At 71.6% G+C, this 57,104-nt stretch carries 48 protein-coding genes, 2 pseudogenes and 1 riboswitch (2 of these 51 running past the window's edge); of the genes and pseudogenes, 28 read left to right on the top strand and 22 right to left on the bottom strand.

Going from position 1 to position 57,104, the window contains the following annotated elements; translation table 11 throughout:
- Positions 1–208: the 5' portion of a GntR family transcriptional regulator gene (locus K318_RS25505; RefSeq protein WP_029088916.1), read on the bottom strand. Its footprint begins 530 nt before the window's first position; 208 of the gene's 738 nt are visible here — the first part of the coding sequence; it begins with the start codon at positions 206–208; the stop codon falls past the left edge of the window.
- 132 nt (positions 209–340) lie between these two features.
- Here K318_RS25505 and K318_RS19965 point away from each other — a divergent pair, with 132 nt between their 5' ends.
- From K318_RS19965 to K318_RS0106685, 4 genes are all read left to right on the top strand, one after another.
- On the top strand, positions 341–1,432 hold the full coding sequence (locus K318_RS19965) for a s-methyl-5-thioribose-1-phosphate isomerase (protein ID WP_051297626.1): 1,092 nt from the start codon (positions 341–343) through the stop codon (positions 1,430–1,432).
- Entirely contained in the window at positions 1,432–2,826 is a 1,395-nt protein-coding gene (locus tag K318_RS0106695; RefSeq protein WP_084499835.1) for a nucleoside transporter C-terminal domain-containing protein, read from the top strand. The genes K318_RS19965 and K318_RS0106695 overlap by 1 nt, the downstream gene beginning before the upstream one ends.
- A 137-nt stretch (positions 2,827–2,963) precedes the next feature.
- Complete coding sequence (locus K318_RS0106690) at positions 2,964–3,785, top strand: purine-nucleoside phosphorylase (RefSeq protein ID WP_029088914.1); 822 nt, start codon at positions 2,964–2,966, stop codon at positions 3,783–3,785.
- Positions 3,782–4,588, top strand: a complete 807-nt coding sequence (locus K318_RS0106685; RefSeq protein WP_245579788.1) for a class II aldolase/adducin family protein — start codon at positions 3,782–3,784, stop codon at positions 4,586–4,588. Before K318_RS0106690 ends, K318_RS0106685 begins: the two co-directional genes overlap by 4 nt.
- Before the next feature lie 339 nt (positions 4,589–4,927).
- Here K318_RS0106685 and K318_RS24255 read toward each other — a convergent pair whose 3' ends face one another.
- Together K318_RS24255 and K318_RS0106675 are read right to left on the bottom strand one after the other, a co-directional pair.
- Positions 4,928–5,461 (bottom strand): LapA family protein, encoded by a 534-nt coding sequence (locus K318_RS24255; RefSeq protein ID WP_029088912.1) that lies wholly within the window; start codon positions 5,459–5,461, stop codon positions 4,928–4,930.
- A 249-nt stretch (positions 5,462–5,710) separates the two neighbouring features.
- The gene (locus tag K318_RS0106675) at positions 5,711–7,927 is read right to left on the bottom strand and encodes an NADP-dependent isocitrate dehydrogenase (protein WP_029088911.1); all 2,217 of its coding nucleotides are present in this window, start codon (positions 7,925–7,927) and stop codon (positions 5,711–5,713) included.
- A gap of 161 nt (positions 7,928–8,088) precedes the next feature.
- Between K318_RS0106675 and K318_RS0106670 the strand changes: the two genes are divergently transcribed.
- The 4 genes from K318_RS0106670 to K318_RS0106655 all read left to right on the top strand — a co-directional run bounded on the left by K318_RS0106670 (position 8,089) and on the right by K318_RS0106655 (position 12,952).
- Positions 8,089–8,718 carry a thymidine kinase gene (locus K318_RS0106670; protein ID WP_029088910.1) on the top strand — a complete coding sequence of 210 codons (630 nt, stop codon included), beginning with the start codon at positions 8,089–8,091 and terminating at the stop codon, positions 8,716–8,718.
- A 209-nt stretch (positions 8,719–8,927) separates the two neighbouring features.
- Positions 8,928–9,707: an alpha/beta fold hydrolase gene (locus K318_RS0106665; RefSeq protein ID WP_029088909.1), complete on the top strand. Its 780-nt coding sequence runs from the start codon at positions 8,928–8,930 to the stop codon at positions 9,705–9,707.
- Between the two features lie 251 nt (positions 9,708–9,958).
- Positions 9,959–11,686, top strand: a complete 1,728-nt coding sequence (locus K318_RS0106660) for an SLC13 family permease (RefSeq protein WP_084499793.1) — start codon at positions 9,959–9,961, stop codon at positions 11,684–11,686.
- 177 nt (positions 11,687–11,863) lie between these two features.
- Positions 11,864–12,952, top strand: a complete 1,089-nt coding sequence (locus K318_RS0106655; protein WP_029088907.1) for an NADH:flavin oxidoreductase/NADH oxidase — start codon at positions 11,864–11,866, stop codon at positions 12,950–12,952.
- Between the two features lie 202 nt (positions 12,953–13,154).
- Here the strand turns inward: K318_RS0106655 and K318_RS0106650 are convergent, their stop codons facing one another.
- Together K318_RS0106650 and K318_RS0106645 are read right to left on the bottom strand one after the other, a co-directional pair.
- Positions 13,155–13,550 carry a DMT family transporter gene (locus tag K318_RS0106650; protein WP_029088906.1) on the bottom strand — a complete coding sequence of 132 codons (396 nt, stop codon included), beginning with the start codon at positions 13,548–13,550 and terminating at the stop codon, positions 13,155–13,157.
- Position 13,551: 1 nt separating this feature from the next.
- Positions 13,552–13,956 (bottom strand): DMT family transporter, encoded by a 405-nt coding sequence (locus K318_RS0106645; RefSeq protein ID WP_245579787.1) that lies wholly within the window; start codon positions 13,954–13,956, stop codon positions 13,552–13,554.
- Between the two features lie 12 nt (positions 13,957–13,968).
- Positions 13,969–14,032: riboswitch (guanidine-III (ykkC-III) riboswitch) on the bottom strand.
- Between the two features lie 73 nt (positions 14,033–14,105).
- On the opposite strand from K318_RS0106645, the gene K318_RS0106640 reads away from it, so the two are divergent.
- The gene (locus K318_RS0106640; protein ID WP_029088904.1) at positions 14,106–14,780 is read left to right on the top strand and encodes an MBL fold metallo-hydrolase; all 675 of its coding nucleotides are present in this window, start codon (positions 14,106–14,108) and stop codon (positions 14,778–14,780) included.
- A gap of 128 nt (positions 14,781–14,908) precedes the next feature.
- On the opposite strand, the gene K318_RS0106635 is transcribed toward K318_RS0106640, so the two are convergent.
- Complete coding sequence (locus tag K318_RS0106635) at positions 14,909–15,523, bottom strand: hypothetical protein (protein WP_029088903.1); 615 nt, start codon at positions 15,521–15,523, stop codon at positions 14,909–14,911.
- A 384-nt stretch (positions 15,524–15,907) separates the two neighbouring features.
- On the opposite strand from K318_RS0106635, the gene K318_RS0106630 reads away from it, so the two are divergent.
- The 7 genes from K318_RS0106630 to K318_RS23550 all read left to right on the top strand — a co-directional run bounded on the left by K318_RS0106630 (position 15,908) and on the right by K318_RS23550 (position 28,893).
- Positions 15,908–17,740, top strand: coding sequence for an ABC transporter family substrate-binding protein (locus tag K318_RS0106630; RefSeq protein WP_029088902.1), 1,833 nt, complete (start codon positions 15,908–15,910; stop codon positions 17,738–17,740).
- Between the two features lie 114 nt (positions 17,741–17,854).
- Positions 17,855–19,396 carry an ABC transporter permease gene (locus tag K318_RS0106625; protein WP_029088901.1) on the top strand — a complete coding sequence of 514 codons (1,542 nt, stop codon included), beginning with the start codon at positions 17,855–17,857 and terminating at the stop codon, positions 19,394–19,396.
- Complete coding sequence (locus K318_RS19950; RefSeq protein WP_084499792.1) at positions 19,396–20,553, top strand: ABC transporter permease; 1,158 nt, start codon at positions 19,396–19,398, stop codon at positions 20,551–20,553. The genes K318_RS0106625 and K318_RS19950 overlap by 1 nt, the downstream gene beginning before the upstream one ends.
- Positions 20,553–22,349 carry an ABC transporter ATP-binding protein gene (locus K318_RS19945; protein ID WP_035280767.1) on the top strand — a complete coding sequence of 599 codons (1,797 nt, stop codon included), beginning with the start codon at positions 20,553–20,555 and terminating at the stop codon, positions 22,347–22,349. The genes K318_RS19950 and K318_RS19945 overlap by 1 nt, the downstream gene beginning before the upstream one ends.
- 167 nt (positions 22,350–22,516) lie before the next feature.
- Entirely contained in the window at positions 22,517–24,427 is a 1,911-nt protein-coding gene (gene typA, locus K318_RS0106610; protein ID WP_029088900.1) for a translational GTPase TypA, read from the top strand.
- Between the two features lie 96 nt (positions 24,428–24,523).
- Positions 24,524–26,263 carry a PIG-L family deacetylase gene (locus K318_RS25735; protein WP_084499790.1) on the top strand — a complete coding sequence of 580 codons (1,740 nt, stop codon included), beginning with the start codon at positions 24,524–24,526 and terminating at the stop codon, positions 26,261–26,263.
- Positions 26,264–26,268: 5 nt separating this feature from the next.
- On the top strand, positions 26,269–28,893 hold the full coding sequence (locus tag K318_RS23550) for a VanW family protein (protein ID WP_051297624.1): 2,625 nt from the start codon (positions 26,269–26,271) through the stop codon (positions 28,891–28,893).
- Between the two features lie 41 nt (positions 28,894–28,934).
- On the opposite strand, the gene K318_RS0106595 is transcribed toward K318_RS23550, so the two are convergent.
- The 3 genes and pseudogenes from K318_RS0106595 to K318_RS19935 form a co-directional block, all read right to left on the bottom strand.
- Positions 28,935–29,987 (bottom strand): GNAT family N-acetyltransferase, encoded by a 1,053-nt coding sequence (locus tag K318_RS0106595; protein ID WP_029088898.1) that lies wholly within the window; start codon positions 29,985–29,987, stop codon positions 28,935–28,937.
- 145 nt (positions 29,988–30,132) lie between these two features.
- Entirely contained in the window at positions 30,133–30,513 is a 381-nt protein-coding gene (locus K318_RS0106590; protein WP_029088897.1) for a DUF1048 domain-containing protein, read from the bottom strand.
- 1 nt (position 30,514) lies between these two features.
- Positions 30,515–30,845, bottom strand: a pseudogene (locus K318_RS19935) (PadR family transcriptional regulator).
- A 139-nt stretch (positions 30,846–30,984) separates the two neighbouring features.
- Between K318_RS19935 and fdxA the strand changes: the two are divergent.
- From fdxA to K318_RS0106570, 3 genes are all read left to right on the top strand, one after another.
- On the top strand, positions 30,985–31,311 hold the full coding sequence (gene fdxA, locus K318_RS0106580; RefSeq protein WP_029088896.1) for a ferredoxin: 327 nt from the start codon (positions 30,985–30,987) through the stop codon (positions 31,309–31,311).
- A 46-nt stretch (positions 31,312–31,357) separates the two neighbouring features.
- A complete protein-coding gene (gene dapC / locus K318_RS0106575) occupies positions 31,358–32,512 on the top strand; it encodes a succinyldiaminopimelate transaminase (protein ID WP_029088895.1) in 1,155 nt (384 codons plus the stop codon).
- A 124-nt stretch (positions 32,513–32,636) separates the two neighbouring features.
- Entirely contained in the window at positions 32,637–33,923 is a 1,287-nt protein-coding gene (locus K318_RS0106570) for a citrate synthase (protein ID WP_029088894.1), read from the top strand.
- A 158-nt stretch (positions 33,924–34,081) separates the two neighbouring features.
- Here the strand turns inward: K318_RS0106570 and K318_RS19930 are convergent, their stop codons facing one another.
- The 3 genes from K318_RS19930 to K318_RS19925 form a co-directional block, all read right to left on the bottom strand.
- Positions 34,082–35,470, bottom strand: a complete 1,389-nt coding sequence (locus K318_RS19930) for a DUF418 domain-containing protein (protein WP_245579786.1) — start codon at positions 35,468–35,470, stop codon at positions 34,082–34,084.
- A gap of 198 nt (positions 35,471–35,668) precedes the next feature.
- The gene (gene dapD, locus K318_RS0106560; RefSeq protein WP_029088893.1) at positions 35,669–36,613 is read right to left on the bottom strand and encodes a 2,3,4,5-tetrahydropyridine-2,6-dicarboxylate N-succinyltransferase; all 945 of its coding nucleotides are present in this window, start codon (positions 36,611–36,613) and stop codon (positions 35,669–35,671) included.
- Positions 36,614–36,696: 83 nt separating this feature from the next.
- A complete protein-coding gene (locus K318_RS19925) occupies positions 36,697–37,524 on the bottom strand; it encodes a CPBP family intramembrane glutamic endopeptidase (RefSeq protein ID WP_051297623.1) in 828 nt (275 codons plus the stop codon).
- A gap of 150 nt (positions 37,525–37,674) precedes the next feature.
- Between K318_RS19925 and dapE the strand changes: the two genes are divergently transcribed.
- The 6 genes and pseudogenes from dapE (at position 37,675) to K318_RS24245 (ending at position 43,046) form a co-directional block, all read left to right on the top strand.
- Positions 37,675–38,814, top strand: a complete 1,140-nt coding sequence (gene dapE / locus K318_RS0106550; protein ID WP_035280765.1) for a succinyl-diaminopimelate desuccinylase — start codon at positions 37,675–37,677, stop codon at positions 38,812–38,814.
- A pseudogene (locus tag K318_RS25495) lies at positions 38,811–39,521 on the top strand (LOG family protein); the annotation flags it as partial. The gene dapE and the pseudogene K318_RS25495, both read left to right, overlap by 4 nt.
- Positions 39,522–39,949: 428 nt before the next feature.
- Positions 39,950–40,948, top strand: coding sequence for a dihydropteroate synthase (folP, locus tag K318_RS0106535; RefSeq protein ID WP_245579785.1), 999 nt, complete (start codon positions 39,950–39,952; stop codon positions 40,946–40,948).
- Positions 40,949–41,043: 95 nt separating this feature from the next.
- Entirely contained in the window at positions 41,044–41,403 is a 360-nt protein-coding gene (locus tag K318_RS19915; RefSeq protein WP_051297622.1) for a DivIVA domain-containing protein, read from the top strand.
- A 140-nt stretch (positions 41,404–41,543) separates the two neighbouring features.
- Positions 41,544–42,746 carry a hypothetical protein gene (locus K318_RS19910; RefSeq protein ID WP_035280763.1) on the top strand — a complete coding sequence of 401 codons (1,203 nt, stop codon included), beginning with the start codon at positions 41,544–41,546 and terminating at the stop codon, positions 42,744–42,746.
- A 132-nt stretch (positions 42,747–42,878) separates the two neighbouring features.
- Positions 42,879–43,046: a DUF3117 domain-containing protein gene (locus K318_RS24245; RefSeq protein ID WP_084499785.1), complete on the top strand. Its 168-nt coding sequence runs from the start codon at positions 42,879–42,881 to the stop codon at positions 43,044–43,046.
- 46 nt (positions 43,047–43,092) lie between these two features.
- Here the strand turns inward: K318_RS24245 and K318_RS19905 are convergent, their stop codons facing one another.
- Together K318_RS19905 and K318_RS23545 are read right to left on the bottom strand one after the other, a co-directional pair.
- A complete protein-coding gene (locus tag K318_RS19905; RefSeq protein WP_035280761.1) occupies positions 43,093–43,746 on the bottom strand; it encodes an O-methyltransferase in 654 nt (217 codons plus the stop codon).
- A 92-nt stretch (positions 43,747–43,838) separates the two neighbouring features.
- Entirely contained in the window at positions 43,839–44,228 is a 390-nt protein-coding gene (locus K318_RS23545; RefSeq protein ID WP_051297621.1) for an MGMT family protein, read from the bottom strand.
- Between the two features lie 59 nt (positions 44,229–44,287).
- On the opposite strand from K318_RS23545, the gene K318_RS0106505 reads away from it, so the two are divergent.
- Positions 44,288–44,704 (top strand): twin-arginine translocase TatA/TatE family subunit, encoded by a 417-nt coding sequence (locus K318_RS0106505; RefSeq protein ID WP_029088890.1) that lies wholly within the window; start codon positions 44,288–44,290, stop codon positions 44,702–44,704.
- An 8-nt stretch (positions 44,705–44,712) separates the two neighbouring features.
- On the opposite strand, the gene K318_RS0106500 is transcribed toward K318_RS0106505, so the two are convergent.
- The 5 genes from K318_RS0106500 to K318_RS0106480 form a co-directional block, all read right to left on the bottom strand.
- Positions 44,713–46,017 carry a P-loop NTPase gene (locus K318_RS0106500; RefSeq protein ID WP_029088889.1) on the bottom strand — a complete coding sequence of 435 codons (1,305 nt, stop codon included), beginning with the start codon at positions 46,015–46,017 and terminating at the stop codon, positions 44,713–44,715.
- Positions 46,010–46,642: a DUF1003 domain-containing protein gene (locus K318_RS19895; RefSeq protein WP_084499783.1), complete on the bottom strand. Its 633-nt coding sequence runs from the start codon at positions 46,640–46,642 to the stop codon at positions 46,010–46,012. Before K318_RS19895 ends, K318_RS0106500 begins: the two co-directional genes overlap by 8 nt.
- Positions 46,642–47,922, bottom strand: coding sequence for a magnesium transporter MgtE N-terminal domain-containing protein (locus K318_RS0106490; RefSeq protein WP_029088888.1), 1,281 nt, complete (start codon positions 47,920–47,922; stop codon positions 46,642–46,644). Before K318_RS0106490 ends, K318_RS19895 begins: the two co-directional genes overlap by 1 nt.
- 162 nt (positions 47,923–48,084) lie before the next feature.
- Complete coding sequence (locus K318_RS19890; RefSeq protein WP_051297620.1) at positions 48,085–49,227, bottom strand: P1 family peptidase; 1,143 nt, start codon at positions 49,225–49,227, stop codon at positions 48,085–48,087.
- 2 nt (positions 49,228–49,229) lie between these two features.
- A complete protein-coding gene (locus tag K318_RS0106480) occupies positions 49,230–50,807 on the bottom strand; it encodes an aminopeptidase P family protein (RefSeq protein WP_029088887.1) in 1,578 nt (525 codons plus the stop codon).
- Between the two features lie 90 nt (positions 50,808–50,897).
- Here K318_RS0106480 and K318_RS0106475 point away from each other — a divergent pair, with 90 nt between their 5' ends.
- Complete coding sequence (locus K318_RS0106475) at positions 50,898–51,743, top strand: PHP domain-containing protein (protein WP_029088886.1); 846 nt, start codon at positions 50,898–50,900, stop codon at positions 51,741–51,743.
- Positions 51,744–51,905: 162 nt separating this feature from the next.
- Here K318_RS0106475 and K318_RS19885 read toward each other — a convergent pair whose 3' ends face one another.
- From K318_RS19885 to K318_RS23540, 3 genes are all read right to left on the bottom strand, one after another.
- A complete protein-coding gene (locus K318_RS19885; protein WP_084499781.1) occupies positions 51,906–53,735 on the bottom strand; it encodes a DEAD/DEAH box helicase in 1,830 nt (609 codons plus the stop codon).
- Positions 53,736–54,115: 380 nt separating this feature from the next.
- Positions 54,116–54,340 (bottom strand): DUF3107 domain-containing protein, encoded by a 225-nt coding sequence (locus K318_RS0106460; protein ID WP_029088884.1) that lies wholly within the window; start codon positions 54,338–54,340, stop codon positions 54,116–54,118.
- 148 nt (positions 54,341–54,488) lie between these two features.
- On the bottom strand, positions 54,489–55,088 hold the full coding sequence (locus tag K318_RS23540; RefSeq protein ID WP_169721451.1) for a TetR/AcrR family transcriptional regulator: 600 nt from the start codon (positions 55,086–55,088) through the stop codon (positions 54,489–54,491).
- A 102-nt stretch (positions 55,089–55,190) separates the two neighbouring features.
- Between K318_RS23540 and K318_RS0106450 the strand changes: the two genes are divergently transcribed.
- Positions 55,191–57,104, top strand: partial view of a UrvD/REP family ATP-dependent DNA helicase gene (locus K318_RS0106450; protein WP_029088883.1) — the 5' portion only. Its footprint extends 1,617 nt past the window's final position; 1,914 of the gene's 3,531 nt are visible here — the first part of the coding sequence; its start codon is at positions 55,191–55,193; the stop codon falls past the right edge of the window.

Here is a 57,104-nt window from a genome sequence, read left to right as displayed (position 1 = left end):
GGATGCGGACGGCACCGGCCTCCGCGAGGCGGCGCAGCGCTGAGCGGACTGTCGCCCTGCTGACGCCGAGGCTCTCGGCCAGCGCCGGCTCCGCGGGCAGGCGCGCACCCGGCGCCCATTCCCCGGACGCGATCCGCCTGCTGATGGCATCGGCGGTCCTGACCGGGAGCGAGCGCGGCGACCTCTGCGCCTCCTCGTCCATCCCCATGTCCCTCCATCCCTTCTGACCCTTGGCGTTGACAACGACTCGGCTCTGTTGGACTATACCCAGGTCTGCCCTGAGAGGTCAGACAACTCATGCAAGAAGTCTGATGTCCAAGCGAACGGGGTCCAGCCACTGATGTCCACCGACGTGCCCACGCCCAGCCTCATCCGGGACAGCGTGCTGGTCGAACCCGATTCCGTGCGGATCCTCGACCGGCGCAGCTTCCCCTTCACCCGTGCCTGGGTCACCTGCCGCACGGTCGAGGACGTCGCCGTCGCCATCGAGCAGATGGTGACCCAGAGCAGCGGCCCCCTCTTCGCCGCGGCGGGCGGCATGGTCCTCGCCGCGCGCGCGGCCGACTCCTCCGGTCCCAGCGCGGATCGCCGCGAGGCCCTCGCCGCAGCCGCCGCCCGGCTCCGCGCCACCCGGCCAACGAACAACGGGATCCGCGAGGCCGTCACCGCGGTGCTGCAGGCCGCCGAGGCGCCCCTGGGCAGCGGCGAGGCCCTCACCCCCGCGGTCGAGACCGCCGCCCGCGCGGTGGGGGACCGGTACCTGCAGCGCAGCAGGCTCCTCGGTGCGCACGCCGCAGAGCTGCTGCGCGACGGGGACACGGTGCTCACGCACTGCTGGGGGGAGTCCTATGTGACTGAGACGGTCGCGGCCGCGATGCGCGCAGGCAAGCGCCTCTCGATGATCTGCACGGAGACCCGCCCCTACCTGCAGGGCGCTCGCCTCACTGCGGAATCGCTCGCGGAGATGGGCGCCGAGGTCTCCGTCGTCACCGACGGGATGCCCGCGCATCTCATGAGCCGCGGCGACATCAGCGCCATGATCACGGCGGCGGACCGCGTGACGATGGACGGCCACGTCGTCAACAAGATCGGCACGCTGCAGCTCGCGATCGCCGCCCATGCCTTCGACGTTCCGTACATCGCGCTCGTGCAGGCTCCCGACGAGCAGGCCCCGGACGCCGCCAGCGTCCCGCTCGAGGACCGCGACGGCAGCGAGGTGCTGCACCTCGGCGGGCAGCGGACGGCCTCGGAGAGGGTGAGCGGCATCTACCCGGCCTTCGACGTCACCCCGCCCCGCTACATCCGGGCCATCGCCACGGATCGGGGCCGATTCGCCCCCAACGACCTCGCCTCTTACCACTCCGCCGCGCAGCCGGACCTCGCCGCAGGGACGGCCCCGACCCAGGATGCAGGTGTGCGCTCATGGATGTGATGAGCATTCTCCGAGGTCTCCTCGGAATCATCGCGGTGCTCGGCATCGCCTTCCTGTTCTCCAGCGACAAGCGGCGCATCCGGCTGCGGCCGATCCTCACCGGCCTCGGGCTCATGTTCGTCTTCGCCTTCCTCGTCATGGGCACGGGCTGGGGAGCGGCGGTGCTCGAGACCGTGTCGAACGGGGTGAGCGCCCTCATGGGCTTCGCTCGCGAGGGGATCGACTTCGTATTCGGCGGTCTGTACACGGAGGAGTCCGGCATCACGTTCGTCGTCGCCTTCGACGTCCTGCCGCAGATCATCTTCTTCGCCTCCCTCATCGCTGTCCTCTACCACTTGGGGATCATGCAGGTGGTGACCCGGTACATCGGCGGCGGCATCCGGCGGGTCATGGGCACGAGCCGCGCGGAGTCGATCTCCGCCGCGAGCAACATCTTCGTCGGTCACACGGAGGCTCCGCTCACGGTCAAGCCCTATCTCGCGCGGATGAGCAGGTCCGAGCTCTTCACGGTCATGGTGGGCGGCCTCGCCTCCGTCGCCGGCACCATGCTGGCCGCCTACATCGCCCTGGGCATCCCCGCGGAATACGTCCTCGCCGCGATGTTCATGGCCGCCCCCGCAGGCATCGTCGTGGCCAAGACCTTCTACCCGGAGACAGGGGAGACGTCCGATGCGGCGGTGCTCGTGAGCACCGCCAGGGGTGCGGAGGCTGCGGAGCCCTCGACACAGGCCTCAGCGCAGAGCGCCGGAGCATCCCAGGCCTCAGCGCAGGGTGCCGATACCCTGCACACGGACGAGCCCGCAGAGACCGCACAGGCCGCGGAGCCTGCAGAGTCCGGTGAGGAGGCCGCGCCCGTACCGGCCGCGGAGCCGGAGGAGGAGCGCGCGGCCAACCTGGTCGACGCCGCGGCCTCGGGCGCCCGGACCGGTCTCACCCTCGCGCTCACGGTCGGCGCGATCCTGCTGGCGTTCGTCGCGCTCATCGCCGTGCTCAACGGGGCGATCGCCGCGGTCGGCGGCCTGTTCGGCGTCGAGACCTCGCTCCAGGAGATCCTCGGCTACGCGCTGAGCCCCCTCGCCTTCGCCCTCGGCGTGCCGTGGTCGGAGGCCGTGCAGGCCGGCTCCTTCATCGGCGAGAAGTTCATCCTCACGGAGTTCATCGCCTTCACGAGCCTGTCCGAGGCCGCGGGTGCGCTCTCCGCGAAGACGGTCGCGATCTCCAGCTTCGCCCTGTGCGGCTTCGCCAACCTCGGTTCGATGGGCTCGCTCATCGGGGTGCTGGGCAGCCTCGCACCGGGCCGCAAGAAGGAGGTGGCGAGGCTGGCGCTCAAGAGCGTGTTCGCGGGCATGCTCGCCTCCATGCTCAGCGCGGCCGTCATCGGGATGTTCTTCTGAGCCTCCCTGTACCACCAGCCCTGTGACCCACCGAGTGAGCGGTTTCTGTCGATCTGCGACGCTCAGACCGACAGAAGCCGCTCACCCGGGGGCCGGGGTTCAGACCAGCAGCAGACCACGATGAGGGAGAAGCACTCATGGACACCACTGCACGCGTCGCTGAAGCGCGTGACCACATCCGCCGGATCACCGCGGCCCGCCCGGAGATCGGCATCATCCTGGGCAGCGGGCTCGGGCACCTCGCGGACATGGTCGAGGACCAGGTGCGCATCCCCTACCGGGAGATCCCGCATATGGCCGCGACCACCGTGGAGCTCCACTCCGGCGAACTCGTCATCGGCCGGCTGGAGGGGCGCGAGGTCGTCCTCATGTCCGGGCGCCTCCACCACTACGAGGGGCACGACCTGGACGCGGTGACGTTCCCCGTGCGCGTCCTCGGCGCCCTCGGCGTCACGGAGCTGTTCGTGACGAATGCGAGCGGCGCGATCAACGAGAGCTACGCCCCCGGCGAGGTCATGCTCATCGCCGATCACATCAACTACCCCGCGCTCAATCCGCTCCGGGGACCCAATGACGCCTCTGTGGGCCCGCGCTTCCCGGAGATGGTCGACGTGTACACCCCGCGTCTGCGGGAACTCGCGCGCGAGGCCGCAGCCGAGGCCGGACTGCCGGTGCAGGAGGGGGTCTACGCCTGGTGGTGCGGGCCGTCCCTGGAGACCCCGGCGGAGATCCGCATGATGCGCGCCGGCGGCGCCGACGCGGTGGGAATGTCGACGGTGCCCGAGGTCATCGTGGCCCGCTACCTGGGCATGAACGTCCTCGGCATGGCCTGCATCGGCAACATGGCCTCCGGCGTGAGCACCGAGCCGATCACCGCCGAGGAGGTCGCGGAGAACGTCGCGCGCACGGGTGCGCAGCTCGTGGGGACGCTGCGCGGAGTCCTGCGGCGGCTGCCGTGACGGACGCGGTGACCGCGGGCGGCTCCGCGGCTCGGTCCGCGGAGGGCGCCTCGGATGCTTCTGCCGGGCACGTCGCCTCGGGAACGGACGTCGCTTCCGGCATGGACCTCGCCTCGGGCATGGAAAGCGTCACCTCTGCGCTGGCGGAGGTGGGGCGCTCCGCAGTGGCGCGAGGACTCGCGCTGGCCAGCGGCGGGAATCTCTCCGCCCGGCTGCCGGGGGACGCCCGGACCTTCGCGATCACGGCTGCCGGTGCGCGCCTCGACGATCTGGGGCCCGAGCAGTTCTGCGCGATGACGCTTGCGGGGGAGACGGTGACGTTCCCAGGGGAGACGGTGCCGGCCGACGCTGCGGCTGTGGCGGACCCCGCGGAGGCCCGGGCTAGACGTGCGCGGCCCTCGAGCGAATGGAAGCTGCACCAGCGCATCTACCGCGCGCGCCCGGATGTGAACGCGGTGGTCCACCTGCACCCGCAGTATGCCGTGCTGCTCGATGCGCTGGGCCACAGGGTGAGGATGATGACCCTCGACCACGCCGCGTATGTGCGTTCGGTGGGGACCGTCGCCTATCACCCCAATGGTTCGGATGCCCTCGCGGACGAGGCTGCAGCGGCCGCTTCCGAGCACGACTGCCTCATCCTCAGCCATCACGGCTGCGCGGCGCTGGGGGAGACCGTCGAGATGGCCCACCGGCGCGCGCTCAACCTCGAGGAGGCGGCGACGGCGACCTACCGGGCGCTCCTCCTCGGCGACACCGAGACGGCCTTCCCCGCGGCTGCCCTCGCGGACATCCACCACGCCTGAGGCGGGCTCACGCCCGAGGTGGGCTCGCGCCTGAGGTGGGGTACATCTGACCTGGCCACACCTGAGGCTTGCCACTCCGGAACCGGGTCCACGCCTGAGGCTTGCCACTCCGGAGCCGGACCGGGCGGGTGTGCCGTGCCTGCCTCGGAGCTGCTCCCTCACGCTCCTCCGGAACAACACGCTGGAGCGTGCCGGTGCGGCAGTTCGGTGTCGTCAGCCGGAGGCGGGGTGCGGTTCCGGAGGCTGCGTGCGGTCCCGGAGGCTGGGCGCCGGTCAGACGGCAGTCAGCGCGACATTCGGATGCCAGCCTTCCCGGATCATGGAGATGGCGACCGTGCCTCAGCGCTCGACGACGCGTTCGATCCTCTTCAGCCTGCGCTGGAGCACGAAGATGCGCACGCTGCCCACGATCCCCGCCACGAGCACGCCTGCGATCGCGGCGAGCAGCATGGCCACGCCCAGCGGCAGCGAGAAGTGCCAGCCGAAGTACTGGAAGTCCGCCGTCGTGTTGTTCTGCACGATGAAGACGAGGAGCAGGACGAGCACCGCCGTCCCCGCGATGAGGGAGACCCATGCGCCGCCGGAGAGGCCGCGTGAGGCCTCGGGCGCTGCGCCGCGCGGCTTCTTCCCGTGCTTCACCGGCGTGTCCGAGCCGCGTTCGCCTCGACCGTCCGCCGCCGGAGGCTCTGCGGAAGCCTCCTCGCGGCCCGCGCCCTCCGCGGTGGCCGCCGGGCTCGGCGGCGTCTGTGCCGAGGGGGCAGGGGCGGGAGCCGCCTGCGGGGAGGATTCCGGTTCGAACAGCTCCGCCGGCAGCTCATCGCTGAGGTTTCCCGTGGGCTGTGCGGGGTCCCTGGGGTCTCCTGAGGTGCTCATGCGGACAGTCTACTGCCGGACTGCGTCCCTGAGCAGGGGCTTTCGGTCCTGGTTCGTTCCAGAACAGGGCTGCCCCGCTTTCCGCCGACAAAGAAGTGATCGGCTTCCCCCGCCACATCCGCAGATGCGGCGGGGAAGCCGATCACACGAGCGGCAGCCGCATGACGGCTCAGCTCAGTCGGGAGGGGCTCCTCGCGGGGTACGCACCGCCGAGGCACTTGAGGCCCGGTGGCGCGTACCCCGCTGCGCTCAGCTCAGCGAGGCGATGATCTCGTTGAGCGTGGCCGAGGGCCGCATGACGGCATCGGCCTTGTCCTCGGCGGGGTTGTAGTAGCCGCCGATGTCCGCGGGCGAGCCCTGGACGGCGAGCAGCTCCGCGGTGATCGCCTCCTCATTCGCACGCAGCGCCTCGGCGACGGGCTTGATAGAGGCCGCGAGCTCCGCGTCCTCGGTCTGCTTCGCCAGCTCCTCGGCCCAGTACAGGGCGAGGTAGAAGTGGCTGCCGCGGTTGTCGATCTCGTTCACCTTGCGCGAGGGCGACTTGTTCTCCCGCAGGAAGGTGCCGGTCGCATCGTCCAGGGTGGAGGCGAGCACGCCGGCGCGGTCGTTGCCCTCCTTGTTCTGGAAGTGGCGGAAGGACTCCGCGATGGCGAAGAACTCGCCGAGCGAATCCCAGCGGAGGTGGTTCTCCTCGACCAGCTGCTGCACGTGCTTGGGCGCGGAGCCGCCCGCACCCGTCTCGAACAGGCCGCCGCCTGCGATGAGCGGGACGACGGAGAGCATCTTGGCCGAGGTGCCCAGCTCGAGGATGGGGAACAGGTCCGTGTTGTAGTCGCGGAGCACATTGCCGGTCACCGAGATGGTGTCCTCGCCGCGGCGGATCCGCTCGACGGAGAGCTTCGTCGCCTCGACGGGGGACATGATGCGGATGTCCAGGCCCTCGGTGTCGTGCTCGCCCAGGTACTCCTCGACCTTGGCGATGAGGCTGGCGTCGTGCGCGCGCTCGGCGTCCAGCCAGAACACGGCGGGCGTGTCCGAGAGGCGCGCGCGCTCCACGGCCAGGCGCACCCAGTCGCGGATCGGGACGTCCTTGGTCTGGCAGGCGCGCCAGATGTCCCCGGCGGAGACGGTGTGGCTCATGACGACCTCGCCGGCGCCGTTGACGACCTCGACGACGCCGTCGGCGTCCAGCACGAAGGTCTTGTCGTGGCTGCCGTACTCCTCGGCCTTCTGCGCCATGAGGCCCACGTTCGGCACCGAGCCCATGGTCGAGGGATCGAACTTCCCGTTGGCCTTGCAGTCGTCGATGACGGCCTGGAAGACGCCGGCGTAGGAGGAGTCCGGGATCACCGCGAGGGTGTCCTGCTCCTTGTCCTCGGCGTTCCACATCTTGCCGCCGCCGCGGATCATCGCGGGCATCGAGGCGTCGACGATGACATCGGAGGGCACGTGGAGGTTCGTGATGCCCCGGTGCGAGTTCACCATCGCGAGCGCCGGGCCGGTCTCCAGGCCCGCGTCGATCTCGGCCTTCACACCCGCTGCGGTCTCCGCATCGAGGGTCTCCAGGCCGGCGAGGATCGCGCCGAGGCCGTCGTTGGCGGAGAGGCCGGCGGCGGCGAGCTGCTCACCGTACTTCTCGAACACGGAGGGGAAGAACGCGCGGACCACGTGGCCGAACAGCACCGGGTCGGAGACCTTCATCATGGTCGCCTTGAGGTGGACGGAGAAGAGCACTCCCTCCTCCTTGGCCGCGGCGATCTGCTCGGCCAGGAAGGAGTCGAGGGCGGCCGCGTTCATGAAGGTCGCGTCCACGACCTCGCCTGCGAGCACCGGGACGGTCTTGAGGACGCGCGCCTCGCCGCCGGCCGGGGTGAAGCGGATCGTGAAGGTGTCCTCGGCGGGGGAGACGACGGACTGCTCGTTGGACGCGAAGTCGTTCTCGCCCATCGTCGCCACGCGGGTCTTGGAGTCCGCGGTCCAGTCGCCCATCGAGTGGGGGAAGGCCTTGGCGAACTCCTTGACGGCCTTGGGGGCGCGGCGGTCGGAGTTGCCCTCGCGGAGGACCGGGTTGACGGCGGAGCCCTTGACCCTGTCGTAGCGGGCGCGGACGTCCTTCTCCTCGTCCGTCTGCGGGTCCTCGGGGTAGTCCGGGAGGTCGTAGCCCTGCGACTGCAGCTCTGCGACCGCGGCCTTGAGCTGCGGGACCGATGCGGAGATGTTCGGGAGCTTGATGATGTTGGCCTCGGGCGTCTTGGCGAGTGCGCCGAGCTCCGAGAGCGCGTCCTCGATCCTCTGCTCCTCGGTCAGGCGCTCCGGGAAGAGAGCGATGATCCGGCCGGCGAGGGAGATGTCGCGGGTCTCGACCCCGACACCCGCCTTGCGGGCGAACGCTTCGACGATGGGCTTGAGGGAGTACGTCGCGAGCAGCGGAGCCTCGTCCGTGCGCGTGTACATGATCTTTGCCATTGAGCGGGATTCTCCGTATCGGTCAAGGGGTTTGCGAGTCGATTCTATCGACCTCGGCAGATCCGCTCCATATGAGGTTCGTCCTGTTCCCCGGTACCATGCAACGGGCTCGCCGGGCGCGGGCCGGGGCCGGCGGCCGCAGAACACGAACGGGGAGAGGCATGGCGAAGCTGTACTTCCGCTACGGAGCCATGAACTCCGGCAAGTCGACGGCGCTGCTGCAGGCGGCCTTCAACTACGAGGAGCGCGCTCAGCGGGTGCTGCTGGCGAAGCCGCGCGTCGACACGAAGGGCGCCGGCGAGATCGTCTCCCGCCTCGGGGTCGCCAGGACCGCGGACTTCCTCATCGGACCGGAGGAGGACGTGGAGGCGCTGTTCGACGATGCGGCGGCCCGCACGGACCGCGAGGCGCTCATCGAGACGCTCGACGATCCCGGTGCGCCCGTGAGCTGCCTCCTCATCGACGAGGCCCAGTTCCTCAGCCCCGTGCAGGCGGACGGCCTCATGCGCATCGCGGTGGACCGCGACGTGCCGGTCATGGCCTACGGCATCCGCACCGACTTCCGCACCCACGCCTTCCCCGGCTCCGGCCGGCTGCTGGAGATCGCGCACACCCTCGAGGAGCTCAAGACCATCTGCCGCTGCGGCCGCAAGGCGATGTTCAACGGCCGCCGTATCGGCGGGGACTTCGTCTTCGACGGCGACCAGGTGGCGATCGACGGCACGGACGTCGCCTATGAGTCGCTGTGCTCCACCTGCTACCTGCGGGAATCCGGCGGCCGCCTGCTCTGAGCGCACCCGCCCCATCGCCCGAGGCACCCGCCCATAACCCAGCCGCCCGCGTCCCAGCCGCGCCGCCCCGCTGCCTCCATCCGGCGTTCACCTCGCCTACCCCTCGGGTGCGGAGCGCGCGCGATAGTGTGGTTCCGGGCGCGGCCGTTCGCAGCCGTGCACGTCCTCACACCTCGTCGCACGCACGCTCTCCCGGAAGGGGCACACCCATGTCCGCACTCGCATACTCGGTCGTGAACGATGCCGATCCCACCGCACCCCTCCTCATCCTCGGGCCCTCGCTGGGCACCCACGCCTCGCAGTGGGCCGGTGCCGGATACTTCCTCGCCGACGACTACCGCGTGGTCCTCGCCGATCTGCCCGGCCACGGCGCGGGTCCCCGCATCGAGGGCGTGACGATCGAGCGGATCGCCGAGGGCATCCTCGAGATCGCCGATGAGCTCGGCGCGGAGCGGTTCAGCTTCGCGGGCATCTCGATCTCCGGCGCGGTGGCCCTGACGCTCGCCCTGCGCGCACCCGAGCGCCTCGTGGGCGTGGGCGCGCTGTGCACGGGTGCGAGCTTCGGCGGGCCCGAGCGGTGGAACGAGCGCATCGAGAACGTCCGGGCGCTCGGCTCGCTGCGGCCCACGGTGCCCGAGACCGCCGCCCGCTGGTTCGCGGCGGGCTTCCTCGACGAGGACCAGGCCGCGGGCGCGATCGTCCTCGAGCAGCTCGCGCAGACGGACCCCGAGGCGTTCATCGACTGCTGCCGGGCGCTGGGCGAGTACGACCTCACCGGGGAGGTCGCGGACATCTCCGTGCCAGTGCTCTTCCTCGCCGGCTCACAGGACGAGGGCAACACCCCGGAGAGCATGCGCGCGCTCTCCGAGCAGGTCCCCGGCAGCGAGTTCAGGGTCATCCCCGATTCCGCGCACCTCCCCATCGTGGAGCACCCGGAGATCGTCGCCGAGGTGCTGGCCGGCTTCCTCGCCCGCGCCGCCTCCCGCTGAGGCGCCGTCCGCGGGAGCGGCGTCCGTCGCGCGGACGCTTTCGCCGATGCGCACTCCGCTGAGGCATGGGGCACCCGCACCGGACCGCGGGACGGCCTGCCGCCGTTCTCGGTCGTGCACAGCAGGTCGTGCAGAACAGGTCGTGCTGTGCGAACATGGGACCGCTCACCTCGGGAAGCGCACAGCCCGCGCTGCCGGGGTGCGAGAGAGCAGACCCTCCCAGGCACGGACGAAGGCGCAGGCGAAGACAGATGGAACAGAGCAGTTCTGAACAAGGGAAGACACGGGGCGGCGCAGGCGCCGGTGCGGGCACGGCATCTGCGGACGGCGATCCGGCACTGAGCACGGCGGCGAGCTCCGGCGCCCGGCCGGAGAGCCGCGGAGGCTCGACGGAGATCGAGCACACCTCGCCGGGCGAACGCGAGCCCGCCCTCGCCCGCAGCACCGTCCGCATCCGCTGGGGAGGCTTCGTCGCGGGCCTGCTGCTGGCCGCGATCGTCTACCTCCTCATGCCCGGCGACGTCGCGAACGAGGCACGGGTCACCGCCGCGACCGCCGTCCTCATGGCGCTGTGGTGGATGACCGAGGCGATCCCGATCCCGGCCACCGCCCTCGTGCCGCTCGTGGTCTTCCCCGTCTTCAACGGGGTCGACCTCTCCGAGGTGGGCGGCAGCTACGGCTCCGACACCATCTTCCTGTTCATGGGCGGGTTCCTCATCGCACTGGCGATGCAGAAGTGGAACCTGCACCGGCGCATCGCGCTCGCGACCCTCAAGGTCATGGGCGACCGCACCAACTTCATGATCGCCGGCTTCATGATCGCGACCGGCTTCCTCTCGATGTGGGTGTCGAACACCGCCACCGCGGTGCTCATGCTTCCCATCGGCCTCTCCGTGCTCCTGCTGGTCAACGAGACGCTGGCCGCGAGCGGCGCTCTGGACCGGGAGGGCGCCGAGGCCGGAGGCGGCGCCTCCGCACCCGCTCCCGCGCAGGCAGGCGAGACAGCCGGCACAGGAGCAGACGCCGCACCGGTCATGCACACGAAGTTCGCGACCGCGCTCATGCTCGCGATCGCCTACTCCGCCTCGATCGGCTCCCTCGGCACCATCATCGGCACCCCGCCCAACACCTTCCTCGTCGGCTACCTGCGCGACAACCACGACATCCACATCGGCTTCGGGCAGTGGATGGTCGTGGGCGTGCCGGTGGCGATCGTCATGATGGCCGTCGCCTGGTTCCTGCTGACCAAGGTCCTGTTTCCGCCGGAGGTCAAGCGGATCCCCGGCGGCCGTGCGCTCATCTCGAAGGAGATGGCGAAGCTCGGGCCCATGTCCACCGGCGAATGGCTGGTCCTGGGCGTCTTCGTCCTCGCCGCGCTGTCCTGGATCGTCATTCCCACGGTGTTCGAGGAGCCGCCCATCTCCGATGCCGGCATCGCGATGACGGTGGGCCTCATCCTCTTCATCCTGCCCGGCGGGGCCAACCGCGGGGTGAAGCTCCTGGACTGGGACACCGCGGTGCAGATGCCCTGGGGCGTGCTGCTGCTCTTCGGCGGTGGATTGGCGCTGTCCGCGCAGTTCACGGCCTCGGGCCTGTCCGAGTGGATCGGCACGGTCGCCGAAGGGCTGGCCGCCGTCCCCGTCATCGTCCTCGTGGCGGTGCTCGCCGCGGGCATCCTGTTCCTCACGGAGATCACCTCGAACACCGCCACCGCGGCCACGTTCATCCCCGTGGTGGGCGGTGTCGCGATGGGGATCGGCGCGGACGTCCTTCTGCTCACGATCCCGGTTGCGCTCGCAGCCACCTGTGCGTTCATGCTCCCGGTCGCCACGCCGCCCAATGCGGTGGCCTTCGGCACCGGCTATGTGACGATCGCGCAGATGGTGCGCGGGGGAGTGTGGCTCAACCTCATCGGGATCGTGGTCATCACGCTCGCGACCATGACGCTCGCGGCCGCGGTGTTCGGCATCGCGTTCTGAGGCCTCGCCCTCCTGGCGGGCCACGAGGCGCAGTGGAATACCCGGCCTGCCCGGCAGGTTTGAACTCCCGACACCATCCGTGAGCGGGCCCGCTCGGCTGAGCGGGCCCGCACCTCGGCGGATCGTCACCGGTGTGCGCTCGCCGCTGACGATCCGCCTCGCTGCGAAAGGCCCTCCATGCCCCGTCTGTTCGAACCCCTCACGCTCCGCGGTCTCACGGTGAAGAACCGGGTCTGGCTGCCGCCCCTGTGCCAGTACTCCTGCGAGGCGGAGGACGGTGTGCCCACCGACTGGCACCTCGTGCACCTCGGGGCGCGGGCGCAGGGCGGGTTCGGGCTCGTCATCGCGGAGGCCTCGGCGGTGGTCCCCGAAGGCCGCATCTCGCTGCTCGACGCGGGCATCTGGAACGACGAACAGGCCCGGGCCTGGACGCGGGTGGTGGACTTCGTGCACTCGCAGGACGCCGCCATCGCGATCCAGCTGGCCCATGCCGGCCGCAAGGCGAGCACGCATCCGGCGTTCCACGGCGGGCCCAAGGGCAGCCTGGGGCCGGAGGAGGGCGCCTGGCAGACGTACGGGCCCAGCGCGGTGCCGTTCCCGGACCTCGCCGTGCCTGCGGAGATGAGCACGGAGCAGATCGCCGAGGTGGTCGAGGCCTTCGCGGCCGCCGCCGCTCGCGCGCAGGGCGCGGGCTTCGACGCCGTCGAGATCCACGCCGCGCACGGCTACCTCCTGCACGAGTTCCTCTCACCGCTGTCCAATCTGCGCGAGGACGGCTACGGCGGGGACTTCGCCGGCCGCAGCCGCTTCGTCATGGAGGTCTACCGCGCGGTGCGGGCCGCCGTCGGGGAGGACTTCCCCGTCATGGTGCGCATCTCCGCGACCGAGTGGACCGAGGGCGGGTTCGGCCCCGATGAGGCGGTGGAGCTCGCCGCGCTCCTCGACGCGGAGGGCTGCGACCTCATCGACGTCTCCAGCGCCGCCAATGTGCCGGCGCAGATCCCCGTGGGCCCGGGCTACCAGGTGCCGCTGGCCGCCGAGGTCGCCGGCACCGGAGCGACGACCGCCGCGGTGGGGCTCATCACGGAGCCGGCCCAGGCCGAGCAGGTGCTCGTGAGCGGAGACGCGGACGTCGTGCTGATCGGCCGTGCCGCACTGCGCGAGCCGGCCTGGCCGCAGCGGGCCGCGCACCAGCTCGGCATGGAGTGGCGGGACATCCCGTACCCCAGGCAGTACACGCGCGGACGCTGGGGCGCCGGCCTCTGAGGAGGTCCTGGTCGCTGAGGCCTCGTCTCGAGGTCTCACCTCCCGCCGGATCGCGGCGCGCTCGTGTCTCACTTTCCACTGAGGTCTCACTTCACCTCGGTCCTCCGCGCCAAAATCGATGTGAAGTGAGACGCGAGCAGGAACTGAGACGCGAGCGGCGGGGAACCGGAGCGTTGCGCACCGCGTGCGGGTGTTCCCTCTCCTACAGCCCCTCCGTGTAGCCCTTCGCGCGCTCCTCCTCGCCCGCGGTCTCCTGAGCGGTCTCGGCGGTCTTCCCGTGGCCGCTCGTGAGCTCGAGGCCGATCACGCCCACGACGATGAGGACGAGCGAGAGGATCTTGCCCGGCCCGAATGACTCGCCCTCCAGCGCCGCCCAGATCGCTGTGACGGAGGCCCCCACTCCCACCCAGATCGCGTAGGCGGTGCCCATGGGCACGGTGCGCATGGGCACGGTGCGCATGGCGCGCTGGAGGCCCCAGACGGAGCCGGTGAGGGCGAGGAGGAAGACGACGGCCGAGACGGGGTCGAGGATGTCCGAGAGCGCGTGCGCCCACACGGCCTCGAGGCTGCCGGAGACGATGAGCAGGAGCCAAAGCATCTCAGCTCACCACCTTCATGCCCACGACGCCGCAGATGAGGACCATCGCGAAGCCGGCGCGGAGCCAGCTGAGGGACTCCCGCCCTCGCAGCACGGAGAAGCCGAGCGTGACGACGGCGCCGATGCCCACCCACACCGCATAGCCGGTGCCCACGGGGATCGTCGCGAGTGCGATCGCGAGGCCGCCCATCGAGAGGACGGTGCCCACGAGGAAGAGGACGATGCGGCGGGACATGCGCACGCCGTCCGCGGCGAGGGCATAGGCCCACATGGTCTCGAAGGCGCCGGAGACGATGAGCACCGTCCAGGCGAGACCGGCGGGGAGGTCGGCCGGCGCGAGGGCCGGTGAGGCTGCCGCCGAGGCCCCGGCCGCATGCGCGGAGAGGCTGAGGGGGATGTCGAACACGAGAGTGACCCGTCTGGCCGTCTTGTCGCGTGAGCGGGTACGGCTCCCTCGTCCGCGGGCGCTGCCGGCGCCCAGCGGAGAGTGTAGCAAGGAGCCCGGACGCCCACGCCCCCTGCCGCACAGAGTTCCGCTGACCTAGGGTGGGATGCATGGAGAACACGATCACGCGCGAATTCTCGGGTTTCACCGTCCGCTCCGTCTCCGTCTCGGAGATGGCCAACAACGTCTATCTCCTCACCTCGCAACCGACTGACGGGACCGGTGCGGACGGCGGCGCACCCGTGCACGTCCTCGTCGACGCCGCCGATGACATGGCCGCCATCCGCCGGCTCATCGAGGGCGCGGGCGGGGGCGAGGTCGCGGCGATCCTCACGACCCACCGGCACTGGGACCACGTCCGCGCGCTCAGGGAGGCGCAGACCGAGCTCAGCGAGCACACCTTCGCGGGAGCGGAGGACGCCGAGGCCATCGAGGAGGAATCGGGGGCGACGGTCGCCACGCGTGTGTCGGACGGCCAGGTGCTGAATCTCGCCGGTCTGGAGATCGAGTGCATCGCCCTCCGCGGGCACACTCCCGGCTCGATCGCCTACGTCCTGCGCGACGGGGAGGGGAGCGCGGTGATCCTCTCCGGCGATTCGCTCTTCCCCGGCGGACCGGGCAAGACATGGTCCCCGGAGGACTTCACGCAGCTCATGGACGACCTCGAGGAGCGCATCTTCGCGCGCTTCCCCGACGACACCCTCGTGCTGCCGGGACACGGCGATTCGACGGCGCTGGGCCTCGAGCGTCCTTCACTCGAGGACTGGCGCGCTCGCGGCTGGTGAATCAGCGGCTGATGAGCCCGGAACTCGTGCATCGCGGCGGGTGAGGCTCGCTCGGCTGTGGGCGGGCCGCCCGGCCGCGGCAGGGATGCGGAATGCGCGGGCTGCGGGCTGCACGTGTCCGGTGACGCTCACAGCGTCGCCGCGACCCGCAGCCCCCAGACCGCCCATGCGAGCGTGAGGAGCAGCAGCACGGGCGGCAGGGGCGTGCGCACGCGCGTGACGACATCGCGAGCGGCACCCCGCACGGGGGAATCGGCGTCCTGCTCCCAGCGCGCATAGGCGTCGAGCACCGTCTGGATCTCCTCGGGCGTGTGGCGTTCGAGGCGGATCATCCCCATGCGCTCACGGGTGGTCCGTCTGCCCGTGCTCGGCAGTGCCCACGCGCCCACCTTCTCCCCGTCCTTGGTCTCGACGGTGAGCCCCAGGCGCAGGTCGAACTCCGCGATCCGGGAGAAGGGGATGACCGTGGTGCGCGCGATGTTGACGATGCGCAGCTCGTCGGCGTCGACGGCGACGAGGGGGCGCAGGTAGCAGGTCCAGCACAGGCAGGCGATGAAGGCGGGCAGGCCCAGCAGGGCGACGGCGGCTCCCAGCGGCACCTGCACGAGCGTGAGGACGGCCGCGATCGCGGCAGCGGCCAGCGCGATCCATGCGATGCCGCGGGAGCGGCCGCCGCGCAGGACGAGGGACTGGGCAGCCGGGCTGCCGCCGGCATCGGGGGAGGGCGTCTGAGGCGTGGGCACGCCCCGAGTCTATGGTCCGGACGGGTGCGGACCCAGCCGGCCGGCTGGGCCGAGGGGCCGTTCCGACGGGCACGCCGGCCGCTGTGCGGCTGACGCAGCTTCCTGAACAGGGGTTGTGTCCTATCTCACGTGGTGAGCGTGATGAGCACCTCATTCATGGAATTTTGTCAAATCTCGCAAAACGAGGTTACGACTGCGTAACGATAGGTCGGCTTGTCTCAGAATGTGCGATGGCACACATCCGGGTTCTTTAGAGTTTTCCCAATTCGTGCACCACGCACGAACGGCCCGTCACACGCTGAGGTGCCCCGGGAGCCATCCCGGGACGTCGGTGCTGCGGCGGGCCATGAAACCGTATCGCCCCTACATACGTCAGGAGCAGAAGTGAACAAGCGCTATCTCGGAGTGGGCGCCGGCCTCGCCGCAGCGGCCCTCGTCCTCTCCGCATGCACCCCGCCCGGAGGCGGGGACGAAGGCGGAGGCGGCGAAGGCGGCCCGAGCGTCCTCAACGTGGGGTGGAACGAGCCGTTCCGCAGCATGAACACGGAGACGGTCAACGGCAATGCCGTCGCCAACTCGAACATCACCTACATGATGAACGACAACTTCAAGTACTACGACGAGAACCTCGAGCTCCAGGACGGCAATCTCGGCACCGTCGAGCAGGTCTCCGAGGACCCGCTCCAGATCAAGTACACCTTCGCGGACACGGCCACGTGGTCGGACGGCACGCCGGTGGACGCCGCGGATCTCGCGCTCCTGTGGGCGGGCAAGTCCACACAGCTCAACACCCAGTCCGACGAAGAGGTCGAGGGCGACCGCGACGACGAGGGTGTCCTCGCCGAGCAGGAGGAGGGCGACGTCTACTTCGATGCGGCCGAGCCCGGCGCCATGCTCATCGAGGATCTGCCGGAAGTCTCCGAGGACCGCAAGTCGATCACGTTCACCTACTCGACGCTGTACGCGGACTGGGAGACGACCTTCGGCCTCGCCGGTCGCGGTGTGAGCGTCCCCGCGCACATCACCGCGAGGAAGGCCCTCGGGATCGAGGACCCGGAGGAGGCCAAGCAGGCCGTTCTCGACGCGATCGCTGAGAACGACACGTCTGCTCTCTCACAGCTCGCGAACACCTGGAACACCGGGTTCGACTTCACTTCCATGCCGGATGACGAGGACCTCCTCGTCCACAGCGGTCCGTACAAGATGACGGACTTCGCGGAGGGCCAGTACCTCACGCTGGAGAAGGACGAGAACTACACCGGTCCCACCGAGGCGGGGGTCGACCAGATCGTCATCCGCTACAACGAGGATCCGATGGCCGGCGTCCAGGGCATCGAGAACGGCGAGCTGGACATCATCCAGCCGCAGGCCACCGCCGATGTTCTCTCTGCCGCGGAGGCGATCGACGGCGTGACCGTGGACACCGGCGACGGCGCCACCTACGAGCACGTAGACCTCACGTTCGACAACGGCGGACCCTTCGACCCGGAGACCTACGGCGGGGACGAGGAGACGGCGAAGCTCGTCCGCCAGGCCTTCCTCAAGACGGTCCCGCGCGAGCAGATCGTCGAGACGATCATCAAGCCTCTCAACGAAGACGCAGTGGTTCGCGACTCCTACTACATGGTCCCCGGTTCGCCCATGTACGACGGGATCGTCGCGGAGAACGGCCTCGCCGAGGAATACCCGGGCTCCGACCCCGAGGGCGCGCGCGAACTGCTCGAGGAGGCGGGCGTCGAATCCCCCGCCGTCCGCGTGCTCTACGGTGCCTCCAACGAGCGCCGCGCGCAGCAGTTCACGCTCATCAAGGAGCAGGCGGAGGCCGCCGGCTTCGAGGTCATCGAGGACGGCGACGACAACTGGGGCACGCGCCTCGGCGACGGCACCTACGATGCCTCGCTCTTCGGCTGGCAGTCGACGGACACGACCGTGACGAACTCCGAGTCGAACTGGAAGTCCGGGGCGCAGAACAACTACGGCGGCTACGAGAGCGAAGAGGTCGACGAGCTGCTGGCGCAGATCCAGGTCGAGACGGACGAGGCTGCTCAGCAGGAGCTGGTCACCCAGGTGGAGCAGCACCTGGTCGACGATGCCTTCGGCACCGTCCTCTTCCAGCACCCGGAGCTCACGATCTACCGCGACCGTGTGCAGAACGTCTCGAACACCACGGTGTCGCCGACGATGTTCTGGAACTACTGGGAGTGGCAGGTGAGCTGAGGGCCTTCGGCCCCTCAGCTGACCGATTCCGCACGGAGCGTGTGAGCGGCGGGGACACCGCGATCCGGTGTCCCCGCCGCTCGGCACGCTCCCCGATATGGATCGTGGACTCCAATGATCAGATTCCTCCTCCGCAGGACGCTCTCGACCATCCTCGTGCTGCTGGTCGTCACCTTCGTCCTCTACCTCCTCCTCAACCGCGCACTCGACTTCTTCTGGGACCTCCGTGCGAGCACGGCTCCCAACATCGAGGACCTGTTCGCCTCCCGTGAGCGCCTGCTGAACCTCGACAGCCCCGTGATCGTGCGCTACTTCCAGTGGCTCGCCGGCGCCTCGGGCTGCCTCGTGGGCGCTTGCGACCTCGGCACCGCCTGGTACCAGGGCCAGGAGGTCGTCGACCAGCTGCCCGGCGCCATCATGAACACCGTCAAGCTCGTGACCGCCGCGACGATCTTCTCCATCGTCATCGGCATCTTCATCGGCCTGGTCTCGGCCATCCGCCAGTACTCGGGCTTCGACTACTTCATCACCTTCCTCAGCTTCCTCATGTACTCGCTGCCCGTCTTCTGGGTGGCGGTGCTGCTCAAGCAGTACGGGGCCATCGAGTTCAACAACTTCCTCGCCGATCCCGTCCTCGGCTGGCCCGCGATCATCGGGACCTCGGTCCTCGCCGGCCTCATCTGGATGGGCGCCCTCGGAGGCAGCCGCAGAAGGCACCTGTACTCCTTCCTCGGCGCCACCGCCGTGACCTTCGCGGTCATCTACGCCGTGCTCGCCTTCGGCTGGCTCAACAGCCCCAGCCTCGGGATCATCGGCGTGAGCCTCATGGGACTGGCCGGTGCCGTCGTCATCACCTACCTCTCCACGGGCCTCGCCAACCGCAAGGCGCTGTGGACCTCGCTCACCGTCGCGGTGATCGGCATCGGGCTCTACATGCCGCTGCAGAACCTGTTCTGGTACGTGGAGATGTCCTGGCTCTGGATGCTCCTGCTGCTGGTGGTCGCCGTCGCCATCGGCATGGCCGTGGGGCTGGCCTTCCGCGGTCGCGACCCCTGGGTCTCGGCGCGCACGGGCGCCCTCGTCGCCGTCGTCATGGCCTTCTTCGTGTTCGTCGACCGGGTCTTCCAGGAGTGGGGCAACTACAACAGCCACCCCGCGATCAACAACCGGCCCATCGCCACGATCGGTGCCGCGACCCCCAACCTCACGGGCAACTTCTGGATCACGAACCTCGATTCGTTCACCCACCTGCTGCTGCCCTCGATCGCGCTCATCCTCATCTCAATCGCCTCGTACACGCGCTACACGCGCGGGTCGATGCTCGAGGTGATGAACCAGGACTACATCCGCACCGCACGGGCCAAGGGCCTGCCCGAGCGCACCGTCATCATGCGGCACGCGCTGCGCAACGCCCTCCTGCCGCTCGCCTCGGTCGTGCCGGTCGACATCATCACGATGATCGGCGGCGCCGTCATCACGGAGACCATCTTCGGCTGGTCCGGCATGGGCAAGCTCTTCATCGACTCGATGAACCGGAGTGAGATCGATCCGATCATGGCCTACATCGTCATCACCGGACTGCTCGCGGTCGTCGCCAATCTGCTGGCCGACTTCCTCTACGCAGTCCTCGACCCACGGATCCGGGTGAATGCCTGATGAGCACAGCACACGACGCAGCGCCGGGCGCCGCCTTCTCCGCGGGTGCCGGCACGACCACCGGGAGCGAGGCCGTTAAGGGTCTCAGCCAGGGCGCGATCATCCGCGCCAAGTTCCTCCACCACAAGGGCGCGATGGCCGGCCTCATCGTCCTCGCCGCCATCGCAGCCTTCGCCTTCAGCGCGCAGGGAGTGGGCCCGATCCCGGGCTGGTGGATCCACAACCACACGAGCTCAGGTACCGTCCTCAATCCGGGCGGCGCACCGACGTGGTCGCTCTCGGACCCGTTCAGCTTCGGCGCGCACCCCTTCGGACAGGACGAGATCGGCCGAGACAACTTCGCCCGCGTCATGAAGGGCGTGCAGATCTCGCTCATGGTCATGGTGATCATCGGCGTGGTCTCGCTCGTGATCGGCACGACGATCGGCGCGCTCGCCGGCTACTACCGCGGCCGGCTCGACTCCTTCCTCATGCGGGTCACCGACGGCTTCATCATCGTGCCCACCATCGTGGTCGGCGCGATCCTCGGCAAGCTCATCGGCGGACCGGGATTCTCGTTCTTCGGCCTGCCGCTGAGCGCCTATCTCGCACCCCTCCTCGGCGTCGCCCTGGGCGGCGTACTGTGGACGAGCCTCGCCCGCCTCGTGCGCGGTGAGTTCCTCGCGCTGCGGGAGCGGGAGTTCGTCGACTCCGCCCGCGTGGCCGGCGCCGGTGACTTCCGGATCATCGTCAAGCACATGCTGCCCAATTCGATGGGCGTCATCATCGTCAACACGACCCTGCTCATGAGCCAGGCGATCGTCCTGGAGACGGCGCTGAGCTTCCTCGGCTTCGGCATCCGCTCGCCGCAGATCTCCCTGGGCCAGCTCATCAACGAGTACCAGACGGCCTTCGCCACCCGGCCCTGGCTGTTCTGGTGGGCGGGCCTCTTCATCATCGTCATCGCGCTGTGCGTGAACTTCATCGGCGACGGGCTGCGCGATGCCTTCGATCCCCGCATGAAGACGATCCCCTCGTGGAGGAAGATGAAGCGGGCGGACCGGCGCGTGGCCAGCGGCGCCGGAGCCGAGGCCGCAGCCGCGGCCGGCACCGAGACCGGTGCCGCAGCGGACACCGCGCGTGCGGACGACAACGACGACAAGGGGGCGAGGCACTGATGGCCGAGACGCAGACCGCCGCGGCGGCACAGTCCAAGGAGCCCATCCTCTCCGTCCGCGATCTGGGAGTGCGCTTCTGGGTGGGCGATGAGTGGTTCACGGCCTCGCGGGGGCTCACCTACGATCTCCGGCCCGGTGAGGTGCTCGCGATCGTGGGCGAGTCCGGCTCCGGCAAATCGCAGTCCGCGATGTCGCTCATGGGCCTCGTGCCCAGGAACGGGCGCGCCTCCGGCTCGGCGAAGCTGGGCGGCAAGGAGCTCATCGGAATGCCCGAGGAGCAGATGCAGCGGGTGCGCGGCAACGACATCTCCGTGATCTTCCAGGAGCCCATGACCGCGCTCAATCCGGTCTACACCGCGGGCTACCAGATCTCGGAGACGCTGCGCGTGCACAACGTGATGGGCCCGCGCGAGGCGAAGGAAGAGGCCCTGCGCCTCATGCGGATGGTGGAGATCCCAGACCCCGAGGAGCGCTACAACTCGTTCCCGCACCAGCTCTCCGGCGGTCAGCGGCAGCGCATCATGATCGCGCAGGCGCTCGCCTGCCGCCCCAGGCTGCTCATCGCGGACGAGCCCACGACCGCTCTCGATGTGACGGTGCAGGCGGAGATCCTCAAGCTCATGCGGGACCTCCGCGAGAAGGTGGACGCGGGCATCATCCTCATCACGCACGACATGGGCGTGGTCGCGGACATGGCCGACCGCATCCTCGTCATGAAGGAGGGGCAGGTGGTCGAGGAGGGCACCGCGACGCAGATCTTCTCCTCGCCCCAGCATCCCTACACCCGTCAGCTCCTCGCGGCCGTGCCCCACCTGGGCGAGGGCTCGGGGACGGCGGCGTTCGGCTCCGAGGCGGGAGCGCTCGAGGTCGTCGAGGCCCGCCCGGAGATCCCGCTCGAGTCCGATGAGACGTATGTGCATCCCGGCGGCGAGGCCGGCGGACGCGCGGGGGAGACCCCCGCCCTCCGCCTCGCCGGGGCGTGCATCGAGTACCCGGCGGTGGGCCGGAAGAAGGCGTTCCGGGCCGCGCACTCCGTCGACCTCACGATCGGGGCCGGCGAGGTGGTCGGCCTCGTGGGCGAGTCCGGCTCCGGCAAGACGACGATCGGCCGGTCCGCGGTGGGGCTGATCCCCGTGGTCGAGGGCTCGCTCACGGTGGACGGCTTCGAGGTCGCGGGGAAGAGGAACCGGGAGCTGCGGGACGTCCGCAAGACCGTGGGCTTCGTGTTCCAGGACCCGGGGTCCTCGCTCAACCCCCGCCTGCCGGTGGGGGAGTCGATCGGCGAGCCCATGCTCCTCCACCAGGGGCTCAAGGGCGCGGAGCTCAGCCGGCGCGTCGAGGAGCTCCTCGACGCGGTGGAGCTGCCCCGGTCCATGCGCAACCGCTATCCCCACGAGTTCTCCGGGGGGCAGCGGCAGCGCATCGGCATCGCCCGCGCGCTCGCGCTCAGGCCCAAGCTGCTCATCGCCGATGAGCCGACCTCCGCCCTCGACGTCTCCGTCCAGGCCAAGGTGCTCGAACTGTTCGGGCACCTGCAGGAGGAGTACGGCTTCGCCTGCCTGTTCATCAGCCACGACCTCGCCGTCGTGGAGCGCGTCGCGGGCCGGATCGCGGTCATGCGGCACGGGCACCTGCTGGAGGTCGGGCCCTCGGCGGATCTCGTGGCCGATCCGCGCCATCCCTACACCCAGCGGCTGCTCGCGGCCGTGCCGGTGCCGGACCCCGTGGAGCAGCGCAGGCGGCGTGAGGCGCGCGACTCCATGATCGCCGCGACCTCCGAGGACCTCGCCGGCTGAGCGGGAGCCCGGAGGAACCTGGCACGGGCGCGCACGGCGGACGCGTACAATCGTCTACCGTGCGCGCCCGCGTGCGTCCGGCACCGGCAGGGGCTGCGAGCGGGTGCGGGGCGCACACTTGAAGATCCGGACCCGGGTCATCGGCACGCTCGTACGAAAGCGAACATATGACTGCACACACCTCCCGCCGCCTCGATCGACGCAATGTAGCCATCGTCGCTCACGTGGACCATGGGAAGACCACCCTGGTCAACGCGATGCTCACCCAGGCGGGAGCGTTCGGAGACCACGGCGAGATCCAGGACCGCGTCATGGATTCGGGAGACCTGGAGCGCGAGAAGGGGATCACCATCCTCGCGAAGAACACTTCCATCTCCTACAACGGCGAGCACACGGACACCCCGGTCACGATCAACGTGATCGACACCCCCGGGCACGCGGACTTCGGCGGTGAGGTGGAGCGCGGCCTGTCGATGGTCGACGGCGTCGTGCTCCTCGTCGACTCCTCCGAGGGGCCGCTGCCGCAGACCCGCTTCGTGCTGCGCAAGGCGCTCGCCGCGAAGCTGCCGGTCATCCTCGTGGTGAACAAGACCGACCGCGCGGATGCGCGCATCGACGCGGTGCTCGAGGATGCGCAGGACCTGCTCCTGGGCCTGGCCTCGGACCTGTCTGAGGAGATGGAGGACATCGACGTGGACGCCGTGCTCGATGTGCCGGTCGTCTTCGCCGCGGCCAAGGCCGGGCGCGCCTCCACCGTGCAGCCGGCGGACGGCGATGTGCCGGACGCGGAGAACCTGGAGCCGCTGTTCAAGGCGATCCTCGACCACATCCCGGCACCGGCCTACAACGATGACGGCGTGCTCCAGGCGCACGTCACCAACCTCGACGCCTCCCCGTTCCTCGGCCGCCTCGCGCTGCTGCGGATCTACGGCGGCACCCTGCGCAAGGGACAGACGGTGGGCTGGGTCCGCGGTGACGGCGAGGTCGCCTCGGCGAAGGTCTCCGAGCTGCTCGAGACCCAGGGCCTCGAGCGCGTGCCGGCGACCGAGGCCTCGGCCGGCGACATCGTCGCGATCGCGGGCATCCCGGACATCATGATCGGCGATACGATCACAGACCTCGAGGATCCGCGTCCGATGCCGGCGATCGAGGTCGACGCCCCGGCCATCTCGATGACGATCGGGATCAACACCTCACCGCTGGCCGGCCGCGAGAAGGGCACCAAGGTCACCGCCCGCCAGGTCAAGGACCGGCTCGACGCCGAGCTCGTGGGCAACGTCTCGCTGCGCGTGCTGCCCACCGAGCGGCCCGATGCCTGGGAGGTCCAGGGCCGCGGCGAGCTCGCACTCGCGATCCTCGTCGAGCAGATGCGCCGCGAGGGCTTCGAGCTGACGGTGGGCAAGCCGCAGGTCGTCACGCGCGAGATCGACGGCAAGGTCCACGAGCCGATCGAGCACACGACCATCGACGTGCCGGAGGAGCACCTCGGTGCCGTCACGCAGCTCATGGCCGCGCGCAAGGGCGTCATGGAGTCGATGTCCAACCACGGCACCGGCTGGGTGCGCATGGAGTTCAAGGTCCCGGCCCGCGGGCTCATCGGCTTCCGTACGCGGTTCCTCACGGAGACCCGCGGCACGGGCATCGCGAACTCGATCTCGGCCGGCTACGCGCCCTGGGCCGGCAGCATCGAGTTCCGGACCAACGGCTCCCTCGTGGCCGACCGCCCCGGTGCCGTCACGCCGTTCGCGATGATCAACCTGCAGGAGCGCGGCAGCTTCTTCGTGGAGCCCACCTCCGAGGTGTACGAGGGCCAGGTCGTGGGCGAGAACTCGCGCAACGAGGACATGGACGTGAACATCACGAAGGAGAAGAAGCTCACGAACATGCGCTCGGCCTCGGCCGACTCCTTCGAGAACCTCGTGCCCCCGCGCAAGCTCACTCTGGAGGAGAGCCTCGAGTTCGCCGGGCAGGACGAGTGCGTCGAGGTCACCCCCGCCATCGTCCGCATCAGGAAGGTCGAGCTGGACCAGAAGGAGCGGGCGAAGACCACCGCCCGTCTGCGCCGCCAGAACGCCTGACCACCCGCGGGGCAGGGGAGGGCGCGGCAGCCGGTCCGCTCCCTCCCCTTCCGCGCACCACGGCGCACCACAGCCGAACAGGAGAACGCAGTCCCCTTGTCGACACCCACAGTGCTGTTCGTCCACGCCCATCCGGATGACGAGTCGATCGCCACGGGCGGCACGCTCGCACGTCTCGTGCGCGCGGGCGCCCACGTCGTCCTCCTCACCGCCACGCGCGGCGAGGGCGGCGAGGTGATCGGCGAGGAGCTCGCACACCTCGAGGGGGACCGTGCGGGACTGGCCGCGCACCGGGAGACGGAGCTCGCTGAGGCGATGCGGATCCTCGGCGTGCGCGATCACCGCTTCCTGGGGGCGGGCGAGAGCCGTGCACGGGCCGATGCCCTGCCGTCGCGGCGCTTCGAGGACTCCGGGATGGTGTGGGGGGCCGACGGCCACGCCCACGCACCGGAGTCGATGCCGGATGCGGCCCTGTGCGCGGCGGACCTCGGTCTCGTGGCGGCGTACGTGGGCGAGGTCGTCGACGAGGTCGATCCGGACATCGTCATCACCTATGCGGCCGACGGCGGCTACGGCCACCCCGACCACAGGCGCGCGCACGATGCGACCGTCGCCGCCGTGCGGGCCAGGCAGGAGGCGGGGGCGACGGCTGCGCGCCTGCTCACGATCGTGAATCCGCCCGAGGCCGTCGAGGCGCGCTTCGATTCGTCCGCGCCCGGCTTCGACCTCACCGGATTCGCTCCGGCGCAGACCCATTCGACGTTCGCTGACGAGGTGCCGGTGGCCGTCGTGGAGAACGTCGAGGAGGTGCTGGGACTCAAGGCGCAGGCGATGGCCGCGCACGCCACGCAGATCACGGTCGCCGGTGAGTTCTTCGCGCTGTCGAACGGGGTGGGCCAGCGCATCGATTCCCGTGAGCACTTCGCGCTCGTGGACCCGCTGCGGGACGGGGCGCCGGCGGTGAGCGTGGCGTCCGCACCGCTGTCCGATGTGCTCGGGCTCGTCCCGGATCCCGCGGAGAAGGCCGAGGCCCAGCGGCGGGCGCATGCTCTCGCGGCCGGTGCCGCGGGCGCCGGTGCTGCAGGCACGGGGACGCCAGGCAGCGGGGGACCGGACCGGGCTGGCGCTGCGGGCATCGGCGCTGCCACGGCCGCCGGCGCAGGCGGCGTCGCCGGTGCGGGGGCGCCCGGCCTCGGCGTCCCCATCCGTGTGCGGGAGGGGCTGGGGGCCGAGGCGACCGCCGGCGGAACCGCAGGTGCCGACGCGCACTCCCCGGCGGCGGGCGTGGCCCCGGAAGGCAGCGGGCAGGGCACGGATGAGCTGCGCCGGAAGCGCGACAGGCGCGAGGGATCGTGGACCGCGACGCTGGGCGGGGCGATCCACGGTCTGGTGATCGGCCTCGTCGTGGGGACGCTCGGCTCCTTCCAGCACCTCAACGCGTTCGTCTGGCACTTCGGGCAGTCCGGGGTGATCGTGCCGTGGGGGCTCGCGCTCGCGCTCGCGCTCGCGCTGGTGAGCCTGTGGCACATCAGCGTGCTCTACCGCAGCGCGCTCGTCACGGTGCTCACGGCGGCCGTGATCTCCGGGGTGGGATTCCTGCTGGGACAGCCGTCTCTGTGGCCGGGCAGCGACATCATCGTCACCGGTTCGCTGCGGTCCGTCGTCTGGCTGTTCGCGCCGATGGTCGCGGCTGCGGTGCTCGTGTTCCTCGCCCCGGCGAAGAAGGCGCCCGCACGCGCTCAGGCCCGTGCGGGAGGGACGGGCGCGGCGCCGGGTGAGGCCGCGCAGGGCGGTTCAGCGGAGAACGGTACCGGGCGGAGGGACACGGGACGGTGAGTGACATGAACGGCAGCGAGGATCGGACCGGCGCGCAGAGCGGCGAGGAGCAGAGCGACGGCTCGGGCATCGGCGAGCGTGACGAGGCGTCCGCGGGATTCCCCGAGGCCGCCGACATCATGCCCTCGGCCGGATGGGACGGTGCCGAATCCGAGGACGAGACGGCGTTCGGCACATCCGACTCCGCGGAGCAGACTGAGCGCGCAGCAAGCGGTCTCGAGAGCGAGAGCGTTGAGAGTGAGGGACTCGAGTACGGAGGCCCCGAGGGTGAGGGGCTGGAGAGTGAGGGCCCCGAGGGTGAGGGTCTTGAGCACGAGAGCTTCGAGGTTGAGAGCTTCGAGAGCGAGGGACTCCAGGGAGACAGCCCCGGGGCCGGCGCGACCGGAGAAGATCGGGGCGAAGACGATCGTGCCGAGGATGTGCGGGCCGGCGGTGGCCCGGCTGAGGCTGTCGTGGCCGGCGGTGGCCCGGCTGAGGCTGTCGTGGCCGGCGGTGGCCCGGCTGAGGATGTCGCAGCCGAGAGCGGTGAGAAGGCGGACGAAGCCGCCTCGCTTCCTGACGCTGAAGCAGGCGATGCCGCCTCGGTCCCTGACGCTGAAGCGGGTGAAGCCGCCTCGGGCCCTGAACCTGAGATCGGCACCCCTCGTCCTGACGCGGGCGCATCCAGCAGCGTGACAGACACGGGGACTGCAGGCCCCCAGGCGGAGGCCCCGGATTCGCCTGGCGATGCTGTCGCCGCTGAGTGTCCGATCGTGCCTGAGCGGGACGATTCGGATGCTTCCGCCGACTCCGACTCCGAGCCCGAGCCTGCCGCGGCCGAGGACCGCACCGGCTCCGTGCCGGAACCCGATGCACCGTCTGCGGGCGCTGCGGCTCCTGCACCGGGTCGGGAGGGATTCGCCTCGGCGGCCTCGGCTAACACCGGGAAGGATTCCCCGGCTGCCGGGCAGCGGACGCGGCGGCGCTGGGGCGCGGCAGTGGGGATCGGCGCGGCGGTGGTGGTGCTGGGAGGCTACTTCGGCCTCGCGCTCTGGCAGTCGCGCGCCCTGCCCGCCTCGGCGCATTCCGCAGGCGTCGACCTGGGCGGCATGGACGCTCCGGAAGCGGTCGCTGCCCTGGAACCCGCGGCCGAGGACGCGCTCGGCGAGGAGATCGTCCTCGAGACCGGTACCGCCGAGGTCGCGCTGTCCCCGGAGACGGCGGGCCTCGCCCTCGATCCGCAGGCCACCGTGGACTCCGCACTCGGCTTCTCCGCCGATCCCCGCGTGGTGTGGGAGCGCCTGTTCGGCGACGACGAGATCCCGCCGGTGCTCGCGGTGGACGAGGAGCGCTTCGCCCCGGCCCTCGACGAGGCCTCCGCGGCGCTCTCGGAGGAGCCCGTCGATGCCGAGCTCGCGATCTCCGACGGCGAGGCGGTCGTCTCGGACTCCGCCGAGGGCCTCGTCGTCACCCCGGAGTCCCTGCGCACGGTCGTGCAGGAGCAGTGGCTGCGCACGGACGGCCCGCTGGCTCTCGAGCCCGAGACCACGGCACCCGCTGTCACCACCGAGGCCGCCCAGCGCGCCAAGGAGGAGATCGCGGATCCGGCGCTGTCCGGGGACATCTCCATCGAGGCGGCCGAGGACGATGAGACCCACACGCTCACCGTCTCGCAGGAGACCGTCGGCGCCACCCTGGGCTTCGAGCCCGAGGACGGCGCGCTCGTCCCGGTCTTCGACGAGGAGGAGCTGCGCGATGCGGTCTTCGAGGCCAACCCTGAAGTCGGCCGGCCGGCGGAGGACGCCTCGTTCGAGATCAGCGGCTCCTCGCTCACGGTGGTGCCCTCCCGCGCAGGAGTGGGTGCCGATCCGGCCGAACTCGCCTCGGCGGTGGAGGAGGCGATGGTCTCCGCATCGCGCACATCGTCCATCGAGCTGACCGAGACGGAACCGGACTTCACCACGGCCGAGGCCGAGGCCGCGGACTTCTCCTCCGTCGTCTCCGAGTTCTCGACCCCGTACGCCTCCTCGCCCAACCGCGACGCCAATCTGCGGGTGTCCACCGAGAGGGTGCGGGGCACGGTCCTGCAGCCGGGGGAGCAGTTCTCCCTCAACGAGGCGCTGGGCGAGCGGACCGCGGCGGCAGGCTACCGGCCGGCCGGCGTGATCTCAGGTGGCCAGATGAAGGAGGACTACGGCGGCGGCGTGTCCCAGACCTCCACGACGCTGTTCAACGCGGCGTTCTTCGCCGGCTTCTCGCTCGACGAGCACCAGGCGCACTCCCGCTACATCTCCCGTTACCCGGAGGGCCGGGAGACGACCCTGGACTGGACCTCCATCGACCTGAAGTTCACCAACACCCTCGACGCCCCCGTGGTCCTCGACATGCACCTCGAAGGCGGTGAGGTGGTCGCCCGCGTGTTCGGTGCCGAGGAGGCGGATGTGGAGGCCTCGTCCTCGGGCCGCTTCGCGTACACCTCACCGGGGACGGTGAGGGAATCGGGCCCACGATGCACCCCGCAGGCACCGGCCCAGGGCTGGTCGATCACGATCTACCGGACGATCAAGGATCCGGAGAGCGGCGAGGTGCTGAGCGAGGACGATTTCACGACCGTCTACCGGCCCGTGAACCGTGTGGTGTGCGAGGACTGAGGACGCGAATCGGCTCCAGCCGGTGACCTGTCCTGAGTGAGTCACCGCGCCGCGTACCAGTACCGCTGGCTCACCGTCGCGCCGAGGGACTCGAAGAGCCCCAGCGAGGCGGCGTTGTCCGCCCCGACCTCAGCCAGATAGGAGCGCACGCCCCTGCCCGAGGCCGTCGCCAGGGCCGCCCGCACGACCGCCCGGCCAGCACCTCGGCGGCGGAGGTCCGGGCGCGTGATGAGGTTAGTCACCACCGCCCAGCGGTTGACCTCGGCCAAGCGGCAGCGTGCCACTGGAGTGGTCGAGCCGTCGGGGTGCTGCGCCCAGGCGGTGAGGAACTGGACCTGCTCGCCGCCGCGCAGGAGCGTGGTGTACGCCTCGCGGCCGGGCGAGCCGGGAGCGTGGCCGAGGGCCGTGACGTAGTCCTCCGCCGGTGCATCCGCCACCTCGATGCGGAGCCCCGGCAGCGCGGCCTCGGCCGCACGCGAGGCCCCGGCCGCAGCCTCCCGCGTGCTGCCGGTGAGCGCGAGCGTGGGCGCCGAGGGCGTGTAGCCGCGCTCGCGCAGCAGCGGGCCCAGTTCCGCGCACTCGGCGGCCAGCGTGCCGGAGGAGTCCGCCGAGTAGATCTGCACCTGAGGCTCCTGCCCGCGCTCGCGGTACCAGGCCTCGCAGGCGTCGAGAGCCTGGGCCGCAGGCATGCCGGGCGAGGCGACGGGCAGCGCGGAGTTCGCGCGCCGGGTGCCGGCGGCGGGCATGCTGCGCAGGAGCCAGCCGGTCTGGACGAAGTTCTCGGACTCGGTCAGCTCCGCCCGGACGTTGTCGGCATTCAGCCATGTGCTGCCCGGCGGCAGCCAGGCGCCGGCCGCGACGAGCCGCAGGCTGGAGGCCGAGAGCACCTGGTGGGGGCGTCCGGTGCGGACGGGAGCGGGCGGGACCTCATGGGCGAGCAGGATGTCGGCGCGCGGGATGACGGCCTCGCCGCGCTTCGTCGCCACCGTGACGGTGTCCCGACCGGTCGCCTCGACCGTGCCGAGCGCGTCCGTCGCGCCGTCCCCGGACCGGTACCGGATGACGACGCGCATCCCCTCCCGCAGTTCCATCATTGCCTCAGCTCTCCTGTGGACGTCCTCCGCGTGCAGGCGCACCCGTCCCACTCTAGGGCTCCGATGCGGGCATCCGCCCCTCCGGGGCGCTCGGGCGGGGCGGACGGTGCCGGAGGGTCCTGCGGGAGGTGCCGCCGAGGCCGGCTCAGCTCCCGGTCTCCCGGCCGGCTCGCCGCTCGGCCTCGGCGACCGCCTTCCGGAGGCGGTCGCGCTCTCCGTCGATCCACCCCCTGCCGTCATAGGCCTGGGCGAAGGCCTCGACGAACTCGACAGGGTCCTTGCCGCCCACGGCGCGCAGCGGCGTCCCGTCCGCGGCGGCGCGCTCCCACAGGTCCGCGAAATCGGTGAGCATCGTCACGAGCACCTCGCCGTCGGCCACCGGCCCGTGCCTGAGCAGATAGCGCTGCGCGGCCTCCGCGGCCGCCCGGTGCGGCTGCGGCAGCTCCTCGATGCGCGCGAGGCACTCCCGGTACCGCCTCTTCTGCTCGAGCGAGCCCGTGAGGGCCTCCATCCATCTGGCAGCCATCTCAGATCCCTTTACTCTCCGTGTGCCGTGCGGGGCGGAGCTGTGCGATGCGCTCGGCCAGGAAGGTCCACGCCCTCCAGAACTCGTCGAGCTGCCGGCGCCCCTCCGTGCTGAGCGTGTACACCTTGCGCGGCGGACCCTTCGCGGAGGGGACCCGCTCCACGTCCGCGAGGCCGCGCTGTTCGATCCGCACGAGCAGCGCGTACACGGTGCCCTCCGCCAGTTCGGCGAAGCCCTGCTCGCTCGTATCCGTATGCTGGCCCCTCGGCCAGGATCGCGAGGACGATGCCCTCGAGGGTGCCCTTGAGCATCTCCGTCATCCGGCTCGCCACGTGCCCTCCCCTCTGCTCAGTGTTGCTGAGTACTGGTAGGGCGTAACACTGAGTACCGAGGTGAGGCCGGGCGGGCCGGGCTTGCGGGGCAGGGAGTACCCTTGACGGGAGTGGTTCCGAGCCCCGAGGAGAAGAGACTGTGACCTACGTCATCGCGCAGCCGTGTGTGGACCTCAAGGACAAGGCGTGCATTGACGAATGCCCTGTGGACTGCATCTACGAGGGCGAGCGCTCCCTCTACATCCACCCGGACGAGTGCGTGGACTGCGGGGCGTGCGAGCCCGTGTGCCCCGTCGAGGCGATCTACTACGAGGACGACACCCCCGAGGAGTGGGCGGAGTACTACAAGGCCAATGTCGAGTTCTTCGACGACCTGGGCTCTCCCGGGGGTGCAGCGAAGCTGGGCAATATCGGCAAGGACCATCCGATCATCGCCGCGCTGCCCCCGCAGCAGCACGACGACTGAACCCCGCCTCGGCCGCCTGCGGCCCCGTCTCGCAAAGGACCACGCGTTGAGCGCTGCCCCCTACACCGCCGGCTTCGGACTGGATCTGCCCGACTACCCCTGGGACACCCTCGTCCCGTACCGCGAGCGGGCGGCGCGGCATCCCGGCGGGGTCTGCGACCTCTCGATCGGCACGCCGGTCGACCCGACCCCCGCCGTCATCCGCACGGCCCTCGCCGAGGCCGCCGACTGGCCCGGCTATCCCACCACCCTGGGCGCCGCGGAGCTGCGTGAGGCGATCGCCGCCTTCTACGCCAGGGTGTTCGGTGCGGAGGTGGACCCCGCCGCGGAGGTGCTGCCGCTCGTGGGGTCCAAGGAGGCCGTCGCCTGGCTGCCCACGCTGCTGGGCCTGCGGCAGCGCGGGCTCGCCGTCGCGCATCCCGCGGCCGCCTACCCGACCTACGCGATCGGCGCGGAGCTCGCCGGGGTCGAGGCCCGCGTCGTGGACGTGGACGACGTCCTCGCCGGCGCCGATCTCAGCGGCATCGGCCTGCTCTGGATCAACTCGCCGGGCAACCCCACCGGCCGTGTGCTGGATGCGGCGACGCTGCGGGCGGTGGTCGGGGCCGCGCGGGAGGCGGGCGTCGTGGTGGCCTCGGACGAGTGCTATGCGACGCTCGGCTGGGAGGGCGGCGAGACGGCGCCGAGCATCCTCGATCCCGAGGCCGTGGGGTCGGATCGCACAGGTGTCCTCTCCGTCTACTCGCTGTCCAAGCAGTCGAACCTCGCCGGCTATCGCGCCGCCTTCCTCGCCGGCGATCCCGTGCTGGTGGCGAATCTGCTCACGGCGCGCAAGCACGCCGGGATGATCGTGCCGGGCCCGGTGCAGGCGGCCATGACCGCCGCGCTCGGAGACGAAGGGCACCAGCGGGCGCAGAAGGAGCTCTACCGTGCGCGCAGGGAGGTGCTGCGGCCTGCGGTCGAGGCATTCGGCCTGCGGATCGACCATTCGGAGGCGGGCCTCTATCTCTGGGCCACGCGCGACGAGGACTGCTGGGAGACCATCGCCGCACTCGCTGAGATCGGCATCATCGCAGGCCCGGGCGCCTTCTACGGCGAAGCCGGGGCGCGTCACGTCCGCATTGCGCTGACGGCCTCGGATGCAGCCGTCGCGGAGGCCGCCGGACGTCTGCGTGAGGCGGGCGCGGCAGCCTCGAGCTGAGAATGGGCAGGGCATTATACATGAATGCACTGTGATTTCGTGTGTCCACGACAGTCGAGTAGTCTTTCCTGGACTCTGAACCCATTCTCAGCTCACGCTGAGCGTCAAGACGAAGAGGTGTCGTATGACCCAGGATGCAGTGCTGCGCACGGGCGGCAAGGAACTGGCGCTGGAATCGGTCGAGGCGACCGAGGGGAACCGCGGCCTGCGGATCGGCAAGCTCCTGGGCGAGACCGGCGCCGTCACCTACGACCCGGGATTTGCGAACACCGCGTCCCTGAAGTCGGACATCACCTACATCGACGGTGACGAGGGCATCCTCCGCTACCGCGGCTACGACATCGCGGAGCTCACGGAGAAGTCCACCTTCGTCGAGGTCGCCCACCTCCTCATCCACGGCGAGCTGCCCACCGCGGACGAGCTCTCGGCCTTCGACGCGCGCCTGCGCCGCCACACGCTCCTCCACGAGGACATGCGCCGCTTCTTCCAGGCGTTCCCCTACGACGCGCACCCCATGCCGATGGTCTCCGCCGCCGTCTCCGCGATGTCCACGTTCTACCAGGACAGCCTGAGCGTGCATGACGAGGAGCAGATCGAGCTCTCGACGTTCCGCCTGCTCGCGAAGATGCCGACGATCGCGGCGTTCGCGCACCGCAAGGCGCAGGGCCTGCCCGTCGTGTTCCCGGACAACGAGCTCAGCCTCGTGGAGAACTTCCTCCGCGTGAACTTCGGCTTCCCCTCCGAGCCCTTCGAGGTGGACCCCCTCGCGGCCAAGGCCCTCGACCAGCTCTTCATCCTGCACGCGGACCACGAGCAGAACTGCTCGACCTCGACCGTGCGCCTCGTGGGCTCCTCGCAGGCCAACCTCTACCAGTCGATCTCCGCAGGCATCAACGCCCTGGCAGGCCCCCTCCACGGCGGCGCGAACTCCGCGGTGCTGGAGATGCTCGAGGACATCCAGGCCTCCGAGGACGGCGCTGCGAAGTTCATGGAGCGGGTGAAGAACAAGGAGGACGGCGTCCGCCTCATGGGCTTCGGCCACCGGGTCTACAAGAGCTACGATCCCCGCGCCACGATCATCAAGAAGACCGCGGACGAGGTGCTGGAGAAGCTCGGCGGCAACGACGAGATGCTCGAGCTCGCGAAGAACCTCGAGGAGATCGCGCTCGCGGACGAGTACTTCATCGAGCGCAACCTCTATCCCAATGTGGACTTCTACACCGGCCTCATCTACAAGGCCCTGGGCTTCCCCACGAACATGTTCACGGTCCTCTTCGCCGTGGGCCGCCTGCCCGGCTGGATCGCCCAGTGGCGCGAGATGATCAAGGACCCGGAGACGAAGATCGGCCGCCCGCGCCAGATCTACACCGGCCACCAGCTGCGCGAGTACAGGACGCTCGACGAGCGCTGAGCCGCCTGCGCCTCTGCGCGCACAGCGGAGCGCCCCGCCCGCCAGGTCCTCCTGGTGAGCGGGGCGCTTCTCGTCTGTCTCAATGCACGTATGCGGTTTCTGCGCATTCTCCGGATGATGAGCGCAGAAACCGCATACGTGCGGGCCGGAGACATGGTTCAGCCTCCGTCGCGGCCGTAGGTGAGCCTGCGCAGCAGCACCTCGGCGGGACCGCGGGCTCCTCGGTCCTCGAGGGTCGCCGCGATGACGCAGGAGAGGAGCCACACCGCCGCGGCGAGTGCGAAGGCCCCGGCCGTGCCGATCTGGTCCCCGAGGCCCAGGCCCCAGGCCGTGAGCACCGGGGCGAAGACGAGTGACTGGAAGAGGTAGAAGCTCAGGGAGCGCTTGCCCACCGCGGCGATGGCGCGCACCGGCCGGGCGATGAGCACGGGGTGCTCCTGCGCGGGGCGCCGGCCGAGGCGGAGCGCGAGGAGCGCGAACAGGGCGGCATAGCCGAGTCCGCCCGCCACACCGCTCACGGAATGGAGTCCGGCGAGCATCCACGGGGCGACGGCGGGCAGGGACAGGACGCCGGCGAAGGCCAGCGCCTGCGGCAGTCCGCCGAGCACGCCGATCCCGATGCCGGTCCAGGCGATCCGGACGAGGCGGCCGCGGTGAGCCGCAGGATCCTCGAGCAGCCGGTGGCGGGCAGAGAGCCAGCCGAGCATGAGCGCGAGCGGGACCGCGAGCATGAGCAGCGCGCCGGGTGTGCTCAGCGCCCACATGCCGATGCGGGCGAGCGCCGCGAGCAGGTAGTTCGGCTGCCCGGCGGTCATGTCCGTGAGCGGGCTGCCGGCACCCTCGGCGCTCGCGGCCGTCGCCTCGGCGATCTCGACCCGGACCTCGGCCGGCAGTCGGGTGAGAAGGAGGCCGGAGACGAGACTGAGCAGCGCGCCGAGGGCGAGCAGGCAGCCCATGATCCAGCTGACGATCCGCAGGGTCCTGTCCGTCCGTGCGAAGAAGATGCCGCCCACCACGAGACCGGCGAGGCCGTAGGCGCCCAGGATGTCGCCGTTGAACAGCAGGAGGGCGTGGAGTGCGCCGAAGGCGATCATCCACCAGTGGCGACGCCGGAGCATTCGCCGGACGGCGGTCGTGGGCACACCGCGGGCGGCGCGGGACACGGAGAACTGCACCATGCCGTAGCCGAACAGGAAGGCGAACAGCGGATAGACCCGACCGTCCACGAGGACGAGCGAGGCGGTCGCGAGCGCCGTGTCGAGGGGCCCGCCGTCCGTGGGGTGCGCCGAGGTCAGGCCCGTCGGGTGCCCCCACAGATGCCAGGAGACGTTCGCCGTCGCGATGAGCAGCAGCATGAGGCCGCGTGCGAGATCCGGCGCGAGGGCGCGGTCGGGCGGAGGTGTGGCTGCCTTCGCCTCCGCCTCCCTGCGCGCGGCGCGGGAGGCGACCGCCGCCTCGGGGAGGGGAGGAGCGACGGCGGCCGGTGCGCCGTCCGGCGAGGGATGTGCGCCCTCCGGCGAGGGCGCCGGCGGCGGAGTCTGAGGCATGGGCGGCGGCGTGCTCGGACGCGGGGGCACAGACGACGCCGGGCGGTCCGGGGGAGGGGACGCGGCGGGAGGAACGGTCATGATCGCCTTCCGGAACAGCCGTGCCCGGTGCTGTCTGGAGCACCGGGCACGGGGAGAGGGGGCGGGCCGCTGTGAGGATGCGGGCGCACGCTCACAGCGGCCCCGGGGAGGAGGCCGTCAGTGCAGATCCGGGTTGAGCTCGATGCCCTTGGATGTGCGGGAGAGGGCCTCGACGGCGCCGGTCGTGCCGTTGCGGCGCAGCAGCACCCCGTCCGCGCCGGAGAGCTCGGCGGCCTTGACGGTGCGTCCGCCCTCGGAGACGAGGGAGACCGGGGTGCCGGCGGTGACGTAGAGGCCGGCCTCGACGATGCAGTCATCGCCCAGCGAGATGCCGATGCCGGAGTTCGCGCCCAGCAGCGTGCCGGAGCCGACCGTGATCCTGCGGGTGTTGCCGCCGGAGAGCGTGCCCATGATGGAGGCGCCGCCGCCGATGTCCGTGCCGTCGCCGACCACGACGCCCTGCGAGATGCGGCCCTCGACCATCGCCGAGCCCAGCGTGCCCGCGTTGAAGTTGACGAAGCCCTCGTGCATGACGACGGTGCCGGAGGCCAGGTGGGCGCCCAGCCGCACGCGGTCGGTGTCGCCGATCCGCACGCCGGAGGGGATGACGAAGTCCGTCATCCGCGGGAACTTGTCCACGCCGAACACGGAGACGGTGCCGCGGGCGGCGAGCTTGGCACGGGTGATCTCGAAGCCGTCGACGGCGCAGGCTCCCGCCGAGGTCCACACGACGTTGCTCAGCTGGCCGAACAGCCCGTCGAGGTTGAGCGTGTTGGGTTGGACGAGGCGGTGGGAGAGGGCGTGGAGGCGGAGGTAGCCGTCCGCGGCGCCCTCGGGCGGGGTGTCGAGGTCGATCGTGACGGTGACGACCTCCGCGACGGTGCTCCGCGCGGAGTCCTCGCCCGTGAGCGGGGCGAGGACGGAGGGATCCACGGCGGCCTCGGCGGCCTCGCGCGCGAGATCGGGGGTCTCAGCGAGGACGGGCTGGGGGAACCAGACGGACAGGACGGAACCGAAGTGCGACGTGGCGAGGCCGACGCCGGCGGCGAAGCGTGATGTCATGCCCCCAGCCTATCGGCTGGGAGGGGCGAAGGGAGGCGGCGGTGCGCGCGGCTCATCTGCCGGGACGGCCGGAGCCGGCCGGCTCATTCGGGCCGGGGCCGCGACCAGTCGACCTGACCGCGGTGGAACCAGCCCGTGATCGTCGTCGCGAAGACGAATGCGACGACGACGGACGAGAGCAGCAGCCCCGTCTCGTTGTCGACGGAGAACCGCTCGCTGAGCAGATTCTGGGCTACGGTCTGGAACGCGACGTGGAACCCCACGCAGGTCCAGACGCTGCCGGTCATGATGCGCAGCAGGCCGAGTACGATGCCCACGCCCAGGAACATGACGCCGCGCTCCGCGAGCACGCCCCAGCCCTCGGAGGCGACCCAGAGGACGGACCCGAAGGCTGCGAACAGCATGCCCTGGACCACCGCCGCGAGCCAGGGCGCCATCCCGGTCATGAGGTTGCGCAGGAGGTGGCCGCGGAAGATCAGCTCCTCCGGCAGGGCCTCGTAGAGGAGGACCAGCACGATCAGCAGTCCCGCCCAGCCCAGGATCTGTGCGAAGGAGACCTGCGGATCCAGAGTGACCCAGCCGGTGAGGACGGCGAGCGTGAGGCCGAGCGCGGAGGGCAGGAGGAAGGCCGCCGCGCCCACGAGGAACGGCCGCAGCGCCGCCCGCGGGCCCTGCAGGCCCAGACCGGCCCACGGCCGCCGGTCCAGGTGCCGGCGGGCGAGCACGACGAGCGCCACCGCCAGGGCGGTGGTGAGCACGGCGTTGAAGAATCGCGCCGCGAGCGTGAGCTCCGCGTCGAAGACCAGGTCGAAGAGCCAGCGCACCAGGAACCAGACGGCCAGTGCGCCCGTGAACACGACGGCCAGCCGGAGCGCCAGCGGGGCGCGGGGCGGGGCATCGGCGGCATGCATGGTCTGTCTCCTCGGTTCCGGCATATGTGAGGGCGAGTGCGGCAGGTCCTTCCGCGGGCGGGAGGACGTGCTCCGTGCGGCCACGGTATGCAGGGGCGCCGGCGGCACACGAGTGCCGAAGGTCATGGGCCGACCAGTAGTCTGGAGGCCATGAGCACCGACTTCAGCGCGAGCACCGACGCCGACCTCCTGGAAGCCGCCCTGGCCGATCCTGCCGAGCTCACCGCGCGGCTCTGCGACATCCCGTCCGTCTCCGGCGACGAGGCGCGCATCGCGGACGCGGTCGAGGAGCTGCTGCGGCGGATCGGGGCCGGTGCGGGGCCGGACCTCGAGATCGTGCGCGACGGTGACGCGGTCATCGCCCGCACTCGTCTCGGCCGGGCCGAGCGCGTGCTCATCGCGGGCCACCTCGATACGGTCCCCATCGAGGACAATGTGCCGAGCGTCCGCCGGGAACTCGAGGGCACGGAGGTGATCTGGGGCCGTGGCGCCTGCGATATGAAGGCCGGGGTCGCGATGCAGCTCGTCACGGCCGCACGGCTGCGCGAGCCGGTGCGCGACGTCACCTGGGTGTTCTACGACCACGAGGAGGTCGACGCCTCGCTCAACGGCCTGGGCCGCGTCGCCGCCCACCGGCCCGATCTGCTCGCGGCCGAGCTCGCGATCCTGGGCGAGCCCTCCGATGCCGGCATCCAGGGCGGGTGCAACGGGACCATGCGCGTCGATGTGCGGACCAGGGGCGTGCGCGCGCACTCGGCCCGCGCATTCATGGGGGTCAACGCGATCCATGCCGCGGCTCCCGTGCTCGCGGCGCTCGCGGAGTACGAGGCCGAGACCGTCGCGGTGGACGGGCTCGACTACCGCGAATCGCTCTCGGCGGTGGGCATCCGCGGGGGAGTCGCGGGCAATGTGGTGCCGGACGAGTGCGTCGTCTCCGTGAACTACCGCTTCGCCCCCGCGAAGTCAGGCGCTGAGGCCGAAGCGTTCCTGCGCGCGCTGTTCGCGGATTTCGAGGTGACCGTGACGGACCTCTCCGAGGGCGCACGTCCGGGGCTCGACCGGCCCGCCGCGCAGGCCTTCGTCGCAGCGCTCGGGGTCGAACCGGCGCCCAAGCTGGGCTGGACCGATGTCGCCCGCTTCTCCGCGCTGGGCGTGCCGGCGGTGAACTTCGGGCCCGGCGATCCGCTGTTCGCGCACAAGGCCGATGAGCACGTCGCCTGTGCCGAGGTCGAGGCCGCCTGCCGGGATCTGCTGGCCTTCCTCGAGCCGACCGCCGAGGTCCGAGGATGAACCGGCACAGTCGCATCATCGGCCCCGTCCGGGCACGCGGCCGCGCCGTCCCGGAGACGACGGCCGACCAGAGGCTCTTCGACAAGCGCCGCAGCGGCGGAGCCGAGGTGCACACCGACACCTGGCGGGTCATGCGCATCCAGTCGGAGTTCGTCGAGGGATTCGGCGCGCTCGGCGAGCTGGGGCCGGCGGTGTCGATCTTCGGCTCTGCGCGCCTGGGGGAGGACACCCCGGAGTATGCGCTGGCCTCCGAGATCGCGGCGGGCATCGTGGACGCGGGGGCCGCCGTCATCACCGGCGGCGGGCCCGGGATCATGGAGGCCGGCAACCGCGGTGCCGCGGACGCCGAGGGCGCCTCGGTGGGACTCGGCATCGAGCTGCCGTTCGAGGCCGGGCTCAACGACTGGGTCCACCTGGGCATCAACTTCCGGTACTTCTTCGTCCGCAAGACGATGTTCGTCAAGTACTCGCGGGGCTTCGTCGTGCTGCCCGGCGGCTTCGGCACGCTGGACGAGATGTTCGAGGCGCTCACCCTCGTGCAGACGCAGAAGGTCACGCGGTTCCCGATCGTGCTGGTGGGCAGGGAGTACTGGAGCGGCCTCGTCGACTGGCTCACGACGACGGTGCTGGACAAGGGCACGATCTCCGAGGCCGATACGCGCCTGTTCACGGTCGTGGACACCGCGGAGGAGGCCCTCGCGGCGCTCGCCCCCTGCCTCGAGCCGGACTGGGAGCCGTCGCTCGCCGAGCGGCCCGAGCCGGAGGATGCCGCCGAGCGTGATGCGGAGGAGCAGCAGGCCGTCCGGGAGGCCGCCGAGGCCGCGGCTGAGGAGAGCGATGCGCCCGCCGAGGCTGAGGACTCGGCCGTGCCCGCTGAGCCCGCCGAAGCTGCCGAGGCAGCGGAGCCCGCAGAGCCCGCGGATGCCTCCGATGCGCTCCTGCCGCTGCCGGTCCAGGCAGCCTCGGTGCCCGCTCCCTCCGGGTCCGCAGCAGAGCCCGGCTCCCCGTCCGCGCCCGAGCCCGCGACGATGCGCAGCCCGGCGGCGAGCGGTGCGACCGCACGGGAGGCGCGAGCGGCCGTGTGCGAGGAGCAGGCTCCCGACATCGCGGGGCAGGCGATGCTCTGGGAGGAGGTGTGAGGTCTGCGCGTGAGGCGGAGACGGTCCAGGCGGCGCACGCCCCCGCCGGAACCGCCGCACCTGACCTTCCGCAGCAGCGCGCGGTCGCGGACGGGCCCGCAGCCCGCACCGAGCAGGCACCGGGCGAGCTCCGGATCGGCGGTCTGCGGGCAGGCCCGGGCAGGCCCGTCGTCATGGCGGTCATCAACCGGTCCGTCGATTCCTTCTTCGAGTCGGCCGGGAACACGGACGCCGCTGTGCGTGCCGCCTGCCGAGCCCATGAGGAGGGGGCTGCGATCGTCGACATCGGCGGGGTCCGCGCCGGTCGCGGACCCCATGTGAGCACGGACGAGGAGATCGAACGGATCTGCCCCGTCATCGAGGCCGTGCACGCGGAGCTGCCCGAGCTCGTCATCTCGGCGGACACCTATCGGGCACCGGCGGCCCGCGCAGCCCTCGCCGCGGGCGCCCGCATCCTCAACGACACGTGGGCGGGGACGGACCCGGAGCTGCCCGAGGTCGCGGCAGCGGCCGGCGCGGGCATCGTCTGCTCCCACACCGGCGGCCTGGAGCCGCGCACGGACGCCCACCGCTCCCGGTACGGGCTGCTCCCCGAGGACGTGGTCGCCGACGCCCTGGGCGGCGTGGAGGCGCTGGCCCGGGCGGCCCGGGCGGCCGGCGTCCCGCAGGAGCGGATCATCCTGGACCCCACCCCGGACTTCGGCAAGAACTCGCTGCACTCGCTGGCCCTCCTCCGCCGCATCCGCAGCTTCACCGACCTCGGCATGCCGGTGATGCTCGCGATCTCGCGCAAGGACTTCATCGGCGAGGCCGTGGGGGCGGACACTCCCGCGGACAGGCTGCCGGCGACGCTCGCCGCGACGGCCTATGCCGTGGAGCACGGCGCGAGCATCATCCGCGCGCATGACACGGCTGCGACCCTCCAGGTCGTCGACATGATCGGGGCGATCACGGGCACCACCGGCCCGCGGCGGAGCGTGCGCGGGCTGCGCTGAGACGCATTCCCCGAGCGCTGGCCGCCGGCCGTGCACCGGGCCGAACGCGGCGCGGCCTGACCGCGGCGCCGGCGGCCCTGTGAGACCATGTCCTCATGCCGATCTGGATCGTGTTGGGTGTGTGCGCCGCGGTGTTCGTCCTGTGCGCGGCGATCGCGGGTGCGCGGGGGGCCTTCGACGGCGGCATGGCCGAGCGCGAGGACGACCGCCCGCCCGCGCAGCGGCTGCCCGCCGAGGCCTCGGCGGAAGACCTGGACCGGCTCAGCTTCACCCCCGCTCTGTGGGGCTACCGGCCCGCCGAGGTGGATGCCGTCCTCGCGACCCTGCGCGCGCGCCTGCAGGCCTATGAGGAGCAGGCCGGCGCTCGCGAGGTCTCCCGGACCCCTGCCGACCGTTCCGATGCCCGGCCCGCCGATGCGGCACTCCCGCAGCCGGGCGACTCCTCGGCTCCGTGACGCAGGAGCCGCCGACCGGCCGCGCTGGGCAGGGAGACCGCCCGCGCGCGCGTCCGGCAGCCGCGCACCCGGAAGCCGCGGACGGAACGACCGCACGCCGGGGGCGCAGCCCCTCGGTCCGGGAGTGCGAGACCGCTCCCGTGGTCCTGCCCGGGCTGTTCTCCGCAGACCGGCTGGGCCGCGCCGCGCGCGCCTTCCTCACCCTGCCGTCGTGGCTGCAGGCCCTGTGCGTCTACTTCGCCTCCCGCTTCGTCGCGCTCGGGATCATGCTCGCGGTCGTGAGGACGCAGCCGGAATCGCCGTGGAGTTCGGGGCCGGTGACGACCCTCAACGACTTCCTGAACTTCTGGGACGGCGGCTGGTATCGCCGGATCGCGGAGGAGGGCTACCCCTCCCCGCTGCCCGCGGACGAATCCGGCCGCGTCTACCAGAACGCCTGGGCGTTCTATCCGCTCTTCCCCTGGCTGGTGCGCGCCGCGGGCGCCGTCACGGGGGAGGGGTTCGAGGTCCTCGCCCCCGTGCTGTCGACGGTCTTCGCGGGTGCGGCGGCCGTCGCGCTCCTCGCACTGTTCCGCCTGCTCGTGACCCCGGGCCGAGCGGTGACGGCACTCGCCTTCGTCTTCTTCTTCCCCGCCTCTCCCGTGCTGAGCACGGCGTATGCGGAATCGCTCACCCTGCTCCTCCAGGCGCTCGCACTCCTCCTCGTGGTCCAGCGCCGCTACTGGTGGGCGCTGGGCGCGGTGGTGCTCATGGACCTCTCGCGGCCCGTCGGGGTGGCCTTCTCGTTCTTCATGCTCATCCACCTCATCAGCCGGTTCCGGCGGAGGCGCGAGGAGCCGTATCCGCTCTCCCAGGTGATCTCCTCGTGGGGCCTCGGCGTGCTCTCCTGCCTCGCCGCGCTCCTGCACCCGATCCATGCCTGGCTGCGCACGGGCTCGCTCACCGCCTACACCGACACCGAGGCGGCCTGGCACACGGGGGACACCCGCATCTTCGTCCAGTGGCTCGATGCCGGCACGCGGTGGCTGGGGCCGGTCGGGCCCACCGCGGTCGCGGTGCTCATCGGCGCGATGGTGCTGCTGCTGGTCTCTCCCGCCGGGCGCAGCATGGGCCGGACGCTGCAGCAGTACTGCTGGGGCTACGGCATCTACCTGCTGCTGTTCTTCTCGCCCCAGACCTCGACCGCCAGGCTCTTCCTCCCCTTCTTCCCGCTCGCTCTGGCGCTCGCGCACTCGCGCTCCTGGGGGATGCGCGCGGTGGTGCTCGGGGCGTTCACCGTCCTTCAGTTCTTCTGGGTGGGCTGGCTGTGGCACTTCACGCCGCCCTACGACCTGCCGCCGTGACGGACTCACCGGCGAAGGCCGTGACATGCCGGGACGGGCCGGGACGCGGTACATCCGCCGCGCGTGCAGCCAATCCGCGTGAAATGGTGGATAATTGTGGCGTAAGCGATACGACGCGAAGGGATTGCTCTCATGGCAGCTCAGAAGCCCCGCACGGGCGACGGACCTCTTGAAGTGACCAAGGAGGGCCGCGGCATGGTGCTCCGTCTGCCGGTGGAAGGCGGTGGGCGTCTGGTCATCGAGATCAGCCCCGACGAGGCGAAGGCCCTCCAGGAGACCCTCGCCGAGGCGCTCGCCTGAGCACTGCTCGGCACGCCTGTCCCGGGCCCCTTCCGCACAAGGCTCCTCACGAGCCGCGGGAGGGGTCTTCCTGCAGCCTGAGGATGAGCAGCCCGTCGTCGACGGGCAGGAGCACCCGGGAGAGGCCTGGGGCCTCCGCCAGGGTCTGGAGCAGGGTCCGCAGGGCCTTCGCCTGCGGGGTGCGGACGGCGGGGTCGGCGACATCACCGCCCTGCAGCGCGCGGCTGATGACGAGCACTCCGCCGGGCTCGAGCCTCTGCAGCGCGTGCGGGACGAGGTCTGCCGTCTGCTCCGCCTCCGCGTCGACGAGGACGAGGTCATAGGCCCGCTGGGCCAGCCGGCCCAGCACCGTCACCGGCTCCCCGGTGATCATCCGCACGCGATGGCCGGCCAGCCCCGCGTGGACGAGCAGTTCGCGTGCCACCTGCTGTGCGTCGCCGTCCGTGTCGATCGAGGTGAGGATGCCCGAGCGCGGCATCCCGCGCAGCAGTGCGAGGGTCGCGGTGCCGGTGCCCGTGCCGACCTCGATCGCCGAGGCCGGCCGGAGCAGCTGCGTGAGGAAGGTCAGCGCCGCGGTCGAGGTCGGAGGCAGGGCGCGTCTGCGGAACTCGTGTGCGATGGAGCGCGCGGCGTCGTCGACGGGGTCGGAGCCGTTGTAGTCATCGGCCATCCGCGCGCTCGCAGCCCAGTCCCTGCCCATGGGACCTCCTCTCTGAGCCGCGTGGTCGTCCTGCAAGGGCTCAAGTCTAAATGCTCTCACCGGCGGTTCCGGGTGTGCTCAGGACAGGGGCCTCACCTCAGGGGCTCGAGATCGTCGAGGTCGTTCCTCCCGGCCAGTTCGTCGAGGCCGGCGGCGGCCGCCTTCGCTGTGCGGGCCAGTTCATCGGGGTCCATGCGTGCGGCACGCATGTCCACGCGGAGATCGGCACCGCCGGTGCCTGTGAGGGGCGTGCCCTCCGCGCGCCAGCGGGGCAGCGCCTCTGCGAGGAGGTCCGGCGGCAGCGCCCCGCGCGCATTGGGCACCCGCCACCACGCGACTCCGCCGCCGTAGGTGCTCATGACCCGGGCCGCGAAGCGCGCCGAGGTGCCGACAGCCTTCCCGATGTCGCCATAGGCGGCAGCGGAGCCCGGCGGGATGCATTCGACGGCGCGGAGCACGCGCTCGGCGGCGAGATCGTCCATGCGGCCCAGTCTCGCACGGGAGTCTGCGACGCGGTCGTCCCATTGGTAGGATCGGAGCCATGTTCGGCATCAATGGCTTCGAGATGGTCATCATCGTCATTGTTGCCCTCCTCGTGATCGGCCCCAAGCGCCTGCCCGAGTACGCAGCGAAGCTGCGTGATCTCGTCAAGGACTTCCGCCGGATGGCGGAGGGCGCGAAGGATACGGTGAAGAAGGACTTCGGTCCCGCGCTCGGCGACTACGACTGGCGCCAGTACGACCCGCGCCAGTACGACCCGCGGCGCATCGTGCGCGAGGCACTGGCCGAGGAGGACGAGGCCATCCGCACGGAGCGCAAGTCGCCCCGGGCCTCCGGTCCCGCCGGTGAGAGCCGGGCGGCAGGGGCGGCGGGGACCTCGCCGCTGGAGCGGCACCGGACCCAGCAGGCGCAGCGGACCCCGGGCGAGACCGCTCCTTTCGATCCCGAGGCCACCTGAGCTCAGGCTCAGCGGGGGCTGAGGCCCAGACTCCTGCCTGCGAGCGACCGGGAGCGCACGCGCAGGCGGTTCGCAACCTCGATGATCGCGGCCGGCCCCGGAGCGTCCGGGTGCGTGAGGACGGCCGGCACACCGGCATCGGCGCCCTCCCGCACAAGGGGATCGAGCGGGATCTGGCCGAGCAGCGGGACGTGCACGGGGCCTCGGGAACGGGCTTCCTCGGCCGAGCCGCCGCCCGCCGCGCTCGCATCGCCGGAGGAAGCCGCCTCGCCTGAGGCCGCCTCGCGTTCGGCGGCCGTGAGGCGCTCGGCGAGGCTGTCGGCGACGGAGCGTCCGCCGCCGGCACCGAACACGGGATTCCGCGAGCCGTCCGGCATCTCCAGCCATGACATGTTCTCCACGACACCGGCGACGCTCTGGCCCGTGGAGGTCGCGAGGGCCCCGGCGCGCTCGGCGACCTGGGCTGCGGCCTGCTGGGGGGTCGTGACGATGAGGAGCTCCGAGCCGGGCAGCAGCTGGGCCGTGGAGATCGCAACATCGCCCGTGCCCGGCGGCAGGTCCAGCAGGAGGATGTCGAGCTCGCCCCAGAACACGTCCGTGAGGAACTGCTCGAGCGCGCGGTGGAGCATGGGACCGCGCCACACGACCGCCTGGCCCGGGTCCACGAACATGCCGATGCTCATGACCGAGACCCCGTGGCCGGGCACGGGCAGGATCATGTCCTCGAGCTTCGTGGGCTTCGCGCGCACCCCGAGCATCGCCGGGATCGAGAAGCCGTAGATGTCCGCGTCCAGGACGCCCACGCGCAGGCCCTGTGCCGCGAGCGCTGCGGCGAGATTGGCCGTCATGGAGGATTTGCCGACACCGCCCTTCCCGGAGGTGACGGCGATGACGCGGGTGAGGCTGTCGGGCTGGGCGAAGGGGTTGACCCGTCCTGCGCCCGCGCGGAGGCGATCGCGCAGGGCGCCGCGCTGCTCCGGCGTCATCGCGCCGAGCTCGAGGCTCACCTCGGACACTCCCTCGAGGCCGAGCAGGGCCGCGCGCACGTCGCGGCTGATGGTGTCCTTCATGGGACAGCCGGCGATCGTGAGGAGGACCTTCGCGTGCGCGATGCCCTCTGAGTCGAGGCGCGCGGACTCGACCATGCCGAGCTCGACGATGTTCCTGCGCAGCTCGGGATCGATGACGGTGCGCAGCGCCTCGACGAGCCGCTCTTCGGCGGCCGGTGGGGGCGCTGCCCCGGCGGCCTTGGCATCGGCGGCGCTCGCGCTGCGTGCTTCCGCGCTTCCGGCGGTGGCGGGTGTCTCAGCCATGCGGCTCGGTGCTCTCCTCTGGGGGTGTCGGGTCGGTCCCCGCACCCGAGGCAGGGGCCGGCGATGCGGGGGCGGCTGCTGCCGTGGGTGCAGTATGGCATCCGCACGTGCAGGCGTGCTGTGCCGGGCCCTCCGGGGCGCGCGGGCGCGTGCGGGCCTGGTCGAGCTCCTCGAGGACTGAGCGCAGCTCGGAGCGGACGAAGTCGCGGGTGGCGACCTCGCGGATGGCGATGCGCAGGCTCGCGATCTCCCGCGTGAGGTACTCCGTGTCGGCGAGTGTGCGCTCCGCGCGCTGCCGGTCGTTCTCGAACTCGACGCGGTCGCGGTCCGCGCTCCGGTTCTCCGCCAGGAGGATGAGGGGCGCGGCATAGGAGGCCTGCAGGGAGAGGATGAGCGTGAGCAGGGTGTAGTTGAGGGTCTTGGGGTCGAACTGCAGAGCCTCGGGCGCCCAGGTGTTCCAGCCGAGCCAGGCCGCGCAGAAGAGAGTCATCCCCACGAGGAAGGCGGGCGTGCCCATGAAGCGGGCGAAGCCCTCGGACAGCCGCCCGAACGTCTCCGAGGACATGCCGATGCGGGGCATGCGCCGCCGTGCGATGAGCGGGGTCTCGAGCCCGGTGCCTGCCATCAGCTCACCTCCATGCGCGCGCTGTCGCGGTTCTCACGCCAGTCCTCCGGCAGGAGGGCATCGAGGACGTCGTCGACGGTCACGACCCCCACGAGGTGCTCGCCCTCGTCCGTGATGGGGACCGACACCAGATTGTACGCGGCCAGGAGGGCCGCGACGTCTCCCGTGGGCGTTTCCGGCGGCAGCGGTTCGACCTCCGTGTCCAGCAGGGTGCCGATGGGCTCGTGCGGCGGGTGCCGCAGCATCTCCTGGATGTGCACGAGGCCCAGGTAGCGGCCCGTGGGAGTCTCCAGCGGCTGCCGGCAGACGAAGACCGCGGCGGCCACGGCGGCCGGCAGCTCCTCCCTGCGGACGTGCGCCAGGGCCTCGGCGATCGTGGTCTCGGGGGAGAGGATGATGGGCTCGCTCGTCATGAGGCCGCCGGCGGTGTCCTCGTCGTAGGCCAGCAGCGTGCGGACGTCCTCGGCGTCCTCCGGCTCCATCGCCTGCAGCAGCTGCTCGGCGCGCTCATCGGAGAGCTCGCCGAGGATGTCCGCGGCGTCATCGGGCTGCATCGTCTCCAGCAGCGTGGCCGAGCGCTCGAGGCCGACCGCGTTGAGGACCTCGACGGCCTCGTCCTCGGGCAGCTCCTCGAGGACGTCGGCGAGGCGCTCGTCGTGGAGCTCGCGCACCACTTCGAGGCGGCGCTTGAGATCGAGCTCGCGGAGCACGTCCGCGAGGTCGGCGGGCTTGGTCTCCTGGTAGGCCGCGATGAGCTGGGTGGCCGACTGGGCGACCGCCGCGTCCTCGGGATGGTCGAACTCCGACCAGTCCAGCTGCAGGGTCTCTCCGCGGCGGCGCAGTGCGGAGAACGCGGAGCGGTGCTCGCTCACCCGGCGGACGAAGAGACGGGACACCTCCCAGTCCCGATTGCGCTGCTGCTCGATGCCCACGTCCTCGATCACGACCGGGGAGCCGTCCTCGCGCAGCCGCAGGCGCTGGTCGAGCAGGTCCGCGAGCACGAGGGTCTCGGAGGCGCGCTTGGCGAAGCGGCGCATGTTCACGAGCCCCGTGGTGATGACGGCGCCCACATCGATGCTCGTGATGCGGCCGATGGGCACGAAGACCCGCCTGCGGCCGGGCACTTCGACGACGAAGCCGATGACCTTGGGTCTGCGCCGCCGGGTCGAGCGGAAGACGATGACGGCATCGCGGATGCGGCCCACCTGATCGCCCAGGGGGTCGAAGACGCGTGTGCCTGCGAGACGGGCGAGGAAGATCCGGTCTGTGCTGCCGCTCATGGCTCTCATGCTACTTCGCGGCCCGGGGAGGACCGTGCCCGAGGCCGCATGCCGTGCAGGCGTGGGCGAGCGGCTCCGCGGGGTCGGGGACGCCGGGCCGTGATGAGCTCAGCAGGCGCGCCGTCGGAGCGGGAGTCCGGTCTGCACAGGTGACATGGCCGCTCAGGTGCCCGCCGTGCGGAGCCTCCGCCACGCCTCGGCGAGCTCGGGGGCGAGCTGGGACAGCGCCGCGGGACGGGGCGCTCCTCCCGGCGCCGCCTCCTCGTGCGGTGCGGCGCTGAGCGCGGCGTCGACGATCGCGAGCGAGAGCGCATCCGCGGCGGCGGCGTTGAGCATGAGCAGCGTGAGCGGGTCGAGGGGCGCGGCGGGGGAGCCGGGGTCCGTCCCCGCAGTTCCCGCCGTGCCCGTCGCGAGGGAGAAGACGGTGTCCCCGTCGGCGAGGGTATGGGAGGGATGGATCGCCCGTGCGAGGCCGGCCTGCGCCGACTGCGCGAGCCGGGTCGCCCGAGCCGAGTCCAGCGGGGCGTCCGTGACGACCGCGGCGATCGTCGTGTTCCGCAGCGAGGGATCGGAGCGTGCGGCATCGCTGACCGCGAGCGCGCGCTCGACCCAGTCGGCCGGGGCCGGGGGAAGCTCCGCCCCCAGTCGGGCGAGGACGCCCGCGGCATGGAGGCGACCGGCGGGCTCGAGCACATCGCCCATGGGATTGGCCGCGACGATCGCGGCGACGAGATGGCCGGCGGCGGTGCGCAGACACGCCGAACCCAGTCCGCCGCGCAGCAGGCCGCGGCCGATGAACCCGCCGGTTCCCGCGCCGACGCTGCCGCGGCGCAGCGGCGCGAGCTCGGCCGCGGAGCGATAGGCCTCGTATCCGAGCTCCGCGTCCGGGTGGCGCACGGTCCCGTCACCGCGCCCGAGGTCGTAGACGGCGGCGGCCGGCACGATCGGCACGAAGGCGCCCGGGAGGCCCGGGGCGGGGAACCCCCGCCCGTCCTCGGCGAGGCCCCTCTGGACCCCGCCCGCGGAGGCCAGGCCCCAGGCGCTCCCGCCGGTGAGGACGAGCGCGTCGACGGCCGGCGAATGCGTGCCCGGGGCGATGACGTCCGTCTCATGGGTGGCCGGACCGCCGCCGCGCACATCGGCCCCGGCGACGGCCCCCGGCGGGGCGGCGATCACCGTGGTGCCGGTGAGCCAGCCGGAGTCCGTGCGCTCGGCCGAGCCCACCCGCACACCGGTCACCGACTGCACATCCCCGCCGGGGACGAGCGTCCCCGTGACCTGCCGGAACGGTGGCGCAGCGCTCATGCTCAGGCCCCGCCGGCGAGCTCCCGCACCCAGGCCTCGACCTCGGCGCGGGTGCGGGGGAAGTCCGCGGACAGGTTCTCGACGCCGTCGTCGGTGACGAGCACATCGTCCTCGATCCGCACGCCGTTGCCGCGGAACTCCTCGGGCACCAGCAGGTCCGCCCGCTTGAAGTAGAGACCGGGCTCGATCGTGAACACCATGCCCGGGACCAGCTCAGCCTCCAGGTACATCTCGCGGCGGGCCTGCGCGCAGTCGTGGACATCGAGGCCCAGATGGTGGCTGGTGCCGTGGACCATCCACCGGCGGTGCTGCTGGCCGGCCTCGGAGAGCGCCTCGTCCACGCTCACGGGCAGGATGCCGAAGTCGTGGAGGCGCTGCGCGATGACCTCCATCGCCGCGGCGTGCACATCGGCGAAGAGGACGGTGCGGCTCGTATGGGCCGCCGCGGCGGCGAAGGCGGCGTCCGCCGCGGCGAGCACGGCGTCGTAGATCCGGGCCTGCACCGGCGAGAACGCGCCGGAGACGGGCAGCGTGCGGGTGATGTCCGCGGTGTAGAGGGAATCGGCCTCGGCGCCGGCGTCGAGCAGGAGGAGATCGCCCGGGTGCACGCGGCCGTCGTTGCGGATCCAGTGGAGGGTGCAGGCGTGGTCGCCCGAGGCCGCGATGGTGTCGTAGCCCACCCCGTAGCCGTCGAGGCGGGCGGCGGACTCGAAGCTCGTCTCGATGAGGCGCTCGCCGCGGGCGTGGGCGGGTGCCGCGGGGAGCGCGGCCACCGCGCGGTCGAAGCCGCGGCGCGTGATCGCGATCGCATGGCGCAGCTGGTCGATCTCGTGCGCGTCCTTGACGAGGCGGAGCTCGGAGAGGAACTGCTGGAGCTCGTCGTCGCCGGCGTGCGAGGCCTCGAGGTCCGCGGCGACCTGCTCGCGCGCGGCGTCGATCTGCGCCTCGACCGTCTGATCCGCGCCGCGCACCACGCGCACGGAGACGGAGCCCAGGTCCTTCGTCACAGCGTCCAGGGCGGTCGCCGAATCCGCCGTCGCGATTCCGGTGCGCACCGTCATGGAGGCGAGATCGTCGCGCGCACCCACCCAGTACTCGCCGTAGCGGGCATCGGAGAAGAACTCCTCCGTGTCCGCACCGGCGCGCGGGCGGAACCACAGGGTGACCTCGTGGCCGGAGCCCTCGCGCGGCTCGAAGACGAGCAGCGCATCGGGCTCGGAGTCGTTCTCGAGCCCGGTGAGGTGGAGGAACGAGGAGTGCGCGCGGAACCGGTAGTCCGTGTCGTTGGAGCGGACCTTGAGGGCGCCCGCGGGGACCACGAGGCGCTCGCCCGGGAAGCGTGCGGAGACGGCCTCCCGCCGCGCCGGGGTCCATTCCGCCGCCGCGAGCGGGGCGACGTCCTCGAGCGGGGAGGAGTCCCAGCCCGAGGCGACGAAATCGCGGAAGGCGGGGGAAGCGGGCCGGTGCGAGCGGTTGTTCACGCGGTCGGCCAGGTCCTGTGCCTCTGCGGTGCGGGAGGCGTCTGCGGCCTCGGAGGCAGGGCGGGCGTCTGCGGCGGGAGCGGAGGGGTCTGAGCTCATGGGCCCCATGGTATGCCCCAGGACGGACGCGGCGAACCGCCTCCGGCGGGCGGTGCGGCTCCGGGCCGGGGATGTTCGTACCATGGGTGCATGACGGCCGACCTCCACACGCATTCCCGCTTCTCCGACGGCACGCAGAGCCCTGCCGAACTCCTGGCGGAGGCCGCGGCCAGCGGACTCTCGGCGGTCGGGCTGACCGACCACGACACGACCGCGGGCTGGCACGCGGGAGCATGCGCTGCGGCGGCGGAGGGCATCGGCCTCGTCCGCGGCATGGAGGTCTCGTGCCGCTGGGAGGGCATCAGCGTGCACATGCTGTGCTATCTGCACGAGCCCGAGGGCGCCGAGATCACCGCGACGATCACCGCCGCACGCGAGGCGCGGGTGGTGCGCAGCCGGACCATCGTGGAGCGGATCGCCGAGGACCATCCCGTCTCCTGGGCCGATGTGCTCGAGATCGCCGGGCCCGAGGCGACGATCGGCCGCCCGCACATCGCAGACGCCCTCGTGCGCGCGGGTGTGGTCCCCGACCGCACCGCCGCCTTCGCCGATCTCCTCGCGAGCCGGGGCCGCTACTACGTGCCGCTGCCGGTCATCTCGCCGCTCGACGCCGTCCGCATGATCCACGAGGCCGGGGGTGCGGCCGTGTTCGCGCACCCGCGGGCCTCGGCGCGGGGCATGGTGGTCCCGATGCGCGGGATGCGCGAGATCATCGAGGCGGGCCTGGACGGCCTCGAGGTCGACCACCGGGACAACCCGCCGGACGAGCGGGTCCGGCTGCGGCGGCTCGCGCAGGAGAGCGGGCTGCTGGTGACGGGCTCGAGCGACTACCACGGTGCGGGCAAGCCCAACCGCCTCGGCGAGCACACGACCGCCCGCGATCAGCTCATGCGCCTCATCGAGCGCACCGACGGGGTGCCCGCCCTGGGCGTGTGAGCGGAGCCCGCGTACGGGGCCCGGTCTCCGCGCAGACACCCAGTTCTCGCGCGGACGCCCAGGTCCCCGCGGATGACGCCCACTTCTCGCGCAGACGCCCAGCTGTTCAGCAGAACAGCTGGGCGTCTGCGCGAGAACCGGGCGTCTTGCTCCTGGGCGTGCTCAGTCCTCCGCCGAGGCGTCCCCGCCGGAGGCACGTGAGCGCAGGCGGCGGCGCTGCGAGGGGCTCGTGCCGCGCGTCTCCTGCACCACCCGGCGCGGGGTGCGGGTGGCGTTCGGATCCTTGACCCTCCGGTCAGCGGTGCCGCCGGAGCTCTCGCCGCGAGAGGAGCTGCGCGCTCCTGCGCCGCCGCGTGCGCGCTTCTCCCCGGACTGGGTCGAGGACGTATTCGCGGAGCTGCGGCCCTTCCGGCCTCCGGAGCCCTGTGCGCTCTCGGCGGCGCCGTTCGCGCCGCCGTCCTCGCGGGCGGTGCCGGCACCGGTGTCCGCCTCGGCGGCCGAGGCGGACACGGCGGATGCGGGCGCGGAGACCGCCGTCTCCTCACCGTCGTGGCGGCGCCGACGGGTGCGGGACCTCTTCTCACCGCTGCGCGAGCCGCCGTTGTCCGCGGAGCCCCGGCCGCCCTCGGCGGGCCCGCTCGCTGCGGCCTCCTCGCCGGCACGGGTGCGCCTGCGCGGGGACCGGCGCTCCTCGGAGGAGCGCTCGCTCGAGCGCTTGGAGCGGCCGCGGCCCTGCTCGCGCTCCTCGCCGGCGGCCGGCTGCTGCCGCTTGAGACGGCCCTTGGTCCCCTTGGGGATGCCGAGCTCCGCGAACAGGTGCGGCGAAGTGGAGTAGGTCTCCTCGGGGGAGTCCAGGTCGAGGTGCAGGGTGCGGGAGATGAGCTTCCAGCGGGGCAGATCGTCCCAGTCGACGAGCGTGACCGCGGTGCCGGTGCGCCCGGCCCGTCCGGTGCGCCCGATCCGGTGGACGTAGACCTTCTCGTCCTCGGGGCACTGGTAGTTGATGACGTGCGTGATGTCGTCGATGTCGATGCCGCGCGCGGCGACATCGGTGGCGACGAGCACGTCCACCCTGCCCTCGCGGAACGCCGCCAGCGCCTTCTCGCGCATCTGCTGGTTGAGGTCGCCGTGCAGGGCGCGGGCGGAGAAGCCGCGGTCGCGCAGCTCCTCGCCCAGGCGGTCCGCGGTGCGCTTGGTGCGGGCGAAGATGATGGTCTTGCCCCGTCCCTCGGCCTGGAGGATGCGGCCGACCAGCTCGGACTTGTCCATCGCGTGCGCGCGGTAGGCGAACTGCCGCGTGGCCGCGTTCGTCTGCATCTCGTCGGAGGGGTCCTGCGAGCGGATGTGCGTGGGGCGGCTCATGTAGCGGCGGGCCAGGGCGATGACGGCGCCGGGCATCGTCGCGGAGAACAGCATGGTCTGCCGGCTGGTGGGCAGAGCCGCGACGATCCGCTCGACATCGGGCAGGAAGCCCAGGTCCAGCATCTCGTCGGCCTCGTCGAACACGGCGGTGCGGACCCCGTCCAGGCGCAGCGCCCGGCGACCGTGGAGGTCGAGGAGGCGGCCGGGGGTGCCCACGACCACGTCCACGCCCTCGGCGAGTGCGTCGAGCTGCGGTTCGAAGGCCTTGCCGCCGTAGATCGTGAGCACGCGCAGGCCGGGGCGCTTCCGGCTCGCGACCTCGAGGTCGCCGGCCACCTGGTGGGCGAGCTCGCGGGTGGGGACGACCACGAGCGCCTGCGGGACGCGGCCGGCGGATTCGGGCGCGCCCTCCTCACCGGGGGCGTGTACGCGCTGCAGGAGCGGGATGCCGAAGCCCAGGGTCTTGCCCGTGCCGGTCTTCGCCTGGCCGATGATGTCGGCCCCCGTCAGGGCGACCGGCAGGGTCATGGCCTGGATGGGGAAGGGGGCGGTGATGCCGGCCTCGGCGAGCGCGGCCTCGATGGGCTCGGCGACGCCGAAGTCGGCGAATGTCTGCTGTTCCTCTGTCACGTTCTCTCCTCACGGTGCTCCGTGAGGAGCACGTATGTGCGCGGGCCGCTTCGCCTGGTTGGCGGGGCTGGGCCCGAGGTGCGGATCGGCAAGGATCCGCGGGCGGCGGCACTCGGCCGCCGCGATCCGCCCCGGTGCGTGCCCGAGGCGGTGGGGAGCAGGACGTGCCCGCTCCGGGGGAGCGCCGTCCGGCAGCCTGCCGGCGGTGCGGTCCCGGCCGTCGGCCCGCATGCGGGCGCGGCGCTGTGCATCGAAGCCCCGCATCCCGGACTCCCCGTATGGCCGGGGCATGTCCGGAGGCGCCTCCTCCGGCACCTGCCCGGCACCCGGGCGCACAGATGGTCGGTGCGCCGAGGTGCCGGTGCGGACGGCCTTTTGCGTCAGACCACTCCGAATCCTACGCGGCGGGCCTGCTCCTCGCCCAGTTCGACATAGGCCAGGGCGTCGGCGGGCACCAGCACGCGGCGGCCCTTCGAGTCGTCGAGCGAGAGCACGGTGCCCTCAGCCAGTGCCGCGGCGACGAGCTCTCCGATCTCGTCGCGGGTCCTGTCCGAGTCGAGGACGATCTCCCTGTTGGACTGGCGCATGCCGATCTTGATCTCCACTGCTTGCACTTCCTTCTTAGAGACGGCTTCCGAGACTGTGGGGTGCTGTGCGCACTCGGGGACAAGCGTAGTCGGCTCAGGTGCCCGATGCGTGCGGAGGTGTCCCGGCTCACCTCGGGCGCGGCCGGCGCGAGCCGCTGCCCGGCTCTCAGTCGCCGATGCCGTAGAGGCCGTCGAGGCCGCTTACGAGGAAGGAGGTGAAGGAGTCCGCGGCGCGCTCGCGGTCGAGCTCCGGGTCCGCCGCGACGTAGCGGGCCGCGGACTCGCCCATGCTGGTGACGGTGTTGCCGATGAACTCGGCCGTGCGCGCATCGGTCTCCACGCCCTGAGCCACGGCGCGGGCGATCTCGGCGGTGAGGCGGCTGCGGACGGCCGCGACGATCGCACGTGCCTCGGGCTCATAGGAGTCCAGCGAGAACACGATGGTGTACTGGTCCCGGTGATCGTCCACGAAGCCGAAGAAGGCGCTGATGGTCGCACGGATGCGGCCGCGGGTCCCGCCCTCGGTCGCGAGTGCGGAGAGGATCGCGGTCTCCAGCCGGCCGGAGGCCTGGCGCACGACCTCGAGGTAGAGGGCGAGCTTGGAGTCGAAGTGCTGGTAGAGGACCGGCTTGGAGATCCCCGCGGCCTCGGCGACGTCGTCCATCGAGGAGGAGCTGTAGCCGCGCGCGGCGATGACGCGGGTCGCGCACTCGACGAGCTGAGCGCGGCGCTCGGCGCGGGGCAGTCTCCTGGTTGCGAACGGCATGGGCATGATCATATTGCACCGGCTGTGCTCCGCCCGCCGGGCGGACCGGCGCAGGCTCTCAGTGTTCGCGGCCGTGTCCGTGCTCCGTGATGGAATGAGCCCATGAGCTATTCGACGAGGGCCGGGGGCACGCAGGCCGGAGAGCCCGGTGCAGCCGGGCTCGGCCCGGAGGACGCCGCGGGTCCTGCCGGCGAGCTCGCGCAGCTCCTCCTGCGAGGGAAGTCCGCATGCGTGGCCGCCGTGCCGGGAACGGGGGTGACGAGCACGCTCGTGGCGGCGCACACCCGGCTGCTCTCCTCCGGCTCCCTGGGCCCGGACGATGTGCTCGTGCTCACCCCCAACCGGGCCCATGCGGACGCCCTGCGCGACAGGGTCGGCGCCGGCGAGCGCGCGGTGCGCACGGGTGCCGGTGCCCGCAGCGTGCACTCCCTGGCGTTCGGCCTCGTCTCCGCGGAGACCGCTGCGACGATGGGGGAGGCCGCGCGCTTCCTCTCCGGGGCGGACCAGGACGCGATCCTCGGCACGCTGCTCGAGGGCTTCGACTCCGGCCGCGTGCGCGCGCCGCACTGGCCCGAGGCCATGAATGCGGAGATGCGGCGCACGGACGCGTTCCGCGACCAGCTCCGCGAAGCGCTCGATGCGGTGCTGATCCGCGGCATCGCACCCGTGGAGGTCGAGGAGGCGGCCCGGGAGGCCGGGCGCGGGGAGTGGCTCGCGCTCGCCCAGATCCTCCAGGACTACCGGGACCAGCTCTCCTTCCCCGGCTACGGCGGCGTGGACACCGCCGGGGTGCTGGCGGAGGCGGCCGCGATCGTGCGGGCGGAGGCCGCGGCCGGGACCGCGGCGGGAGCGCCCTGGTCCTTCTCGGCCGAGCGCGTCCCGCGCTGCGTCCTCGTCGACGCGGCCCAGGACGTCCCGGATGCGGCCTTCGGGCTGCTCGAGGGCCTCACCCGCCTGGGCTGCGCCGTCGCGGTGCTCGGCAGTCCGGACGCCTCCACGCAGGGCTTCCGCGGCGCCGGGGGGCTCGTGCCCGCGTGGTCGCGCGCGTTCGCGACGGGAGCGATCCGGGGACGGACCCTCGTCCTGCCCGGGCGGACGGCCGGCGCGCGGGGCGCCGGTCCGGTGCGAGAGCTCTCCCTCGCCCTCTCGCGCAGGCTCTCCGCGCACCTCCTCCTCGGCCACGTCCCGCCCGCGGGGCAGGCCCGGGACGCGGAGGGGGACAGCGTGGCGGACAGCGAGGCGCCCTCCGGTGCGCCCGGCCCGGACGCGAGCGGTCCGGACGAGCGCGACGGGCACGAGTCCGCGCTCAGCGTCATCGCGCACGCCTCGTCCGCGGAGCGCACCCGCCACGTCGCCCGCCTCATCCGCACATGGCACCACGATGAGGGCGTGGAGTTCTCGGACATCGCGGTCATCACCCGCACCAACGGCACTGCGGTGAGCCTCCGCTCGGAGCTCGGCGCACTGGGCCTGCCGGTGGAGTCGACGGACCTGCCCCTGGCCGTGGACCCCGCGACGGCTCCCCTCCTCGCGCTCCTCACCGAGGACCTCGCCGACGACGCCGCGCGGGCGAAGCTCCTGCGCAGCCTGCTCGGGGGCGTGTACGGCGGCGTCGACGCGCTCGCGCTGCGGGGCATGGAGCGGGAGGCGGTGCGCGTGCTCCGGCAGGACGCGCGCGCACCGGGCACGGATGCGCTGCTCACCTGGGCCGATGCAGTTCTGCCGGCGCAGCTGCCGGCACCGCTGGCCCGGGCCGCCGCACTGCTGGAGGCGGGCCGGCGCGTGCGAGGCGCCTCGCCCCACAGCGCTCTCTGGACCCTGTGGGAGACCTCGGGCGCGGCCGCGCCCTGGCGGGCGGAGGTGCTGCGCGATCCGCGCTCACCGCTGCGCGAGCGCCTCGACGCGGTGGTGCGGCTGTTCGCGCTGGCCCGGAAGCTCGAGGACACCGTGGGGCTGCAGGCGGACGCCTTCGCCTCCCGGGTGCAGGAGCAGGTCTACGCACAGGACTCGCTCGGC

Origin of the sequence: Brevibacterium album DSM 18261 (assembly GCF_000426445.1) — a bacterium.
Taxonomy (GTDB): domain Bacteria; phylum Actinomycetota; class Actinomycetes; order Actinomycetales; family Brevibacteriaceae; genus Brevibacterium; species Brevibacterium album.
Note: the sequence above shows the minus strand (reverse complement) of the source record. Positions and strands in the feature narration are given on the sequence as shown.

Coding starts and splice junctions, on each gene's coding strand:
- K318_RS19965 (WP_051297626.1), top strand. CDS start 341: ATGTCCACCGACGTGCCCACGCCCAGCCTCATCCGGGACAGCGTGCTG.
- K318_RS0106695 (WP_084499835.1), top strand. CDS start 1,432: ATGAGCATTCTCCGAGGTCTCCTCGGAATCATCGCGGTGCTCGGCATC.
- K318_RS0106690 (WP_029088914.1), top strand. CDS start 2,964: ATGGACACCACTGCACGCGTCGCTGAAGCGCGTGACCACATCCGCCGG.
- K318_RS24255 (WP_029088912.1), bottom strand. CDS start 5,461: ATGAGCACCTCAGGAGACCCCAGGGACCCCGCACAGCCCACGGGAAAC.
- K318_RS0106675 (WP_029088911.1), bottom strand. CDS start 7,927: ATGGCAAAGATCATGTACACGCGCACGGACGAGGCTCCGCTGCTCGCG.
- K318_RS0106670 (WP_029088910.1), top strand. CDS start 8,089: ATGGCGAAGCTGTACTTCCGCTACGGAGCCATGAACTCCGGCAAGTCG.
- K318_RS0106665 (WP_029088909.1), top strand. CDS start 8,928: ATGTCCGCACTCGCATACTCGGTCGTGAACGATGCCGATCCCACCGCA.
- K318_RS0106660 (WP_084499793.1), top strand. CDS start 9,959: ATGGAACAGAGCAGTTCTGAACAAGGGAAGACACGGGGCGGCGCAGGC.
- K318_RS0106655 (WP_029088907.1), top strand. CDS start 11,864: ATGCCCCGTCTGTTCGAACCCCTCACGCTCCGCGGTCTCACGGTGAAG.
- K318_RS0106650 (WP_029088906.1), bottom strand. CDS start 13,550: ATGCTTTGGCTCCTGCTCATCGTCTCCGGCAGCCTCGAGGCCGTGTGG.
- K318_RS0106640 (WP_029088904.1), top strand. CDS start 14,106: ATGGAGAACACGATCACGCGCGAATTCTCGGGTTTCACCGTCCGCTCC.
- K318_RS0106625 (WP_029088901.1), top strand. CDS start 17,855: ATGATCAGATTCCTCCTCCGCAGGACGCTCTCGACCATCCTCGTGCTG.
- K318_RS19950 (WP_084499792.1), top strand. CDS start 19,396: ATGAGCACAGCACACGACGCAGCGCCGGGCGCCGCCTTCTCCGCGGGT.
- K318_RS19945 (WP_035280767.1), top strand. CDS start 20,553: ATGGCCGAGACGCAGACCGCCGCGGCGGCACAGTCCAAGGAGCCCATC.
- typA (WP_029088900.1), top strand. CDS start 22,517: ATGACTGCACACACCTCCCGCCGCCTCGATCGACGCAATGTAGCCATC.
- K318_RS23550 (WP_051297624.1), top strand. CDS start 26,269: ATGAACGGCAGCGAGGATCGGACCGGCGCGCAGAGCGGCGAGGAGCAG.
- K318_RS0106595 (WP_029088898.1), bottom strand. CDS start 29,987: ATGATGGAACTGCGGGAGGGGATGCGCGTCGTCATCCGGTACCGGTCC.
- K318_RS0106590 (WP_029088897.1), bottom strand. CDS start 30,513: ATGGCTGCCAGATGGATGGAGGCCCTCACGGGCTCGCTCGAGCAGAAG.
- K318_RS0106570 (WP_029088894.1), top strand. CDS start 32,637: ATGACCCAGGATGCAGTGCTGCGCACGGGCGGCAAGGAACTGGCGCTG.
- K318_RS19930 (WP_245579786.1), bottom strand. CDS start 35,470: ATGCCTCAGACTCCGCCGCCGGCGCCCTCGCCGGAGGGCGCACATCCC.
- dapD (WP_029088893.1), bottom strand. CDS start 36,613: ATGACATCACGCTTCGCCGCCGGCGTCGGCCTCGCCACGTCGCACTTC.
- K318_RS19925 (WP_051297623.1), bottom strand. CDS start 37,524: ATGCATGCCGCCGATGCCCCGCCCCGCGCCCCGCTGGCGCTCCGGCTG.
- dapE (WP_035280765.1), top strand. CDS start 37,675: ATGAGCACCGACTTCAGCGCGAGCACCGACGCCGACCTCCTGGAAGCC.
- K318_RS19915 (WP_051297622.1), top strand. CDS start 41,044: ATGCCGATCTGGATCGTGTTGGGTGTGTGCGCCGCGGTGTTCGTCCTG.
- K318_RS24245 (WP_084499785.1), top strand. CDS start 42,879: ATGGCAGCTCAGAAGCCCCGCACGGGCGACGGACCTCTTGAAGTGACC.
- K318_RS19905 (WP_035280761.1), bottom strand. CDS start 43,746: ATGGGCAGGGACTGGGCTGCGAGCGCGCGGATGGCCGATGACTACAAC.
- K318_RS23545 (WP_051297621.1), bottom strand. CDS start 44,228: ATGGACGATCTCGCCGCCGAGCGCGTGCTCCGCGCCGTCGAATGCATC.
- K318_RS0106505 (WP_029088890.1), top strand. CDS start 44,288: ATGTTCGGCATCAATGGCTTCGAGATGGTCATCATCGTCATTGTTGCC.
- K318_RS0106500 (WP_029088889.1), bottom strand. CDS start 46,017: ATGGCTGAGACACCCGCCACCGCCGGAAGCGCGGAAGCACGCAGCGCG.
- K318_RS19895 (WP_084499783.1), bottom strand. CDS start 46,642: ATGGCAGGCACCGGGCTCGAGACCCCGCTCATCGCACGGCGGCGCATG.
- K318_RS0106490 (WP_029088888.1), bottom strand. CDS start 47,922: ATGAGCGGCAGCACAGACCGGATCTTCCTCGCCCGTCTCGCAGGCACA.
- K318_RS19890 (WP_051297620.1), bottom strand. CDS start 49,227: ATGAGCGCTGCGCCACCGTTCCGGCAGGTCACGGGGACGCTCGTCCCC.
- K318_RS0106480 (WP_029088887.1), bottom strand. CDS start 50,807: ATGAGCTCAGACCCCTCCGCTCCCGCCGCAGACGCCCGCCCTGCCTCC.
- K318_RS0106475 (WP_029088886.1), top strand. CDS start 50,898: ATGACGGCCGACCTCCACACGCATTCCCGCTTCTCCGACGGCACGCAG.
- K318_RS23540 (WP_169721451.1), bottom strand. CDS start 55,088: ATGCCGTTCGCAACCAGGAGACTGCCCCGCGCCGAGCGCCGCGCTCAG.